The 56,247-nt window shown below is 61.2% G+C and carries 54 protein-coding genes and 6 pseudogenes (1 of these 60 only partly in view); 23 read left to right on the top strand and 37 right to left on the bottom strand.

Going from position 1 to position 56,247, the window contains the following annotated elements; all coding sequences use genetic code 11:
- Positions 1-775, bottom strand: partial view of a hypothetical protein gene (locus tag AC5ZG1_RS36130; RefSeq protein ID WP_130229281.1) — the 5' portion only. It extends 164 nt beyond the left edge of the window; the window shows 775 of its 939 coding nt (coding positions 1-775); its start codon is at positions 773-775; its stop codon lies off the left edge, out of view.
- A gap of 291 nt (positions 776-1,066) precedes the next feature.
- Here AC5ZG1_RS36130 and AC5ZG1_RS36125 point away from each other — a divergent pair, with 291 nt between their 5' ends.
- Complete coding sequence (locus AC5ZG1_RS36125; RefSeq protein ID WP_130229280.1) at positions 1,067-1,471, top strand: YybH family protein; 405 nt, start codon at positions 1,067-1,069, stop codon at positions 1,469-1,471.
- Between the two features lie 65 nt (positions 1,472-1,536).
- Positions 1,537-1,941, top strand: coding sequence for a YybH family protein (locus AC5ZG1_RS36120; RefSeq protein WP_165435509.1), 405 nt, complete (start codon positions 1,537-1,539; stop codon positions 1,939-1,941).
- A 129-nt stretch (positions 1,942-2,070) separates the two neighbouring features.
- Here the strand turns inward: AC5ZG1_RS36120 and AC5ZG1_RS36115 are convergent, their stop codons facing one another.
- On the bottom strand, positions 2,071-2,997 hold the full coding sequence (locus tag AC5ZG1_RS36115) for a LysR family transcriptional regulator (RefSeq protein WP_496135732.1): 927 nt from the start codon (positions 2,995-2,997) through the stop codon (positions 2,071-2,073).
- Positions 2,998-3,211: 214 nt separating this feature from the next.
- Here AC5ZG1_RS36115 and AC5ZG1_RS36110 point away from each other — a divergent pair, with 214 nt between their 5' ends.
- Together AC5ZG1_RS36110 and zapE are read left to right on the top strand one after the other, a co-directional pair.
- Positions 3,212-3,964 carry a sulfite exporter TauE/SafE family protein gene (locus tag AC5ZG1_RS36110; protein ID WP_456645875.1) on the top strand — a complete coding sequence of 251 codons (753 nt, stop codon included), beginning with the start codon at positions 3,212-3,214 and terminating at the stop codon, positions 3,962-3,964.
- Positions 3,965-3,975: 11 nt separating this feature from the next.
- Positions 3,976-5,193, top strand: coding sequence for a cell division protein ZapE (zapE, locus tag AC5ZG1_RS36105; protein WP_496135731.1), 1,218 nt, complete (start codon positions 3,976-3,978; stop codon positions 5,191-5,193).
- A 22-nt stretch (positions 5,194-5,215) separates the two neighbouring features.
- Here the strand turns inward: zapE and AC5ZG1_RS36100 are convergent, their stop codons facing one another.
- The gene (locus AC5ZG1_RS36100) at positions 5,216-5,758 is read right to left on the bottom strand and encodes a carboxymuconolactone decarboxylase family protein (protein ID WP_496135730.1); all 543 of its coding nucleotides are present in this window, start codon (positions 5,756-5,758) and stop codon (positions 5,216-5,218) included.
- A gap of 115 nt (positions 5,759-5,873) precedes the next feature.
- Between AC5ZG1_RS36100 and AC5ZG1_RS36095 the strand changes: the two genes are divergently transcribed.
- The 9 genes and pseudogenes from AC5ZG1_RS36095 (at position 5,874) to AC5ZG1_RS36055 (ending at position 13,674) form a co-directional block, all read left to right on the top strand.
- On the top strand, positions 5,874-6,821 hold the full coding sequence (locus AC5ZG1_RS36095) for a LysR family transcriptional regulator (RefSeq protein ID WP_456645843.1): 948 nt from the start codon (positions 5,874-5,876) through the stop codon (positions 6,819-6,821).
- Positions 6,822-7,041: 220 nt separating this feature from the next.
- Positions 7,042-7,356: pseudogene (locus AC5ZG1_RS36090) on the top strand (zinc-binding dehydrogenase); the annotation flags it as partial.
- 956 nt (positions 7,357-8,312) lie between these two features.
- Positions 8,313-8,591, top strand: a complete 279-nt coding sequence (locus AC5ZG1_RS36085; RefSeq protein WP_496135729.1) for a glycosyltransferase — start codon at positions 8,313-8,315, stop codon at positions 8,589-8,591.
- A 621-nt stretch (positions 8,592-9,212) separates the two neighbouring features.
- Complete coding sequence (locus AC5ZG1_RS36080; protein WP_496135728.1) at positions 9,213-11,000, top strand: PHA/PHB synthase family protein; 1,788 nt, start codon at positions 9,213-9,215, stop codon at positions 10,998-11,000.
- 15 nt (positions 11,001-11,015) lie between these two features.
- Positions 11,016-11,648 (top strand): hypothetical protein, encoded by a 633-nt coding sequence (locus AC5ZG1_RS36075; protein ID WP_496135738.1) that lies wholly within the window; start codon positions 11,016-11,018, stop codon positions 11,646-11,648.
- A gap of 516 nt (positions 11,649-12,164) precedes the next feature.
- Entirely contained in the window at positions 12,165-12,356 is a 192-nt protein-coding gene (locus AC5ZG1_RS36070) for a hypothetical protein (RefSeq protein ID WP_130231321.1), read from the top strand.
- The gene (locus AC5ZG1_RS36065) at positions 12,353-12,556 is read left to right on the top strand and encodes a hypothetical protein (protein WP_496135727.1); all 204 of its coding nucleotides are present in this window, start codon (positions 12,353-12,355) and stop codon (positions 12,554-12,556) included. Before AC5ZG1_RS36070 ends, AC5ZG1_RS36065 begins: the two co-directional genes overlap by 4 nt.
- The gene (locus AC5ZG1_RS36060; protein ID WP_028168715.1) at positions 12,553-12,792 is read left to right on the top strand and encodes a hypothetical protein; all 240 of its coding nucleotides are present in this window, start codon (positions 12,553-12,555) and stop codon (positions 12,790-12,792) included. The genes AC5ZG1_RS36065 and AC5ZG1_RS36060 overlap by 4 nt, the downstream gene beginning before the upstream one ends.
- A 648-nt stretch (positions 12,793-13,440) precedes the next feature.
- Positions 13,441-13,674, top strand: a complete 234-nt coding sequence (locus AC5ZG1_RS36055; protein WP_456645847.1) for a hypothetical protein — start codon at positions 13,441-13,443, stop codon at positions 13,672-13,674.
- Between the two features lie 20 nt (positions 13,675-13,694).
- Here AC5ZG1_RS36055 and AC5ZG1_RS36050 read toward each other — a convergent pair whose 3' ends face one another.
- The 7 genes from AC5ZG1_RS36050 to AC5ZG1_RS36020 form a co-directional block, all read right to left on the bottom strand.
- Entirely contained in the window at positions 13,695-13,991 is a 297-nt protein-coding gene (locus AC5ZG1_RS36050; RefSeq protein WP_456645848.1) for a hypothetical protein, read from the bottom strand.
- A 124-nt stretch (positions 13,992-14,115) separates the two neighbouring features.
- Entirely contained in the window at positions 14,116-14,523 is a 408-nt protein-coding gene (locus AC5ZG1_RS36045) for a hypothetical protein (protein ID WP_496135726.1), read from the bottom strand.
- Between the two features lie 280 nt (positions 14,524-14,803).
- A complete protein-coding gene (locus AC5ZG1_RS36040; RefSeq protein ID WP_496135725.1) occupies positions 14,804-16,465 on the bottom strand; it encodes an FAD-dependent oxidoreductase in 1,662 nt (553 codons plus the stop codon).
- A 24-nt stretch (positions 16,466-16,489) separates the two neighbouring features.
- Complete coding sequence (locus AC5ZG1_RS36035) at positions 16,490-17,476, bottom strand: Bug family tripartite tricarboxylate transporter substrate binding protein (protein WP_496135724.1); 987 nt, start codon at positions 17,474-17,476, stop codon at positions 16,490-16,492.
- 72 nt (positions 17,477-17,548) lie between these two features.
- On the bottom strand, positions 17,549-19,282 hold the full coding sequence (locus tag AC5ZG1_RS36030) for a thiamine pyrophosphate-requiring protein (RefSeq protein WP_496135723.1): 1,734 nt from the start codon (positions 19,280-19,282) through the stop codon (positions 17,549-17,551).
- Positions 19,283-19,356: 74 nt separating this feature from the next.
- A complete protein-coding gene (locus AC5ZG1_RS36025; protein WP_474418543.1) occupies positions 19,357-20,952 on the bottom strand; it encodes an FAD-dependent monooxygenase in 1,596 nt (531 codons plus the stop codon).
- 115 nt (positions 20,953-21,067) lie between these two features.
- Positions 21,068-21,823, bottom strand: coding sequence for an IclR family transcriptional regulator (locus tag AC5ZG1_RS36020; RefSeq protein WP_028168260.1), 756 nt, complete (start codon positions 21,821-21,823; stop codon positions 21,068-21,070).
- Between the two features lie 157 nt (positions 21,824-21,980).
- Between AC5ZG1_RS36020 and AC5ZG1_RS36015 the strand changes: the two genes are divergently transcribed.
- Positions 21,981-23,318: an MFS transporter gene (locus tag AC5ZG1_RS36015; RefSeq protein WP_456645854.1), complete on the top strand. Its 1,338-nt coding sequence runs from the start codon at positions 21,981-21,983 to the stop codon at positions 23,316-23,318.
- Between the two features lie 225 nt (positions 23,319-23,543).
- On the opposite strand, the pseudogene AC5ZG1_RS36010 reads toward AC5ZG1_RS36015, so the two are convergent.
- Positions 23,544-23,702, bottom strand: a pseudogene (locus AC5ZG1_RS36010) (RES domain-containing protein); the annotation flags it as partial.
- Between the two features lie 118 nt (positions 23,703-23,820).
- Entirely contained in the window at positions 23,821-24,492 is a 672-nt protein-coding gene (locus AC5ZG1_RS36005) for a cytochrome b5 domain-containing protein (RefSeq protein WP_456645855.1), read from the bottom strand.
- Between the two features lie 16 nt (positions 24,493-24,508).
- Between AC5ZG1_RS36005 and AC5ZG1_RS36000 the strand changes: the two are divergent.
- Positions 24,509-25,115: pseudogene (locus tag AC5ZG1_RS36000) on the top strand (transposase); the annotation flags it as partial.
- On the opposite strand, the pseudogene AC5ZG1_RS35995 reads toward AC5ZG1_RS36000, so the two are convergent.
- From AC5ZG1_RS35995 to AC5ZG1_RS35970, 6 genes and pseudogenes are all read right to left on the bottom strand, one after another.
- A pseudogene (locus tag AC5ZG1_RS35995) lies at positions 25,115-25,234 on the bottom strand (catechol 2,3-dioxygenase); the annotation flags it as partial. The pseudogenes AC5ZG1_RS36000 and AC5ZG1_RS35995 overlap by 1 nt on opposite strands.
- 174 nt (positions 25,235-25,408) lie before the next feature.
- Entirely contained in the window at positions 25,409-26,752 is a 1,344-nt protein-coding gene (locus AC5ZG1_RS35990; RefSeq protein ID WP_496135722.1) for an MFS transporter, read from the bottom strand.
- 93 nt (positions 26,753-26,845) lie between these two features.
- Positions 26,846-27,877 (bottom strand): 2Fe-2S iron-sulfur cluster-binding protein, encoded by a 1,032-nt coding sequence (locus AC5ZG1_RS35985; protein ID WP_496135721.1) that lies wholly within the window; start codon positions 27,875-27,877, stop codon positions 26,846-26,848.
- Positions 27,874-28,863 (bottom strand): PdxA family dehydrogenase, encoded by a 990-nt coding sequence (locus AC5ZG1_RS35980; RefSeq protein ID WP_456645858.1) that lies wholly within the window; start codon positions 28,861-28,863, stop codon positions 27,874-27,876. Before AC5ZG1_RS35980 ends, AC5ZG1_RS35985 begins: the two co-directional genes overlap by 4 nt.
- Positions 28,860-29,330 carry an aromatic-ring-hydroxylating dioxygenase subunit beta gene (locus AC5ZG1_RS35975; RefSeq protein ID WP_456645859.1) on the bottom strand — a complete coding sequence of 157 codons (471 nt, stop codon included), beginning with the start codon at positions 29,328-29,330 and terminating at the stop codon, positions 28,860-28,862. The genes AC5ZG1_RS35980 and AC5ZG1_RS35975 overlap by 4 nt, the downstream gene beginning before the upstream one ends.
- A 9-nt stretch (positions 29,331-29,339) precedes the next feature.
- The gene (locus AC5ZG1_RS35970) at positions 29,340-30,596 is read right to left on the bottom strand and encodes an aromatic ring-hydroxylating dioxygenase subunit alpha (protein WP_456645860.1); all 1,257 of its coding nucleotides are present in this window, start codon (positions 30,594-30,596) and stop codon (positions 29,340-29,342) included.
- Here AC5ZG1_RS35970 and AC5ZG1_RS35965 point away from each other — a divergent pair.
- Positions 30,504-31,487 (top strand): IclR family transcriptional regulator domain-containing protein, encoded by a 984-nt coding sequence (locus AC5ZG1_RS35965; protein WP_496135720.1) that lies wholly within the window; start codon positions 30,504-30,506, stop codon positions 31,485-31,487. The genes AC5ZG1_RS35970 and AC5ZG1_RS35965 overlap by 93 nt on opposite strands.
- A 394-nt stretch (positions 31,488-31,881) precedes the next feature.
- On the opposite strand, the gene AC5ZG1_RS35960 is transcribed toward AC5ZG1_RS35965, so the two are convergent.
- Genes AC5ZG1_RS35960 through AC5ZG1_RS35940 form a run of 5 tightly spaced genes read right to left on the bottom strand, consistent with a single transcriptional unit; the run spans position 31,882 to position 37,738 of the window.
- On the bottom strand, positions 31,882-33,255 hold the full coding sequence (locus AC5ZG1_RS35960) for an MFS transporter (RefSeq protein ID WP_496135719.1): 1,374 nt from the start codon (positions 33,253-33,255) through the stop codon (positions 31,882-31,884).
- A gap of 14 nt (positions 33,256-33,269) precedes the next feature.
- A complete protein-coding gene (locus AC5ZG1_RS35955; RefSeq protein WP_130226067.1) occupies positions 33,270-35,597 on the bottom strand; it encodes a xanthine dehydrogenase family protein molybdopterin-binding subunit in 2,328 nt (775 codons plus the stop codon).
- Entirely contained in the window at positions 35,594-36,073 is a 480-nt protein-coding gene (locus tag AC5ZG1_RS35950; RefSeq protein ID WP_028168269.1) for a (2Fe-2S)-binding protein, read from the bottom strand. The genes AC5ZG1_RS35955 and AC5ZG1_RS35950 overlap by 4 nt, the downstream gene beginning before the upstream one ends.
- Positions 36,070-36,939, bottom strand: coding sequence for an FAD binding domain-containing protein (locus AC5ZG1_RS35945; protein ID WP_496135718.1), 870 nt, complete (start codon positions 36,937-36,939; stop codon positions 36,070-36,072). Before AC5ZG1_RS35945 ends, AC5ZG1_RS35950 begins: the two co-directional genes overlap by 4 nt.
- A 10-nt stretch (positions 36,940-36,949) precedes the next feature.
- Positions 36,950-37,738: a GntR family transcriptional regulator gene (locus tag AC5ZG1_RS35940; RefSeq protein ID WP_496135717.1), complete on the bottom strand. Its 789-nt coding sequence runs from the start codon at positions 37,736-37,738 to the stop codon at positions 36,950-36,952.
- A 20-nt stretch (positions 37,739-37,758) separates the two neighbouring features.
- Here AC5ZG1_RS35940 and AC5ZG1_RS35935 point away from each other — a divergent pair, with 20 nt between their 5' ends.
- Positions 37,759-38,541, top strand: coding sequence for an alpha/beta fold hydrolase (locus tag AC5ZG1_RS35935; RefSeq protein ID WP_130226063.1), 783 nt, complete (start codon positions 37,759-37,761; stop codon positions 38,539-38,541).
- 21 nt (positions 38,542-38,562) lie between these two features.
- On the opposite strand, the gene AC5ZG1_RS35930 is transcribed toward AC5ZG1_RS35935, so the two are convergent.
- The 10 genes from AC5ZG1_RS35930 to AC5ZG1_RS35885 are packed head-to-tail and all read right to left on the bottom strand — an operon-like array spanning position 38,563 to position 47,385.
- Positions 38,563-39,453 (bottom strand): polysaccharide deacetylase family protein, encoded by an 891-nt coding sequence (locus AC5ZG1_RS35930; RefSeq protein ID WP_130226062.1) that lies wholly within the window; start codon positions 39,451-39,453, stop codon positions 38,563-38,565.
- A gap of 13 nt (positions 39,454-39,466) precedes the next feature.
- Positions 39,467-40,456 carry an amidohydrolase family protein gene (locus AC5ZG1_RS35925; RefSeq protein ID WP_496135716.1) on the bottom strand — a complete coding sequence of 330 codons (990 nt, stop codon included), beginning with the start codon at positions 40,454-40,456 and terminating at the stop codon, positions 39,467-39,469.
- 11 nt (positions 40,457-40,467) lie between these two features.
- Complete coding sequence (locus AC5ZG1_RS35920) at positions 40,468-41,172, bottom strand: ABC transporter ATP-binding protein (RefSeq protein ID WP_496135715.1); 705 nt, start codon at positions 41,170-41,172, stop codon at positions 40,468-40,470.
- Positions 41,165-41,923: an ABC transporter ATP-binding protein gene (locus AC5ZG1_RS35915; protein WP_130226059.1), complete on the bottom strand. Its 759-nt coding sequence runs from the start codon at positions 41,921-41,923 to the stop codon at positions 41,165-41,167. The genes AC5ZG1_RS35920 and AC5ZG1_RS35915 overlap by 8 nt, the downstream gene beginning before the upstream one ends.
- Positions 41,924-41,982: 59 nt before the next feature.
- A complete protein-coding gene (locus AC5ZG1_RS35910) occupies positions 41,983-43,242 on the bottom strand; it encodes an ABC transporter substrate-binding protein (protein ID WP_496135714.1) in 1,260 nt (419 codons plus the stop codon).
- A 3-nt stretch (positions 43,243-43,245) separates the two neighbouring features.
- A complete protein-coding gene (locus AC5ZG1_RS35905; RefSeq protein WP_456645868.1) occupies positions 43,246-44,250 on the bottom strand; it encodes a branched-chain amino acid ABC transporter permease in 1,005 nt (334 codons plus the stop codon).
- Entirely contained in the window at positions 44,247-45,107 is an 861-nt protein-coding gene (locus tag AC5ZG1_RS35900; RefSeq protein ID WP_130226056.1) for a branched-chain amino acid ABC transporter permease, read from the bottom strand. The genes AC5ZG1_RS35905 and AC5ZG1_RS35900 overlap by 4 nt, the downstream gene beginning before the upstream one ends.
- On the bottom strand, positions 45,104-46,000 hold the full coding sequence (locus AC5ZG1_RS35895; protein ID WP_496135737.1) for a polysaccharide deacetylase family protein: 897 nt from the start codon (positions 45,998-46,000) through the stop codon (positions 45,104-45,106). The genes AC5ZG1_RS35900 and AC5ZG1_RS35895 overlap by 4 nt, the downstream gene beginning before the upstream one ends.
- Before the next feature lie 2 nt (positions 46,001-46,002).
- Positions 46,003-46,722 (bottom strand): fumarylacetoacetate hydrolase family protein, encoded by a 720-nt coding sequence (locus AC5ZG1_RS35890; protein ID WP_456645869.1) that lies wholly within the window; start codon positions 46,720-46,722, stop codon positions 46,003-46,005.
- A gap of 9 nt (positions 46,723-46,731) precedes the next feature.
- On the bottom strand, positions 46,732-47,385 hold the full coding sequence (locus AC5ZG1_RS35885; RefSeq protein WP_496135713.1) for a cysteine hydrolase family protein: 654 nt from the start codon (positions 47,383-47,385) through the stop codon (positions 46,732-46,734).
- 264 nt (positions 47,386-47,649) lie between these two features.
- On the opposite strand from AC5ZG1_RS35885, the gene AC5ZG1_RS35880 reads away from it, so the two are divergent.
- Positions 47,650-48,384: a GntR family transcriptional regulator gene (locus AC5ZG1_RS35880; RefSeq protein WP_496135712.1), complete on the top strand. Its 735-nt coding sequence runs from the start codon at positions 47,650-47,652 to the stop codon at positions 48,382-48,384.
- Positions 48,385-48,484: 100 nt separating this feature from the next.
- On the opposite strand, the gene AC5ZG1_RS35875 is transcribed toward AC5ZG1_RS35880, so the two are convergent.
- Positions 48,485-49,117, bottom strand: coding sequence for an FAD-dependent monooxygenase (locus AC5ZG1_RS35875; RefSeq protein ID WP_496135711.1), 633 nt, complete (start codon positions 49,115-49,117; stop codon positions 48,485-48,487).
- Between the two features lie 289 nt (positions 49,118-49,406).
- Positions 49,407-49,608, bottom strand: a pseudogene (locus AC5ZG1_RS35870) (transposase); the annotation flags it as partial.
- A 174-nt stretch (positions 49,609-49,782) separates the two neighbouring features.
- Here AC5ZG1_RS35870 and AC5ZG1_RS35865 point away from each other — a divergent pair.
- Positions 49,783-50,787, top strand: coding sequence for an alpha/beta fold hydrolase (locus AC5ZG1_RS35865; RefSeq protein ID WP_496135710.1), 1,005 nt, complete (start codon positions 49,783-49,785; stop codon positions 50,785-50,787).
- A 221-nt stretch (positions 50,788-51,008) separates the two neighbouring features.
- Here the strand turns inward: AC5ZG1_RS35865 and AC5ZG1_RS35860 are convergent, their stop codons facing one another.
- Positions 51,009-51,338: a hypothetical protein gene (locus AC5ZG1_RS35860; protein ID WP_496135709.1), complete on the bottom strand. Its 330-nt coding sequence runs from the start codon at positions 51,336-51,338 to the stop codon at positions 51,009-51,011.
- A 489-nt stretch (positions 51,339-51,827) separates the two neighbouring features.
- Between AC5ZG1_RS35860 and AC5ZG1_RS35855 the strand changes: the two genes are divergently transcribed.
- The 4 genes and pseudogenes from AC5ZG1_RS35855 (at position 51,828) to AC5ZG1_RS35840 (ending at position 55,730) form a co-directional block, all read left to right on the top strand.
- On the top strand, positions 51,828-52,958 hold the full coding sequence (locus AC5ZG1_RS35855) for an ABC transporter substrate-binding protein (protein ID WP_496135708.1): 1,131 nt from the start codon (positions 51,828-51,830) through the stop codon (positions 52,956-52,958).
- 101 nt (positions 52,959-53,059) lie between these two features.
- Positions 53,060-53,998, top strand: a complete 939-nt coding sequence (locus AC5ZG1_RS35850; RefSeq protein ID WP_496135736.1) for an ABC transporter permease — start codon at positions 53,060-53,062, stop codon at positions 53,996-53,998.
- Positions 53,992-54,780 carry an ABC transporter ATP-binding protein gene (locus AC5ZG1_RS35845; protein ID WP_496135707.1) on the top strand — a complete coding sequence of 263 codons (789 nt, stop codon included), beginning with the start codon at positions 53,992-53,994 and terminating at the stop codon, positions 54,778-54,780. Before AC5ZG1_RS35850 ends, AC5ZG1_RS35845 begins: the two co-directional genes overlap by 7 nt.
- A gap of 151 nt (positions 54,781-54,931) precedes the next feature.
- Positions 54,932-55,730 (top strand): annotated as a pseudogene (locus AC5ZG1_RS35840) (class I SAM-dependent methyltransferase).
- A gap of 255 nt (positions 55,731-55,985) precedes the next feature.
- Here AC5ZG1_RS35840 and AC5ZG1_RS35835 read toward each other — a convergent pair.
- The coding region (locus tag AC5ZG1_RS35835; RefSeq protein WP_496135706.1) for an integrase core domain-containing protein at positions 55,986-56,247 on the bottom strand (262 nt) is incomplete at its 5' end.

Below are 56,247 nucleotides of genomic sequence, written 5' to 3'. Positions count from 1 at the left end.
GTAAAATAGCAATCGAGCAAAGCATGGTAACCGTCACGCCCAAAAATTCTGTGTGAAAGCCCGTGCTCAAGAGTAAGCCGACGGATGCGGTCAGGAAACATACGAGAGGAAACAATACCGGCCGTGACATCCAGCCAGGAAGGTCCGGGTGACCAAATAATTCATAGGCTACGACGATCAGCGGAGGGAATAACAGGAAGCGCAATCCCGTTGTTTGCGCCACCGCTCCCAGCGCGAAGACGAATGCCGTCAGTGCGAAGATCCAGAACCGATCTCTCGGCGGAGTTTCGGCGGTCTCAATAATCCGGCTCTCCTTGCCCCCCTCAGATAGGTAACTATCGGGATCAAGGCGCTTCCAGAACGTCAACGCAATGGCGAGTACGGCGAGTCCCGCGAGAATGGCGGCGGGGTAACCCCAACTCATCACGCCGAGGGCCATTGGAAGCACACCGGCAGAGATCGCAGCTCCGATGTTCGATCGGAGCAGTTTAATAACAAATAGGCTCAGGAGGGCAACAACAGTTACCGCGAGGGCGCTGTATTCCCAGTGGCGAGTAATCATCACCCCCAGGATCGCGGTGATCGTAGGGGTAGCAATCAGTCTGATTGGTTGGCTTGCCCATTTTCCGCGGGGGCGCGTGAATACATCATACGCTAAAGCGGCCATCTCGGGAAACAGGATAAGAGATATACCCGTGGTATCGACCGCAAACCCAATTCCTCCCACGAAGGTAACCGCAAGAAATTCGGCAAATAATCTCGTTGTGTATTTCACTATAATCTAATTTTCCGAATTCCTTTCCAGACGAGACGAAAATAGGAACGCGAAACTCGATGTCTAATGACCATCGGTTATTGAATCGATTGCCATCGACGCGGCGCAATTCTTTTCCTTCGGTCCTGTCGAACCCACCCATCGGAAATGACCAATTGTGGCGTCTAGCCGGCGAGCTTACTTGCGACGTGCGACGGCATATTCGCCGAAGCTGCAATCGGAACCATACATACGGCAATTGGAAAATTTCGTCCCGCATTGTGGTTCAACAACCCGAAGAGGAGATCAATGATGTCTGAGTCCTTTCCACTCCCTACTAAGCCCGAAGACGTTGTCCCGTCGCTGATTGAGCGGTTTAAATCCGATAGGGTCAGCGAGGTAATGGCCTTGTTCGAACCGAAGTCTGTGTTCGTCGAGAATGACGGGCGAACCATCACTGGTCACGCAGAGATCGCCGCCAAACTCGAGCGCGATATCATGCTCGGCCTGCCGGTGAAGACCGTAGTGCGCCATGTGTTCGCCGGCAACGAGATCGCCCAGCTCGTGGTGGACTGGTCAATTGATGGCACAGGGCCCGACGGCAAGCACGTGCACCTCGGAGGCACGGCATGCGATGTCGTGCGCCGCGGTGCGGACGGATTTTGGCGGTTCATAATCGATAATAATCAAGGGACGGCAGTGCGAAAGCCCGCCTGACATATGCGCCAGCCGAGCACCTACTATCAAAAACCGTTTCAACCAGCACGAACAGGAGATCAATGATGTCTGAGTCCTTTCCACTCCCTACTGAACCCGAAGGCGTTGTCCCGTCGCTGATCGAGCGACTCAACTCCGGCAAGGTCAGCGCGTTGATTGAAATGTTCGACCCGAAGTGCGTGTTCGTCGAGGATGACGGGCGAACCGTCACTGGTCACGCAGACATCACCGTCCGACTCGAGCGCTTTGTCGAGCCCGGCGTGCCGCTCGTGACAAAGGTGCGCCATATTTTCGTCGCCGACGATATCGCCCAGCTCGTGTATGACTGGTGGATCGATGGCACGGGTCGCGACGGCAAGGAGGTGCACCTCAAAGGCACGGCGTGCGATATCGTGCGCCGCGGCGCGGATGGGCGCTGGCGGTTCATAATCGATAACAATCAAGGGACGGTATTGCGAAAGCCCGCCTGACACCGCCACGACAGCTCTTGGCGCCGGAGCCACTCTTCTCGGCGCCATCGGGCGAGGCGGGGATCGGCCGCCTCAATCTCGAGGCGGCCATCGCCGCCTTGAACCCGACCGAGCGACGCCCGGAAGCACTTAAGGGATAGCGACCTTCGGCTCCATAAGCTGTTGCGCGAGCAAGCCGGCGTGCGGCGTGAGCGCTGAGAAATCACGCGCACAAAGATGAAGTTGCCTCAGCGCCCAGCGGTCTTGCAGCGGCACGATCGCCAAGCCGAGGTGCCCCAACTCTTTGGCGGAAACCTCGGGCAAAATGGCGATCCCAACGCCAGACTCGACCAACATTGCGATGTACTCAATCCGCCTGAGTTGAATGCGGTAGTAAATCTGGCGGCCCAAGCGGGCAGCCCGTTCTCCCAGATAACCTTCCAGTGCAGTGTCGGCCAGACCGACGAACGGCTCACCCACGACGTCCGCAAAAGCTATCGATTGTTGATCGCTGATGCGGTGTGTTTCGCTCGCCACAACGACGAGCTGGTCTTGCGCAATAACGCGGGTCTGCAACGCTGCCAGATCAGCCATGTAGGTTACAACACCGAGATCAGCCCGACCTTCCAGGATGGCCCGGACAATCTCGGTGCTCGGGCGTTCATAGAGATCAATGGAAAGGTCCGGATAAGCGACCAAAAATCGGCGGAGTCGCGGCGGTAGAAAAGCGGCCAACCCAGCCGTGTTGGACAAGAGCCTGATGCGCCCTTTCAGGCCAGCGCCATAGGTGCGCAGTTCTCCGCGCATCTGCTCCACTTGGTCCAGGATCAAACGGGCATGGCGGATCAGGGCATCACCGGCCGCAGTCGTCGTGACCCCCCGCCTGTTTCGTTCCAGGAGCTGCGCGCCAAGCGCAGATTCCATTCCGGAAATGCGTTCGCTCACGGAAGCGAGAGCCAGATTCATGTTCTCGGCGCCCTTGGTGAGGCTGCCTTGCTCCACCACGGTCAGGAACAACCGCATATCCGTCAAATCGAAGCGCAATGCTTTTCCTTCGGTTTGGCCGAATTCTTCCATCGGAAATGACCAATTGTGGCGCTTGGTCGGCGAGCGTACTTTACTACATGCGACGCCATATTCTCCGATTTTGGACGTTGACACAAGGGATTGGAGAGGTGGCCCTTGATGAGACCTAGGTTTGCTCGCCAATCTGTCACGCCATATGCGCACGGGTGGCATCGGCTTGTGCGAAGTTTTCAAATGCAACACCGCCCAATCCGAGCGAGTCAACATGAATGGTTATCTTTCGCTGCATGTTCTGATTATCGCGTCGACGTTTTTCCTCGCCGGGATCGTCAAGGGCGTGACGGGGATGGGCCTGCCGACCGTCGCAATGGGTATCCTCGGTGCGATCACGTCGCCAGTTAGCGCAGCTTCGCTGCTGGTCATTCCGTCCTTTGTCACCAATTTTTGGCAGCTGTTCACGGGGCCGGATTTCCTGGCCCTGATGAAAAGGCTTTGGCCGATGATGCTCGGCATCGTGGTTGGCACACTCGCCGGCTCATGGCTTCTGACGAGCGCCAATACGGAATACGCAAGTGTTGGATTGGGCTCCGCCTTGGTTCTCTATGCGGTGCACAGCCTGTGGGCGAAGCCATTGTCGGTTCCTGCGCGCCTTGAGCGTTTACTGTCGCCTGTTATTGGGTTGACAACCGGGGCAATCACCGGAGCAACTGGGGTTTTCACACTTCCCGCCGTTCCCTATCTCCAGGCCCTCGGCCTTTCCAAAGATGATCTTATCCAGGCACTGGGACTGTCGTTCACGGTCTCAACAATTGCGCTTGCGGCGGGCTTGGCTCGTGGCGGAGCTTTCCATCTTGGAAATACTACTTTGTCCGCACTCGCGATCATTCCCTCGTTGCTGGGCATGTGGGTCGGAACAACGGTCCGCGAGCGCATAAGCGCTGCAACCTTTCGGCGCTGGTTTCTGATCTTCCTTGCCATTCTTGGCCTTGAACTCGTCGTTCGCCCACTCTTCTTCTGAGGCAGATGACGATGCCCCAGATCGAAAGCCCACCCGTTCCACCGGGCCCCACCACCGTCACCGAGCGTTATGACGCTCTCGTCGCAAGTGGAACAATTGAGCGTGATCCGGCGCAAGAGGGAGTGGTGGCCGTGCTCGATGCGTTGGCACACCGACTCAGGGACATCAAGCAGACCCGCTTCGGTTTGACCCGACTTCTCGATCGGGGAGACAACTCCGGCAAAAAGGGGCGCGGAATTTACATTTTTGGCGGAGTCGGTCGAGGCAAGACTATGCTCATGGACCTTTTCTTCGAGAGTGTCCCGCTGGAAGCCAAGCGCCGGATACATTTTCACGAGTTCATGGCGGATGTGCACGACCGCCTTCGGAAAGCTCGCGAGAAGATGGAAGATCGCGATATGAGCGATGGTGATCCACTCTCACATGTAGTTCGAACACTCGCGACCGAGGCACGACTTCTTTGCTTCGATGAACTTGCCGTTACGGACATCGCAGACGCCATGATGCTCGGACGCGCCTTAACCGAATTGCTTTCTCAAGGCGTGGTGCTGGTTGCGACCTCCAATGTCGATCCGGATCACCTTTATGAAGGCGGTATCTATCGTGAATTGTTCTTGCCTTTCGTGGCACGTTTGAAATTGCATGTTGATGTCGTGAACCTCGATGCCCGCACCGACTTTCGTTTAGAAAAACGGGTGGCAGAAGGGGGCTGGTATACGCCCCCGGATGCGAATGCTAAGGTTAAACTTGATCTTGTCTTCACTCGTCTCACCGATAATGTTCCACCCGAGCCGTTAACATTGCCCGTAGTAGGTCGAACGATCCGCGTACCGCTTCAGGCGCGTGGCGTCGCTCGCTTCAGTTTCCGCGATTTGTGCCTCACCCCCATGGCAGCGGTAGATTACATCACCATAGCACAGAGGTTTCATACCCTCATTATTGAGGGTCTGCCCGCGAGATTCGGTCATCGGAATCACGTTAAGCGCCTCTGCTCACTTATCGATGTTCTCCACGAACAGCATGTGAAGCTCATCGTTTCCGCACATGGCGACCCACACTGCATTTATCTTGGCATGGTTGCGGCTTTCGGTGGGGCAATGGGTCCGCCACCCAATCACTCTGACACTTTCCCCGAATTGCTCGAGTCAAGGCGGGCCGTGTCGCGCCTCATCGAGATGCGCTCATGCGACTATCTCTGCCGGCTGAGAGAAGTGCGATCCCTCCATTGAAGATTGTGCTTGAGAATTTACGCTATGCCTTGGCAGGGCTAACCGCTGGAAAGTCGATCGGGGTTTGCACCGCGTTGTTCATGAAGTTGGTCAACAGGAACTGGGCTGTCAACGCTATCATCTCGACAATGTTGGCGTCGGTCCACGCGGCGTCTTTTACTGCCGCAAACTGCGCGTCAGAAACCTTACCGCGCGTCTCGATGAGGGCCTTTGCGAACGCCACCGCAGCCCGCCGCTTCGGGTCGCTTGAATCGCCTTGCCGATTCAGCGCGATCTCCTCCGGGGGAATCTTCGCCAGATTCGTCGAGACGTAGCTGTGCGCGGCAAGGCAGTAGTTGCAGCCGTTAGCCTCCGAGACCGCGAGCGCGATCCCTTCCCGCGTCTTCAGGTCGAGGGTCCTCGACGCCGGCCCCATCAGGCCCGCCCAACCGCCAAGGGCGTTCGGACTGATGGACATGAGGCGATAGTGATTCGGCACGAAGCCAAGCGTCTTGTTGACGTTGTCCAGAATTGCCTGCGATTCGGCGGGTGACTCACCCAGCTCCGGGATAGCGATGCGGGACATTTTCTTCTCCGCTGAACTCCGGCCGGTAGAGGCCTTAGCGCACTCCGATATCCCTTATCGAATGCCCGCATAATCCGGTAATCCTGAGAAATGACCTCTCGGAATGTGAGAGAAGATGGACCGACTTGAAGCAATGTCGATTTTGGTCGCCTCAGTCGAGGCCGGCAGTTTCTCCGCGGCCGGACGGCGGCTGGGCGTTCCCCTGCCAACCGTCAGTCGGAAGGTCGCGGAGCTGGAGGCTCACCTCAAGACCCAGCTGCTGGTCCGCTCGACGCGGAAACTCGCATTGACCGAGGCGGGCCTCACCTACGTCGCTGCCTGCAAACGCATCCTGGAACAGGTTGATGAGGCGGAATCTCAGGCCACCGGTGAATACACTGTTCCGCGCGGTACGCTCACGATGACCGCGCCGATTGTGTTCGGACGCCTCCACGTCGTACCCGTCGTGAACGATTTCCTCGCTCACTTTGCACAGATCAGCGTCCAGCTAACGCTCTCCGACCACACAATCAACATGGTCGACGAGCACATCGACTTGGCTGTTCGTGTTGGTGAGCTTCCCGACAGCACGCTCATCGCCACGAAGGTGGGAGAGATCAGGCGCGTGGTGTGCGGCAGCCCCGACTATTTCGCCGCCCACGGTGTCCCGAAAACGCCTGAGGACCTGGCCGACCATATGTGTGTGACGTTTTCGGCCCTGGCGTCAGGGATGCCGTGGATCTTCAGCCCGAGCGGCAAGGCGACCAGGAGCGTGCGTCCGTACTGCCGGCTGAAGATCAACACGGCCGAGTCCGCGATCGACGCGGCGATCGCCGGCGTCGGCGTCACGAACGTGTTCTCCTACCAGGTCGCGCGCGCGGTTGCCGACGGCAAGCTCAGGCTCATTCTGCAGGACTACGAGCCTGACCCAATCCCGGTGCATCTGGTGCACGCGGGACAGACGCTCTTGCCCCTCAAGCTCCGGCGGTTTACGGAATTCGCTACGCCTCGGTTGCGGAAGTCGCTGACGGCTGACTTGGCCAAACTCTCCTCGCCAAAGACCAGGGTGAACAAGACGAAATAATCCCCCGCTCGCGAATGACTGCCGCGGTCCACACGTAAGATCAACGCATTTGCAGGATTGGAAAATCAGACGCCCCTGCCCGTGTCTATGGCGCCCAGTCCTTTGGTTTCACATGAGATCGGTGTGGCTAGCCGGCGCGTCCACGCTCCGCGCAACATTTCCACCGAAGAGACAAACGACCAAGGAGACAACTCCCATGAAGGCGATCGTTGTAACGGACCAGGCCGCGGGACAAGTCGATCTGGTGTTCGATGTCATCGGCGGTGACATCCAGAAGCGGTCCGCAGGACTGATACGAGCCGGAGGAACACTGGTGACCGTCGTCGGGCCGGCCGAGGCGCGGCCCTCCGACGGTCTGGCGGTCGACTTCGTCGTCGAGTCCGATCGTGCCCAACCGAGAGAGATCGTCCAGCGGGTGCGGGACGGACGACTGCGGACGAACATCGGCAACGACTCGACCCTCGACGATGCCGTCGCCGCCTTGAATCCGACCAAGCGACGTAAGGGGAATACGATCATCCGCGTTCGTCCCTAGCGACGCCCATTGATGCACGCAGCCGGCCGGCGCTGCCCAGGTCGGCCGGACTTTGAGGAAAATGTCCGAAACGGGTCACGAGCGGCAAAACTCAAATTGAGCACAACAGGTCCGCTAGTCACTCGCTAGCCGACGTGACAGCGGACATGCTGCGACTTCGCCTGCGGGCCAATAAGTGACATTAGAGCTGACAAAAGCCCAAACAATGCTATGGTCGGATAGCAATCAGGAGTTGCTCATGCCGACGTGGCTGATTTTCCAACTCTTCGCGATAGCCTGCATGCCTGCTGCCTATGACATGGCGCGTGACCGTGGCCGATCAACAAAGGCTTGACTTTCGACGACCTTAATCTTTGGGCCGTTTGCGCTTCTGGCGCTGCTCATTCTAGGCCGCGTTCGAACGTCAGCATCCCACTGAAGCGGCCTTACGGAAAAGCTACTGCACTCCCGCTCAAGGTCAAAAGCGCCGTTCCGGCGGTCGGCCTACCGTTTCCGCTTTACCTCCGGAAGCTGACAGTTTGAAAGCCGCGCTGGACTTCGCATTGGGCCCAAGGGACGTAGATCAGTGCGGGGCCGTGGCTGGAACGTTGCTCGGCATTGCTGTCATCAGGCATCTGCCGTTGAAAGCCACCAGCCGTCACCCGCAAACCAAGAGCTGTCATCGGGTGATCCGTCGAGCCGGAGCGAACGCACGCGATCCCAATTTTTCGAAAATGCCTCTGTCAAACGGTGACGTGCCTCCTCGTCTTGAAGACCCACACAGCCGATGAATGCGGCCCGAGTGACAAACGTAGCTGGCCACGCCGAGCCTCGGTCAGGACGCGTGATTAGCAACATGCCTCCTTCCGGCCATTTTTCGATTACGAAGCGCCGGGAGATCTCCCGGACGACCTCCTGCTCATCTGCCGGTCCTGGTCTGAGAACGACGTGATCGGTCTGCAGGTACTGGGTCAATATTGCAGCCGAATGACACACCTCTAAAACTCATGCTTGTGGGGAAGCGCGGCTGGGAGAGCGAACAGATGTTTCGCGAGCTTGTTCTTGCACCGGATCTGCAGGGACACGTGGTCCAAGTACCAAATCTTCCCTCGGCACATCTTCGGACACTGATGCAGAACGCGGTCGCCGTTCTGATGCCCAGTTTTGCCGAGGGTTGCGGCATTCCTGTAGTGGAGGCTCTGTCGCTCAGTACGCCAGTGATTTGCTCCGGTATCCCCGGTGTTTCGGGAGATTAGCCAGGGAAGGGCCCTTTTGAGATCACCGCTTGATGGCAAGGGATGCGTGGAAGCGTCGATGGTAAAAGAGGGTTCTGAACTGCGCGAAAAATGCGTCCGCAATGCGCGCGAGTTTAGAGGCCCACGTGGGACAGTTATTTTACTGATGTCGAGGGCTTCCTCGCCACACTCTGATAATGGCCAACGCACCTTAAGCCAATCGCGTTAGAGTAAGCGAGCGCGCTAGTCCCCTCAGACGTATCAATGCGGATTCTGAGATCTGGAGAGTTGCAGCGGCGAGCAAGCCGACGGGCGACAAATTGCGCGTCGAGCCCCTACCTTGGAGCATTGCAGAGACGGAAGCTCCGCTCCCCCTTACCTACATTGGAGAAAATATTTGGGATGACGTCGCAAGAAGGAACTCCCGCAATGCACAACGCTTAGCTGCATCGCAGCACGTTTGAGCGGCGCTTGCCGGTCATCGTCTCGACAACGGTAGCGTTTGCGTTTGGCCAATTGCCCAAGGTTCGCCTGATGGCGAAACGGTGATTCATCGCTCTCCAACCGCACCCAATCGGGTGTTAGTCTCTTGGAGCCTATCCGAACGGCTCTGGTAAAGCCTGACAATGACAGGAGGGAGCTATGGCCGACAAACAGATGCAGCCCACCTGGGATCCGCTTGCCCTTGCGGCGCAACTGCAGAACATCGCGAAACAAAGCCAGCTCCTGATGCAGCGCTTTGTGTCGCATCAGCCGGACGCGGTCAAGTTCGGCATGGGCGACACGTCAACGCTCGGGTTCGACTTTTTCGAGCTCGTGACAAAGATGATGACCGACCCGGTGGTAGTCGCCCGCGCCCAGATCAACCTATTCTACGACACGCTAGGTATCTGGCAGAAAACCGCGGAACGCATGCTCATGCTGCGTGCACGGGAGGCCGGTCCCCCGAAAGACAAACGCTTCAAGCATCCGGACTGGAGCGAGAACGCTATCTTCGACTTTGTGAAGGACAGCTATCTCGTTGCGGCGAAGTCGCTTCTTTCCGCAATCCGCGAAACTAAAGGCATGGACGAGGCCAGCGCTCGTAAGGTCGATTTCTACACGCGCCAATTCGTTGATGCTTTGTCGCCTTCCAATTTCGTCGCGACCAATCCGGAGGTCCTCACCGCGACGCTGGAGTCTGGCGGACAAAACCTGCTACGTGGTTTGGAGAACCTTCTCGTCGATCTGGAACGCGGCGATGGTCGGCTTGCGATTACAATGACCGACATGAAGGCTTTCCGCCTCGGCGAAAACATCGCAACGGCGCCAGGAAAAATCATCTACCAGAACGAGCTTATGCAATTGATCCAATATGCGACGTCGACCAGAGAAGTCCGGAGGCGGCCACTCCTCATCGTGCCGCCGTGGATCAATAAGTTCTATGTTCTCGATCTTCAGCCGAAGAACTCCTTCATCAAATGGGCCGTCGATCAGGGGCATACGGTGTTCGTCATCTCCTGGGTGAATCCCGATGAGAAGCTCGCTGAAAAGAGCTTTGAAAATTACATGCTCGAGGGACCGTTGGCCGCACTGGACGCGATCGAGTCCGCGACCGGTGAGCGTAGCGTCAACACGATTGGCTATTGCCTCGGCGGAACCCTGCTTGCCTCGACGGCGGCTTTTCTGGCCGCGAAGGGCGACGACCGGATTGCAAGCGCCACCTATTTCGTGACGCTCGTCGACTTTACCGAAGTCGGAGACATGGCCGTCTTCATCGACGAAGAGCAACTGGCATCTCTCGAAAGGCGGATGCGCGAGCGCGGCTATCTGGAAGCGCAAGATATGGCGACGGCGTTCAATATGTTGCGCGCGAACGACCTGATCTGGTCTTTCGTCGTCAACAATTATCTGCTCGGCAAGGAACAGATACCCTTTGATCTTTTGTTTTGGAATTCGGATTCGACGCGCATGCCAGCGGCGATGCATTCATTCTATTTACGCAAGATGTATCAGCAAAATCTCTTGGCAAAACCCGGCGGTATCACGTTGGCGGATATGCCGATCGATCTGTCGAAAATCAGGACTCCGGCCTTCATTCTGGCCACGCGCGAAGACCACATTGCGCCGTGGGAATCGACCTATGCCGCGACATGCTTGTATTCCGGGCCGGTCAAATTCGTTCTATCCGCTGCGGGCCATATGGCTGGCGTGATCAGCGCGCCAGGCAGCAAGTACGGCCACTGGGCGAACGACAATTTGCCGCCCAGTCCGGAGGAATGGTTCGCCGGCGCTACGCCTCATCAAGGCTCGTGGTGGCCGCTTTGGGACGAATGGGTCACGCAATTTGATGCAGGCCGCGTTCCTGCCCGCGAACCGGGCGGCGGCAAGTTACCGGTTATCGAAAACGCGCCGGGCTCGTACGTCCGCGTAAGATCGATGGCCGCGTAAGCGACAAAGCTCTTCCTGATCGGCCACTCGTTTGGCGGGACGTTGGCGGCGGCCTTTAGCGCACGCGAACCGCGAGCTGTCCGCGGTCTATTGCTTCTCGGCGCGCCCGTTTGCTTTCAACCAGCGACGAACCGATTTCGCGATGCGCTCGTCTCGATGATTCCGCCTGATCTGAGTGAAGCGGACATCATCCCGGGCTCGCTGCTGTCGCATGCAAGCGCTTTCGTCGCCCCTCATACGTTCGTATGGTCCCGGTTGATGGATGCGGCAATGAGCGTTGACGACTTGCGGGCGCTGGATGTCCATGCGCGGGTTGCGCGCTGGGCTCTTGACGAGGCCCCCCTCCCGGGGAGGCTGGTCCATCAGATTGCCGAATCGCTGTATCGGGAAAACCAGTTCTGTCGCGGCACTCTCACCGTGCTGGGTCGCACGATTGGCCCGTCATGTCTCGACGTCCCGACCCTCGCGACCGTCAACACGGCAGACAAGGTTGCACCGCTCGCCTCGATTGAACCGTTGCTTGATGCGTTGCCTACCAAGGATGTCTCGCTCATCAAAAACCTCGGCGAGACGGCGTTGCATTGCAGCACCTCGGAATTCTTGCAGGACGGGCCAAGCATCATCGCTTGGCTGGCGGCGCATCGCTGAAAGGCCGATCCGCCGGCAAACCGGCGCGGATATCTGCTTTGGTCACGGCCAACAACCTCTGCCTTCAATGAGGAGCCGAGTTTTCCGCTTCGACAAAGGAACTGCGCATTGTGAAGCGGAATCGGTCGGCAGCCGAGGCCGCCTGTGGGTCTAAAACGGCGTTTAGAAAGTCGGCCGGTCACTTTCGAACTACCCCGACCATCGAGGTCATTGCACACCCGAACCATTCCGACCGGCCACCGCTCAAGGCCTACATCTACGTGGGCGGCGAGCGTTGGGCGGAGAGCGGCTGCCCAGTCTATAGGAACGTCAGCAACGCCGGGCGCGTTGGATGGAGGCGGTAAGAGCAGAGCCCAAAGTTAGCGATGCGTTTCCTGTCCTCGGCTCCATTGTAAGCCTCATGGCCGCCGCGCTGAAGATGTGTTGCTTCGGTTCGGTAGCGACCTGGCCGCAGAGGACTGTGAAGCCAGCATGGCCGCTCCGGCACCGCGGCGCAGACTAGCAACGAGCAAGCCCATGAAAGTCAAAGACCTGATAGCTGAGCTGCAGAAGCTCGATCCGGAGATGCCGGTCGTCGCTTCCGGCCCTGACGGCTTCGACCTCTATGAGCCGACACTTGACCGCGAATGGATCACGATAGACCACTTCGGTAGCCCGCAGCGCGCCATTTCAGGCGAGCCCGGTGCCGTGCAGGCTATCCGGCTATGATCATCGCATTGCGCGCCATAGACAACGAACATCCCCTCGCCCGGGAGGCCTGGCATACGCCGGCCATGATAAAGCTTGATGCGCTCGCCGAGTGTATCATTGCTCGGGTACATCTGGGTTGGAACGCCGGGGCCGGTACAAGGTTGGGTAGACTGCGAACCATCGCGGCGGCGCCGGAGCACATCACAGAGGCGAAATGATCCGAACAATCGTGAACGAAGCCGGCGATGCAATCGGCGAGACCAACCTCGACGGCATGCTTATCAAGGGGCACCACCGCGTCGACGCCGAGCTAAAGCTCGGCCACAAACTGTTCTTCAGGACCAGCGGCGCGCTGACGAGGATAAACTGCATCACCATTGACCATACCGCGCACAAGATCAGGCTGGCGGTGGACGGGTTTAGTCGGGAAAGTTCTCCTCAACATACAGCTTGAGCCGTTCGCCCAAGCGCGTCGGTGTTCGGATACATCTGCTTCAGATTGCGGACCAGCTTGAAGCATCTTGCAGGCCGGCATCATCGAACATTATGCTGAACTGGATCACGGCTTCACCGAGTCGATCCAGCCGCTGCTCCTCTTGAGCGCCTCATTCCGCCACGGCCTTCGCAGCGCCTTTAGAGATCGCGAGCCATCAGAGTTGTGTCGAAGCCCTTCCAGTTAGTGCGATCAAGGTCCGCCCAACCGTGCCTCGCATAGACCCCCTGCATCCGTGGTGTTCAGGTAGAGCCGTGAAAGCCCTCGCTGTCGCGCTTGATCCTCGATCGCTCGAACCATACGGCACCTGCTCCTTTTCGCCGATACTCGGGGACAACAAACAACCCTGCAAGCCATGGCGACACATGATGGTTAGGCTCGATCTCGGACTCGGTGCCGTGGTCAAGAAGCCGTAGGCCCAAATGCGGCCCCGGGGATCAGCCTCGACTTGGTGCCCCGGTCGCCTCTCGCTGCAGTGGCACGCTATCGCGCGGTGGCGAAACCCGCTGATGGGTTCTCGCGCGGCCGTTCTGGCAGCCTCCCGAGCGGAAATAGCGCATTGGGTGCCGCAGCGACGCGGGATAGAATGCGCCTTTTGGCGGTCGCAAAATGCGTGCTCTAGGTGTCGCGCTGATCGTCATTGGCTTCGCGCTTGTCTGCGGCGGACTCATCTTCCGGCGCAGATTGGAGCCCGACGAGGAGCGCTTCCAAGCAGGATCTGGCGAGATTCCGCAAAGCCTTGATCCAATCCAGCGCGGTCTGCTCGAGGATCTCCGCCGCCTGAATGCGATGGAGCCGGAGATGCGCAACGAACGCAGCGAAGATCATAGGCCCGGCGGGTGACGCGCCACCCGCTTTAGCACTCACCGCCCGGGGCTAGTGCTGGGATGTCGTCGGGACAGATCGCGTCCGCGGGGCCGCTTCGGCGCCATGCCGACAGTTTCACCGCTCGGCCACGGTCCCGAGCTCTGGCCGCCATACAGCCGGTAATTCGGGTCGGTGTAGGGGTTCCCGGGCCCTTTGTTCTGACAATTGGCATTTGGATAGAACTGTGCGCAATAGCCGGGCTCGGATATCACTGGCTGGGCCGGAGCCGGCGCGCAGCTTATCGCAGTCAGCACCGCCGCCGCGCCGAGTTGCTTGAGGATAGAGATGGACATTGTACTTCTCCCACCGCGGAAGATGCACCACATCCGCTAAGAATAACGCCTAACCGGCTAGCCCCATCCGCTCGGCGCGAGCACTCAGCGGTGCGCGTTGGAGGGCCGGCGCAGGCCGGCCCGCTTACCAATAGCCCCAGGGCCGCCCGCCGTATCCATAAGGTCTGTAGAAACGGGCGGCTCCAGGTTCCTGGATTGCTTGCCAACCGTAGTCGACGTATGCCGGATAATAGCTGTAGGCTGGATAGTAGCCGCCGTCATACGGGCCGGGGTAGTAGCTGCCGTAGTACGGGCCGCCATAATAGCCATAGGCGCTGCTCGCGATCGCGTCACCGATTAGGGCACCAGCCAGCGCGCCTGCTCCCCAACCCCAACCTCGAGGACCCCAGCCTCCGAAACCTCTGTAGCCCCATCCGCCGCCGCGCCAGCCGCCCCACCGGATCTGGATCGAATTGTCGACAACCATTGATTTCATGCTTGTTACGTTGGTCGGCAAAGGAGCCGCATAGAGCGTCGCGACGTTGCCGGCCATCGAGGCTCCGGCAAATCCGCCTACCACTGCCATTCTGAGGGTGCGCGTGTTCTCCTCCGTTAGCTGTTAGGAGAGACCCGCAGGCTAGGACAGCCTTGAGCAAACGCAAGATGGCGCGGCGACGTGCCTACTTTTTCCGGCTTACGGGCTTCAAGAGAACCAGCCCGACGAGCGAGGTCCGGTCAGGGAGACACCGAAGCCCAAGCGGTCGCGCTTGGAGGAAGCATCCGCGGTGACCGCAGGCGAGCCGGGCGTTGGCCAATGGTCATGTTTGTCTGTGTTAGACGCCTTGGCTGCCGCGAAGAATGTTCATCAGCGCTGCGGGATTGTTCGGCAGCCGATCGCCACGCCAAGCGACATGCTGATCCGGACGAGCCAGTATGAGAGGGTGCTGATAGACGGCGGGCAACTCCGTTGCGGCAATGTCGAGAACTGTCAAAGGCATGCCGACCGCCGAAGCAGCGGTCGTCAAGCCGTACGCATCGACGCCTGGATCGCTGCGAAGCAGTGTGTAGTAAGGTCCCATCGCGTCGTACAAGGAGCGGCCATCGGCGAGCCAAAAGTGCGGGACGCGCGCGCCGGGAGCGGTCGATGGCGTGAAGTCACCCATCGTATAAGGCGGCGGAATCTCTTCATCATAAGCGATGATCGGGGAACCTCGATAATAGTAGCCAAAATTGAGCCCCGCGCAGCAATATTGCTGAACATTGAGGTCATAGGCCGATTGTCCAATCAAGCCTCGAACGGCGTCACCTTCCGGCCCCTCCACTTCGATGTCGGGTGGAATGGACTTCCGCGCTTTCGCCATGGCGTGGGCGTGGTCCATGGCGAAATGTGACACCTGCTCCGTGATCGGAAGCCGCTCGGCCTCGTAGGCGTTCAGAATTCGCTCATCGGCCCAACCCTCCAGATGGGCCGCAAGCAACCACGCCAGGTTTGCCGCGTCCGCAATGCCCGCATTCATGCCATAGCCAGCATAAGGGACCCACAGGTGGCAAGCGTCTCCGCATATGAAGACGCGGCCGTCACGAACCTTGTCCGTGATCAGACGCCGCCCGATCCAGTCTTCCTTGGCAATCAGCTCGTACTGAAAATCCCCGTCCACGCCGAGCACTGTTCGGATTGCACCGTCGCGATCGACGGCATCGAATTCCGTCACGTCGGCATTCAGATAAACATGCACGAGCCAGGTCTCTTTGCCATCGATCGCGTATACGTTGCCGGATTGACGCGGGTTCAGTGCAAAGGAAGCCCACGCCGGCGTCCCGCCGCGTTGTCTCAACATCTCGAGCAGTTTTGGGGCTCGAATGAAGCTCGACTGCACGCGTTGCAGAACAGGATCGCCGCTCAGCCGCCCACCGATCGTGTTGCGGACCATGGAGCGCCCGCCATCGCAGCCGACCAGAAACCGGCAGGATGCTGCGATTTCCTCCGCGGTATCGCGCTCCCGCGCGGATGCGATGACACCCTCCGGACTCTGCCGAAAATCGACGAGCGATGTTCCGCTCAGGATGCGCACGCCGGGCATCGACGACAAATGATCGAACAGGACCGGCTCGAGATAGATCTGGTTGATCCGATGCGGCGGCTCCGGCGTCGGCCACCACGTATCCGGGCCGTCCTTGGACGTATATCGCTCCGCGCGGCAGGGAATCTTGATCCTGGTCAGTTCACGGCCAAGGAACGACGTTCGATAGGCGACATCGTTCGGATAGTCTGGCGGCAGTCCGGCGTTGCGCACCTTTAGAGCGACGCCAAGCCGCCGGAAGATTTCCATCGAGCGCGCCGAGACGTGATTGGATTTGACGCTGGGCGGCTCGTCACGTCTGCGCGTCTCCAGAACGATCACGCGTCTGCCGCGCCAAGCCAGGTCCATGGCAAGCGTGAGCCCAACCGGCCCGGCGCCGACAACCACGACGTCCGCATCAAGCATCCCAGCCATCGCACCACTCTCCGCCTGAGCCGTTCACGGCTCGATCTTGACGTTGCCGATCCGTGCTATCTCGGTCCAGCGCGCGATATCCGATGCGATAATTCGGGAAAATTCGTCCGACGAACTGCCGACCGAGTCGATGTTGAGTAGCTTCAATCGCGAAACCACGTCTGGAAGTTTGGCGATCCGCATGAATTCGTCCTGCAGTTTCCTTACGACATCTGGCGGCGTCCCTTTGGGCGCAAGAATGCCGCTCCACAACACAGCATCGACGTCTGCACCTGCTTCCTTCATGGTTGGAACGTCAGGCAGTTCCTCCATGCGCTTCGGCGCCGCAACGGCGAGCGCGCGCGCCTGGCCGCCCGTGATCTGGCTCCAGACCGAACCGGCATCGGCAATCGTCGTTGTCACCTCGCCCGCGATCACCGCGACCACGGAATCATTGGCGCCCTTGTACGGGATCATCTGTATCGGCGCGCCGGTCTTCTGCTTGAATAGCTCGGTAGCCAGCTGAAACGCCGCAGACGAACTGGAATAGTTGGCCTTGTTCGGATTTTGCTTTGCGTAAGCAACGAGCCCGGATACGGACTTGAGCGGCGACGCGGCGTTGACGATCAGGATCAGCGGAAACGACCCGAGTTCCGAAATTGGAATGAAATCGCGAACAGGATCGTACGGCAATCTCGCGTAAACCGCCGGATTGATGACCATGGCGCCGCTGGCACCGATCAGGAGCGTGTAGCCATCGGGTGCTGATTTCGCAACATAATCGGTGGCGAGAATCGCGCCGGCGCCCGGCTTGTTTTCGATGATGACTGGTTGACCAAGGCTCTCGGACAATTTTTGTCCGAAGAGACGCGCGATAATATCGTTGCCGCCGCCAGGCGTGAAACCGACGACGATGTGGATGGGTCGCGACGGATATTTTGTGGCCTGCTCCGCAATGGTGGTGCGAGGAGAAATCAATGCGACCAATCCAACACAGATGCCGGCCAGGAATCGCCTTTTCAAAACCTTCACGGTGACGTTTCTCCCTCGCAATCGCCGCGTCTGTTTTCCTATTGTGATGACGGCACTGTCCAGCATTGTGAACTAAAGCGGCGTGACGTGAACATGCAGGACTGCGGCCCTGCCGTCGTCCACCGCCGCCCGGCACCGATCGATCGCCCCGGCAAGCTCATCGGGTTCAGTCACGCTCTCGCCATGAGCTCCGAAAGCACGTGCGACGTCGGCGAAACGGCGTTGCTCACCCTGACGGTCCGACCTCAAGCTGGACTGGAACGAGTTCGTTTCCGCGGCAACACCCGTGGGATAAACGCGCTGAACTGCGGATTTCACGGCCTGCCAGCCGCCGTTGTCCAGCACCACGGTCAGGATCGGAAGCTCATACTGCCGCGCAGTTGCATAGACCGAGTCGGGCGAGGAAAAATGAAAAGCGCCGTCGCCGATGATCTGCACGACGCGCCGATGCGGCTGCGCCAGCTTCAATCCCAGCGCCATGCCGCCGCTGAAGCCGAGGCCGCCGCCGGCGAGCCCGACATAGCTTCGGGGCTGCGTGCGATGAATCTGCTCCTGCAGCATCGGCCCGTTGCGGATCGCCTCATTGAGAACGATATCGTCCTGCGCCAACTTGCTGTTCAGGACAGCAAACAGATAGCTGGGATTGAGCGCACCCAGAACCCCTTTGTTGGCGGCAGCCGCGGCCCGGCGTTTCGCTGCGGCCTCGCGCGCCCCACTCCAGCTCGCAATGCGTTCAGCGACCCGCCGGCGATAGCCATCGTCGGCGCGCGCCTCGACGACGTCGAGCACCTGCTGCAGCACGGTCGCGCAGTCGCCCTGAATTCTCATGTCAGTTGGAAAGCCCCACATCGGAAAGTCTGATTTCAGGGGGTCGACGTCGATCTGGATCCACCGGATCGCATCGATGCGCTTGGCGTACTGCGGAACGAATGGGACGTCGGTGTCCAGCAAAAGCCCGAGATCCGCCTGCTCCAGCAGGGGCAGAGGATCGAAGCCCGCAAAGCAGGGCGAGCCCTGCGGCATATTGAGATCGATGGAATTGAATTCGGCGACCCGGATGCCGCAGGTCCGCGCCAATCGATCGAGCACGGCAACCGCCTCTGCCTTACGACCGAGATAGGCGGTCAGCGCAATCGGGTTGTCCGCGGCCATCAGCTGGTCGGCGATGGCCTCGACTCTTGCCCGATCGATGCCGCCGGACCGAACGCCGCCGTACCGTGCTGGGTCGTAGGCCGGCATCCGCGTTTCGTCCCATGTCTCCGCCAGCGTCTCGCGCGGCAGCATCATATAGACCGGTCCGGGAGGATCGCTGTGCATGAAAGCGGCGGCGCGGGCCAGAGCCTCCTTGACCACTATGCCGGACGGCAGCGAGTACTCCCATTTCACATAGGGACGAACGATGCTCGCAATGTCGAACGGATCCTGCACGAAATGGACATAGGTGTCGCGCGAGGCTGGCAGTTCACCATGCAAGGTGTAGGGCGCGCGGCCGGCGAACAGCATCACGGGCAAACGGTACCGAAACAAGTTCTGGATCGCCATGCACGCATTTGCGGTGCCGGCGTCGACATGCACGAAAACGGCCTGCCCCCTCCCCGTCGCCAGTGCGTAACCGCCGGCCATGTGGACGGCGACGATCTCATGTGGACAGAGGATAATCTGCGGACGCTTGCGGCCTTGCTTGTCCCACCGCGCGACTTCCTCAATCAGGGACACGTGGTCGGTCCCGAGATTGGCGAAGATATAGTCCACTCCGAGGTCCACGAGACCTTCGAGGAAATAATGCGCAGCGCTGTAAGAGCTCATGCTCTGGTTCCCTGTCGTTTCCCTGCCGGTTTCGGCTTTTCAGTTTCTTGTTCTGGCTTGGACGCGGTCCGACTTCACGGATCCCCACCCACAACCCGTCGGAGGATATCGGCCGGATCGCCGGTGCCCTCGTTGGACGCCCAGGCAACGAACTGATCGGGACGGACCAGCACGAGCGAAGCGTCATAACGCTCCCGGCCGTCGGCACGGCTGTCCTGGATCACCTTGAGCGGAAGGCGCAGCCTGTGGGCTGCGCGCCGGAATTCCTGCACAAAAGCGTTCGGCGCGCCCAGATCAAGCAGCGTGAAGCCGCTGCCGAGTTCTTCGTAGATGTTCTTGCCCGAGGATAAAGGCTGCGGCGTGAGATGGTGACCGGCGCGGGCCGCATAGCCATGCGAACCGATCGCACTGCTCACGGCACCCGGCGGCCCGAACACGATCGGCGAGCCCTCATAATTCGGCTCGAAGGCGTTGACTTCAGTGCGCGCGCCGGACTGTCGCTCGCGCCAGGCCGCTTCGAAGTCGGCGCGGTCAACCGATGGATTATGCCGGCGCAGGAAATCGCGATCATCGAAGATCGACTTCTCGATGAAGTCGCGCGCGGTCGAAGCGAATACCGGCCGCCGCTCCGCGTCATAGCTGTCGAGCAGGCCGGAGCCGCCCCAGCCCTGCAGGGTGGCCGCGAGCTTCCAGGACAGGTTGACGGCATCCTCCAGCCCGCTGTTGATCCCATAGCCCCCGTAAGGGGGGTGGCTGTGCGCCGCGTCCCCGGCGATGAAGACACGGCCCGCGCGATAGCTGTCGGCCAGCGCAAAGCGTAGGTCCCAAAAGCCGATATGATCGAACTCGATCTCGAACTCCGCACCGGCGGCCTCGTGCAGGAGTCGTCGGAAATCGAAATTATCGCGCGTGGTGTGGGCGGGAACGGGCGCATGGAAGAACCACGTGGTGCCGAGATCCACACGGCCGAAGAATTTCCAATAGCCGTCGAGTTCCGGATGCAGCACGTTGTAGAACGATTTGCCGGGATAGCGCTCAAGCAGCCGGTGCAGGCCGGTCGAACGGAATACGAGCAACACCATCAAGCGGTCGTGGTCGGACCTGGTCTGGCGAATGCCCGCCTGGTCGCGCACGATCGATCGACTCCCATCGCAACCTACGACATAGTCGGCGCGCAAGCTTCGCCTGTTTCCGTCGCGATTGGTGATTTCAACATCCACCCCGCCTTCGTCGGGATGTATCCGCTCACAGGTCCAGCCAAACAAGGTATTGATGTTTGGGATCTGCGCTGCCCTGCGGCGCAACACCGCCTCGGTGGCGTATTGCGGCAGGCGCTCATTGTCGCAGAAATAAAACGGCCGCACGAGTTCGCGCTGTAGCCAGTCGTAGCGGTAACCGCTCAGCAAGGTGCCGTAGCTGGTCATGCCGCCGATGCCGTAATCACTCGGTATGGTTCGGGCGGCGCGCAATTCCCCTTCAGCGCCCCAGAAATGGAAATGCTCGAGGGTACGCTGGGTGAGATTCTGTCCTTTCGGAATCGGCTGCGGCTCGCTGTAGCGTTCGACAACGATGCAGTTGATGCCCCGCAGACCGAGATCGATTGAAAGTCCGGTCCCGACGGGTCCTCCGCCGACGATCACCACCGGAACAGCTTTACCCGGACTCTGCATTCGCACCGACCTCACTTGCGCACTGCTAGTCGATCAATGCCGGCCGCAGGGGGACCGTAATTCAATGCAGAGCATCGCGGCTCAGGTCAAGTTAAAATCTCATATTTTGAGATTTCTATCCATTTTCCTCGAAGATCTCGGCAGAGATCAGGTTGGCCGTTTGGCGCACTTCCCCGCTAATCCGATCAATCAGGCCACCATTCGCATGCTGGCCAGCGATAGTGAGACAGAGACTCGCGACCGGATAGTTTGCATCGAGGATAGGAGCGGCGATGCCGATTGCCCCGGGGGTCACTTCACCAAAGGCGACCGCGACGCCCGCTCTTCGGATGCGCTTCAGCACCACTGCGATTTCCTCGGCCGTCGCACCGAGGCCGACGCTGCGAAGATCATCGGCATAACGCTCAAGCAATGGGACCAGACTGCGTTTCGGCAGGAATGCCATGATCGAGCGGGCAATCGCGCCGCGACCCATCGGCATCGGTCGGCCCCGCGGATAGCTGCTCACCGGATGGGGCGCCGACGATTGCGAAGCAACACAGAGCATCTTGTCGCCATACCAGCGGACAATCAGGGCGGTACAGGGATGCGCCGCGGTGAGACGCTCCAGATGTGGCGCGGCGGCGGCGACCAGCGGGTCTGCGCGCCGGTTCAAATAGTCCATCTCGACGACTTTAGGCCCGAGGGCGAAGCGGCCCCCACGGACGGACATCAACAGCCCGCTTTCCCTGAGGCTCTTGAGATAGCGGTAGAGCGTCGGACGCGTGTAGCCGAGTTCGCGCATCAGTTCGTCCGGCGTCCAGAGCGGGCGCGTTTCGCTGAACAGTTCCAGCACGGCGAGCACCCGGTCTTGGCTGTTTCTCTTCTCCACCTGTCGATCCGTTCCAATGTCGCCCGTCCTGTACCGCGGTCCCGCGCTTCCGGGAATGGGACATCGGAGCAGGATTGTCTTCGATATAATCTCACTATAAGAGATTTCAAAATAGAAGACGGTGGGACATTTGGATCCGCCAGGAGGAAATCGCACCATGGCCACCGGCGTGAACGAGGAGTCCAACCCGATGGTCGTCGATGTCCCCAGCTACATCGACCGACAGCCGGTCGGCACATTTCAAATTCAGGTGCTGCTGATTTGTGCGGCGGTGCTCTTTATCGACGGATTCGACACGCAGGCCATCGGATACGTTGCGCCCGCCCTGGCGCAAGAATGGAAGCTGCCGCGCGATGCGCTTGGACCAGTGTTCAGCGCCGGATTATTCGGCCTGATGATCGGCGCCTTGATCTTCGGCCCGCTCGCCGATCGGATCGGCCGCAAGCGGATCATCGTGGCCAGCACCGCTGCATTCGGCATCGGCAGCCTGCTAACCATGCTGGCCCAGGATGCCACATGGTTGATGGCGCTCCGTTTCCTCACCGGTCTCGGCCTCGGCGGCGCGATGCCAAACGCGGTTGCAGTGACCTCCGAGTTTAGCCCGCACCGCCGTCGAGCAACCATGGTGATGGCGATGTTTGCCGGGTTTTCCGTCGGCGCGGCGCTCGGCGGTTTGCTCGCGGCTGCGTTGATCCCCGCTTTTGGCTGGCGCTCGGTGTTTCTGGTCGGCGGCATCGCGCCGCTCCTGCTCGTGCCAGTTCTTGTGCATTCGCTGCCGGAATCGATCCGCTATCTCGCATTGACGGGCGGGCGCGATCGCGAGGTCGCCGGGTTGTTGCGGCGCATCACGCCGGAGGCGACGTTTGCGGGCGACGTCCGCTTCGCCGTGCAGGAGCCCAAGCTGGCCGGCCTGCCGGTGGTCCATCTCTTCACAGAGCAGCGGAGCGCCGTCACGTTACTGCTCTGGATCGTATTCTTCATGAGCTTGCTCGATCTCTATCTTCTCTCAAACTGGCTGCCGACGGTGCTTCATGATCTCGGTGTCTCGGTGTCGGTTGCCGCGGCGATCGGCGCGATGCTGCAGGTCGGTGGCGTGGTCGGCACCTTCGCGCTCGGCCACTTTATCGACCGCTTCTCGTTCCGCGCGCTCGCGCTCACCTATCTGTGCGCTGCGGTCGCGGTAGCGGCGATCGGCTTGAGCAGTCATTCGACGAGCCTCATCACCGTCGCGATCTTTGCTGCCGGATTCTGCATCGTCGGCGGGCAGATCGCCTCGAATGCGCTGACTGCAACGTTTTACCCGACCGCGATCAAGTCGACCGGTGTGGGCTGGGCGCTAGGCATCGGCCGCATCGGCTCGATCGTCGGTCCTTTGATCGGCGGCCTCATGCTTGCCCGTAACATGGAACCACAGCCGCTGTTTGCCGTAGCCGCCATTCCGGCGCTGATCGCCGCGACGGCAGCGCTTTTCCTAGCCCGTTCCGTGCCCCGCTGAACGCCCAAGGCCGGCATGCACCTACCTGACGTGTTTCCTCGAAACTCCCCAAGCCGCGCCTCCCGCACACCGTCTCGGTCGAACGCATCGACCCCGTATACATAAGGGATTATGCCACTCCCTCCGAATTGATCAGAGGTCGCTTGCGCTGTACGCCCCAACGATAGCCTGCGATCGAACCATCCGCCTTTCACGACCCGATGACGGCGGCGGACAGCCGGCGATCCAAAACACCGGCTCGTGCACTGCCGTGGTGATGTGACGGAATTCCGGGTGGGCCGGATTGATTAGCGTGTTGTGGTCCACCGGCGCGATGACGCTCGGCACCATCAACATGAGACTCCTCTTTTCGAGACAGCAGGCCTCGCCAAAACGCTTGCTAACAAAACTGTCGCCCGCCCCCAAAGCGCTCACCGGGTTCACCTTTGGGCCTCGCAGCCGCAACGTGCCTGAGCGAGTTGCGAGCAGTGCCCCATCACGTCTGGTCACAGCAAGATGCCAGTCACGGCAAGCTTGGAGCCTCGACGAGGTCTCCGATGCAGAAATGAGCCATGTGCGCGACGGCTTCTGCACTGTGGTAGTCACCGAACTCGGCAGTGGCTTCCTTGCCGGCGTACATTCGGGCGATTCCAGCGCCACCAGGGTGATGGGATGCCCACTCGGTGATGTCGTAAACTTTTCCCGAGATGATGATCCAGCAGTCGTCTCGCGTGTTGTGCAGGGCGACCTCTTCGCGCGTGACCGGGCGTGTACCCTTGGCGGGAGCAGCTGGCTTCCAGAGCTTGGAGGTGATCGCGGCGTAGTTGGCCTTGGCGGCTCGGCGGAAGTCCCACGGTCCTAGCCTCTTGGAAGGCAATTCGGTACCGATATTGCGGGCGTCGTACGCGTAGATCCAGGAGTCGTCATCACCGCCGCGCTTGTCGTGGGCAAAGACCGGGCTCCTCCGCTCGTCGAGCGTCTCGAGTAGCGCCTTCCGCGCAGCGGTGTCCTTGGCCCGCAAGTGATCGAAGGCAAATTTGGATCCGAGTTGGAAGCGGGTGGCGCGGTAATGCCGCACGCGTTCGTAATGCAACATCGCTGTAGCCACATCGCGCTTGTGCAGGGCGAAGGCACAGGCGATCGCGGCGGCGTCCTCGAAGGACTGCGCGGCACCCTGGCCAAACGTGGGAAGCATCGGGTGCGCTGCGTCCCCGAGCAGACAGATACGGCGGTTGATCGACAGGTTTGTCGACCTTGAACAGGTCCGGCGGGACTTGGCGCCTTTCTACAGCAGCATCGGTCGGCCTTCGATCGATCCCGAGCTGATGATCCGGATGCTCCTGATCGGTTACTGCTTCGGCATCCGATCGGAGCGGCGCCTGTGCGATGGGGTTCACCTCAATTTGGCCTACCGGTGGTTCTGCCGGCTCGGTCTGGATGGGGCGGTGCCGGATCATTCGACATTCTCCAAGAACAGGCATGGCCGCTTCCGGCAGAGCGATCTCTTCCGTCGCGTGTTCGAGAGCGTGCTACGCCGCTGCATCGAGGAACGACTGGTCGGCGGTGAAGGATTTGCAGTCGATGCGAGCCTAATCAAGGCCGATGCCAATCGGCAGAAGGGGATCGAAGGCGATAAGGGACTTCCGCCGGAGGCTACCGGCCGAGCAATTGATGAGTATCTGGCTGTCCTCGATGATGCCGCTTTCGGAGCCGCGACCGAGGTTACCCCGAAGTTCGTATCGCCCTCCGACCCGGCGGCGCGACGGGGGGCGCACGGCGGCCAAGCGTTTCGCCTATTCGACGAACTACCTGGTCGACTCTGTGTCGTAATAGAGCTCGATGATGTGGGCGTCAGGATCGCGGCAGCGGAACGCCGGCCTCTGCCCCACGTCGCCATCGGTCATCCACTCCCTTCCTTGCTCGGTCCGGGCTCGAAGCCCTTGCAACTTTTCGGGTTGAGGAAGACGCCGGAGCTGTCCCTCGCTCTGCTACAGGCTCTCTCGCCTTTGGGTGCAACGGGCTCAGTTCCAGCAACGGGCGGTTCTGATCCAACCGCCCGTTCGCACATTCCGACAGATTTCTGGGACACAAGGAGGTTGAGGAAGGTCTTCTCAACCTTCTCCCTTGGCTGCGTCCCACCCATACCAATGGCCAAGCAGCAAGATGAGCAATCCGGCGAGCAACATCGGGATCCCGGCAACATAGAGAATATGTTGAGGGCTCAAGTGGTACGCGAGCAACGCGCCGATCAACAGCGGGCCACCAATGCCCCCTAACCTGCCGATGCCAAGCGCCCAACCCACGCCGGTTGACCTGATCGCGGTCGGATAATAAATCGCCGCCAACGCAATCACGCTCTTCTGTCCGCCGCTGACACAAAACCCGGCACAGAACCCAGCCACGATCATGATCCAGCTTGGCTTGTCGATCGAATAGCCGAACGACAGAACGAACAGGACGCCCGCCAGATAAACAGTGCCAAGTGAGCCATAGGGCCCAATGCGGTCCATCGCCGGTCCGATCGCGAATGCGGCGACGATGCCACCAACGGTGGTCATGGTGGTAGCGAGCGCCACTGTGCTGAGGGAATGGCCGACATTCGTCAGCATCGATGGCAGCCAGCTTTGCAGCGCGTAGAACTCCGCAAGGTTCAGCACGAACACGATCCAGATCACCAGCGTTCCTGCTGCGCGCCCGGACGAAAACAGGCTTCCGACTGCGCCGCGCCGCTCGCCCACCTCGGTGACGAACTTTGTCGGTCCCTCCACCGGCAGCGCGCCATCCACCCGGCGCACCACGCGCCAGACTGTCTCCGGCTTCGCTTTGGTGCGAATGAGGAAATCCATCGACTCCGGCAAGAACATCAGCGCCAGGATCGCGACAAGCATGGGCGCCGCGCCGCCGATCCACAGCATCGAGTGCCAGCCGTATGCAGGAATAGCCCACGCAGCGACGGCGCCGGCTGCGACGAAGCCTAGCGAGAAGCCGCAATAGATCGCCAGCACGAAGGTGGCGCGCAAGCGAGCAGGACTGAACTCGGTCGTCAACGCGATGGCGCTTGGCACCACCGAGCCGAGCGCAGTACCGGTAACGAAACGAAGCGCCATTAATTCAGTGACATTGGTTGCAAAGACGGTGGCAAACGTCAGAAGTGCGAACGCAAACGTCGATATGACCACAAGCTTGCGATGGCCGAAGCAGTCCGATAACGGCGATACCAGCAGATAGCCCACCATCAATCCAGTCAGCGCCGACGAGAAGATCGGCCCGAGCAATTCTCGAGAGAGCCCCCACTCTTTTGCGATCGACGGCGCCATGTAGCTAATGGCCTGCGTGTCAAAACCATCGAGAAACATGACGAGTCCGCATAACACCACAATCCCGTATTGCGTGACGCCGGTGCGGCGCGAATTGATGAAGGATGGGACGTCAAAAGCAACCTCCGTACTGCTCATTTCCTCACCTTTGCTGGCCAAATGATTTGGTCCAATTTGTTTCTTGATCTTGAAACGGCGCGGCTATGCCGACACGAAGAGCGCGCAGAATTGTCAGCCGGCAGCTTGCAAGACTTGAACCAATGTTGGGTCGGATGATCCGCTCGGGATGAACGCATCGGCGTAAAAGCGATCACTTGGCAATCCGCAGCGCGTCGTGAATTCATTGCGCGCGGCTTCGATCATCATCGGATTCCCGCAGGCATAGACGTGCCGGTCCGACAGATCGATAAGATCCTCGAGTACCGCGACGTGAACCAGTCCACGACGTCCCGCCCAGTTCGGGTCAGCTTCAGACAGCACCGGAATGAACGTGAACCACGGATAGCGCTTCGCCCATTTTTCGCAGGTCTCCGCGAGATAAAGATCGGCGGCGGTGCGTCCGCCCCAATAGAAACGTACCTCGCGGTTGAGCCGCCGCCGGATCATGTCATCGAGCATGGACTTCAACGGCGCGAAGCCTGTACCGGTCGCGACGAATACGTAGCGCGCCTGATCGTCCTCGCGCAGGTAGAAATCGCCGAACGGCACCTCCACCTCGAGCTTGTCGTCGAGCTCCAAGGAAGCCAGCACTCTCTCGGAGAACGCGCCGCCGGGCACATGCCGGATGTGGAGCTGAACGCAGTCGCTTTCCTGCGGCGCGTTAGCCATGGAGAAGCTGCGCTCGTCGCCATCCGGCATGCGGATGCGCAGATACTGCCCGGCCTTGAACTTGGCACGAATGCTGGCCGGAAAGCGCAGCTGCAGGATGGCGACATCATCGACCGGGCGCGACATGCGAAACACCCGCGCCTGGATTTTCTTCCGCGCCAACGGATCATGACGCTGAATGCGGCGCGCCCGGATGGTGAGATCGCTCTTGGCCGTGGCCGTGCAGAACAGGACTTTGCCGGCCGGACCCGTCATTTCCTTCGAGCGCTGTTTGACATCGCCCTTGCTCAGAAAGCCTTCGCAGGATGCGCAGACACCCTTTCTGCAGGAGTAGGGCATCGTGTAGCCCGCACGCTCCGCTGCGACGAGAATGGTTTCGCCGTCATGGCACGTGAAGTTGATGTCGGCGCCTTCGACTGCGATTGTGTGGGTCATGGGATTGCCTTGAATTGACTGGCACCTGCGACGAGCTGGATGCAGCGCAGGACGGGCGTGGGATCGGCAATGCCCTTCCCCGCAATGTCGAAGGCGCTGCCATGGCCGACACTTGAAAACATCAGGCCCGCACCGATCGAAATCGCCGCCGAATTCCGGCCCGCCAGCAGCTTGATCGGAATGTGTCCCTGATCGTGATACATCGCCACGAACGCATCGAAGCCCTGCTGACCAAGCATCAGATCGGCGCCCACCGGCCCCTCGATATCGATGTCTTCCGCCTTCAGTCGCTCGACCAGCGGCTTGACGATGCGATCGTCATCGTCGCCAAAAAGCCCGCCCTCGCCTGCGTGAGGATTGATGCCAAACACACCAAGCTTGGGGCGTGCAACGCCGAGATTCTTCAAGGCATCGATCGTTGTGCGAATAGCGCGCTCGATCAGCGTTGGCGTAAGCCGTTCAAGCGCATCGGCAAGCCGCTCATGCAATGTCACATGAGCGATCCGCAGCCCCGCACCGACCAGCATGAGGAACACTTCATCCTCCGGCACCTTCTTCAGCCGTGCCAGCAGGCTCGGATAGCCGGAGAACCTGATGCCGGCAGCGTTGACATTGGTTTCGGAATGCGGACAAGCCACGATGCTATGAGCCCGCCCCACTTTCATTAGGTCGAGTCCCGCCTCGACATAGGCGACGGTGGCGCGGCCACCCTCCGCACGCCCATGTCCAGGCGTGAAGGCTCTTGGGTCAAGCGCGGCAACAGGATGATAGAGCAACGGCCGCTTGTCAGTGGATGCCCCGGCCTGCGTCAGGGTCAGGCCGGGTGCGAATTTGTCCGCGTAGAAGCGGATGACATGCTCGTCGCCAACCAGGATTGGAGATGAGCCGGGCTGCGCTTCCGCACACAGCACCGCAGCCTTCACCGCGATTTCAGGGCCGATCCCATTGGGATCGCCAATGGTCAGCGCAACAGCTCTCGAGGTCATAACGGCAGCGCCAGCAGCGTGTCGATCCGGGAGCTGTCGCATACGACGGTCCGCTCTTGCAGTTGCGCCAATCGGTCCGCGATCTCATAGACATCGAAATAGCGACCGGTGGCGTAAATCGATGTGTCGCCATCCTGCAGGATGCGCGCCACCAAGAAGGAGGTCTCGCTACGCACCTTTGCTCCGTCTTCCGACAAGATCGACGGCTGTCCGAGGATGTGACGATAAGTCTGCCGCTCATAGATATTGGCTTCGCGCAGCGCCGAGACGCGATCAATCAGCATGCCGCGGGAGTTGGCAAACACGATGCCGGCCTCGAGCCCCTCGCGATAATTCGATGCGGTCGTGATCCTGTAGAGGCACGGGCCATGAAACAGGCTCGGCCATTCCTCGAGGCGATCGTCATCGATGCAGCGCGAGTACTTCGCCTGCGCTTCGATGATATATTGCAGAACGCTGCTGGTCATCGCGTATCCTCAGAGTCCCATGTTGGCGCGATACGCCTTCCAGAAGCCGCGCACTGACGCCTCGGTCACCCGGCTCTCGCTGCTATTGGCATCGGCTCCGCCCATCTCGAGGACAGCATGATCGTCGCTTGCGCCGGCAACGCCACGCTGCACGAAGCCGCCGACACAGCCATCTTCCATCGAGATGTATCCGGCCGGCCCAACCAGGTTGCCCTGCTTGATACGTGTCAGGCGCTGCTCGGGCGTATCATCAGAGAAGCCGAGATAGGTCCAGTTCAGATCGGTCCTGTCGACCGCACGCGGCACGATCTGGCGAACCGCAATGGCGTTCTGGATCTGCTGCAGCACGAAGGTCGGGAACACCGACAAAATCTGCAGCGTGCAGCCATCGCGATATTCGTCGAAACTTTCCAGCAAGCTGGGATCGGCGAGCTTGTACTCGCTCTCCGAGCGCAACTGCTGCTTGGCGTAATCCACGTCCTTTTCGGCCTCGCGATCGATCGCCGAATAGCTGACGTGGTGCCCGCCGCTTTCATCGACTATGATGCCGCCCTTCATCGACAGCCGGTTCAATTCGAATGTCGTGAAGAAAAGATGCAGAATGCTGGCGTGATAGGAGTCCTTGACGTTCTCCATATAGAGCTTCCAATTGTTTGGAAGCACCTGGGTAAAGCGCCCGAGCACCACGGGCGTGCGACCGCCGAGCACGCGCTCGATGCGGTTCAAGATCTCTTCGCCGAGATATTCTTCGATCGACGGCACGTCCTCAGAGAATGAACCGAAGATCAGGCCGTGAATAATCGCGATGCGCAGCTTGCGCGGACCGTGCTGCTCCATCTTGAACGAGTCGGGCATGCCCCCCTTGCCCTTGATGCCGTCCTTGAAGGCGACTCCCGTCAGATTGCCCTGCGGGTCGTAATTCCAGGCGTGATACACGCAGCTGAAATCCTTGCGATGCTTGCCGCGGCTTTCCAGACAGATCAACGCGCCACGATGGGCGCATCGGTTTTCGAACGCGTAGATTTCATTGTCGGTGTCGCGCGTTACGATCACGGGCGTATCGCCGATGTGCGCCGTGAGGAAATCGCCCGGCTCCGCCAGTTCAACTTCCAGCGCGAGATAATGCCAATTCGGCCCCTGGAAGATCTTGCGCTGCTCCTCCGCGTAAATCGATTGATCCTGGAACACCCAATACGGAACGCGGGTGAGCCCCTCCGGCCAGTTGACCAGATTTGCTCGTTCCGGCGGCAAAACGATCTTGTTCATCAGCGCTTCCTCACGCTTGACTTCACGTTCGGTCTGTTCGAATATCGAACAAGTATCTTTATTTCGAACACCTTGAGCCACTCTAAAACGGCTGTCAAGGTGAGCTCAGCTATGGCGATCGCGGAAACCCAAGAGAGACGTGAAGGGATGGCGGGGCTCGCGAAAGGCCTCGCGATCATCGAGGCATTCTCGGTTCACCCCGTGATGAGCGTCGCCGACGCCGCGCGCGCTTCAGGCGCTACACGCGCAGCCGCGCGCCGATGCCTCCTCACCCTGGTCGAGTTGAATTACCTCGAGCTGTCGGGACGAGACTTCCGTCCTCTTCCTCGTCTTCGCAGGCTCGGCGGCGTGATGTCCGACCGCGATAAGCTCGTGCAGATCGCACAGCCGCTGCTGGAGCGCGCCCGCGATGAAGCCGCGGAATCGATTTCGCTGGCGGTGCTGGACGACAATCAATCGCTCTTCATTGCGCGCGCGCAAGCCGAGCACTACGTCCAGACCGGCGTTCGCGTCGGCGCCTATCTTCCGCTCTATTGCTCGGCGACAGGCCGCATCCTGCTCGGCGGCCATACTGATGACGACATCACGCGACGACTGAGCCGGCAACCGATGAGCGCACGCTCGCCGCGGACGCTGACCACTATCCCGGACATTCTGTCTGCGATCCGGACCGCAGCGAAGAACGGCTATGCGATCAGCGACGAGGAGCTGGCGCCGAGCATCAGATCAATGGCCGTCCCGGTGCTTGCCGCGGACGGCGACATCGTCGCCGCCGTCAGTGTGAGTGCGGCCACGGCCCGCGTCAAAGTCAACGATCTGCGCAAACGTCTGCTACCTGTGCTACTCAACTGCGCGAACCAGATCGCCCGGCCGTTGAAGGAGCTGCGCTGAAGGCTTCCCGCCGTTAGAACACCGGAGGCGGTCATGCGCCCATCTCAGTCCGCTCGGCGCACAAGAGAAGTGTTGGCAGTTTGTCACCAAGAAGATTGCTGATGCCGAGACCAATAGCCGAGTTTTGCTGTGCGTACCCAGCCAACGGCCACGCCGAGATTGGTCAATCTAAGTCAGCAGGGCCGAAAGCGCCGGCGACGCCAGTGAAGCGGCCGCTATGCATAGAAGTGCAATAGCGACGACGCCATCCTATTGGCGCTCGGAGCGCGTTCACGTTTGCTGCGATTTCAGTTGCTTATCCCAACGATGAAAATCCAAAGGTGAAGCAGGCCCCCAAGGCGAGCGCCCAGGGCTTGCGCGGCCGATCAGCGCCCTCGCCGGGACAGCGAAACAATCAGCGCCCGTCGGCGAGCTCCTCCAACCCCCGTTTTGCCGGCTCTATCCCCCAAGCCATCACCGCGACGATCTGAATCAGCAGAAGGCCGATCATCAGGGATGTCACACCACCTATGCCATAGGCCCTGAACAATCCGAGCACGATGAACGGAGACACGATAGTCGCACCGCGCCCGAGCATGTTGCAAATGCCGTTGGCACGGAGCCGGACTTCGGTCGGGAACAATTCGGGGGTGTAGACGCCGTAGAGCAGCGCGACCAGGACATAGATTGACAGTAGCAGGCAGAACCCGATGGCGACGAAGGCCACGGGATCGGAAAGCATGGGATAGATCAGGCCGAACGCGATCGTGGACACCGATCCGCCGACGATCGTTGGCCGTCGACCGGCACGGTCCGCCAGGACACTCCCCAATGCGCAACCGATCGGCGCGGCCAACGACATGACAAGAGTATAAGCGAACGACTTCGCCAGCGTTATGCCCTGTTGAACGAAGAAGGTCGGCAGCCAAGTCACGAAGCCGAAGATCAGGGTATTGATCACGATCAGAACGATCGACCCGAGGATCAAGCGGGGCAGCAGGACCGGCCCGAACAATTCCGCCGCGCTGAAGCTCTTGACCGCGGCGGGGGGCGGCAATGGCGGCAAGGCGGACGCACCACACTCCTTCTCGATTTCGGCGACGATGGCTTCCGCTTCCTCGGTACGACCCTTGGTTTCGAGCCAGCGCGGCGATTCCGGCAAGGCCTTTCTGAGGTACCAGACAAACAGCGCGCCAGCGCCGGCGATGAGGAACATCGCGCGCCAGCCGACCAGTGGAATTAGGGCCGAACCCAACAGGGTCGTGGCGGGCAGGCCGCTCACCACGATCATGGCCATCAGCGCCAGCCACTTGCCACGCGACGCGGGGGGCACGAATTCCGTGAGCGAAGAGTAGCCGACGACGATTTCGGCGCCGAGGCCGAGTCCCATCAGCAGTCGGGCTGCGATCAGCCATTCCATGGACGGCGCGAACGCGGCCCCTAGAGAAGCGATCCCGAACAGGAGCAGATTGAACTGGTAGGTGAAGCGCCGTCCATAGGAGTCACCGAGAAAACCCGCCGCTAGAGCGCCGATCGTCATGCCCATGAAGGTGACCGACACGAATTGCGCATTCTGCGCCAGGGTCGAAAACTTGCTCGCGAGTGTGGCGCCCAGCACGCTGGTGCCGACATACAGATCGTAGCCGTCGAAGAACATCCCGGCCCCGATCAGCCAGAATATTCGTGTGTGGAACGCTGAAATCGGCAAACGGTCGAGCCTGGCTCCCGACTGGACCGACATCGTTGCTGAGGCGGCCGTCAAAGCCGTCGTCTCTGCCACTACACTCATCGTTTCCCCCTGTTTTATTTTCTAGTTTGGTCGATCCATTCCACAATCTGCTCCGGTGAGAGCGGATGCATCGTGACGAAGGGCGCTTCTGGTCCGAGCGCATCCTGGATGGCGGAGATCACGCAGGCCGCCGCGGGTATCGTGCCACCCTCGCCGGCGCCCTTGGCTCCGATCGGATTGCGCGGCGACGGCGTCTCGATGTGATGGATCTCGATATCCGGCATCTCGGCAGCGCCTGGCAGCAGGTAATCCGCATAGGTCGCGGTCAACGGCTGCCCCGCCTCGTCGTGCCGCATATGCTCGAACAAGGCGTTGCCGACGCCATGCACGACCCCTCCCCTGATCTGGCCATCGACGATCAGCGGATTGATCAATCTTCCGCAATCATGCGCGACCACGTAGCGGGTGATCCGGGTATCACCGGTTTCAGGATCGATTTCGACTTCGCAGGCCTGAGACCCGTAGGCGAAGGCGAGCTGGTTCGCTTCGAAATAGCCGGTCGCCGCCAGGTCCGGCTCGACGCCGGCGGGGATGGGCACGCCGGCGGAGCCGGACAGAACCCGCGCGATGGTCGATAACGGCACGTTCATGTCGGGCACGCCCACCACGCGAACCTGCCCGTTTTCGATCTCCAGATCGTGCTCGCCCGCCTCCAGCATGTGAGCGGCAACCTTGATCGCCTTGTCGCGCACCTTGCGCGCCGCGATCTCGACCGAAGACCCCGCGGTGACGGCCACGCGACTCGCGATCGTGGAGATCCCAAGCGGAAAGATGCGACTGTCGGCGGCCTTGATGGTCACCTGGGACAGATCGACCCCAAGCGCATCGGCGGCGATCTGGGCCAACGTCGTCGCATGCCCCTGGCCCTGGCTCGCAGCGCCCGTCGCGACCACAACCTTGCCGGCCGGCGTGACGCGGACCGAGGCGCCCTCGAACGGCCCAAGCCCGGTGTCCTCGACGCAGGACGCAAAGCCGAGTCCAAGCAGACGGCCGCGAGCCGCAGCTTCGGCGCGGCGCCGCGCGAAGCCGGCGGCACCGATCTTGTCGAGCACGAGCGACAGCGCCTTCGCGTAATCCCCGCTGTCATATGCGACCGGTGAGCCGTCGCGCATTTTTCCGCCCGTCACATAGGGCATCTGCTCGGCGCGGACAAAACTGCGGCGGCGCACTTCCTCGCGCGGCAGATTCAAACGTCGGGCAACGGTATCGGCAAGGCGCTCCAGCACGAAGGCGGCGTTGGGTCTGCCCGCGCCCCGCACTGGCGACGTCGGCACCAGATTGGTCAGGACGACGTCGATCGACAGATCGAACGCGGCAAGGGCGTAAGGGCCCGGAAAGGACGCCAGGGCCGTGGCCGGCAGAATGAGTCCATAAGGCGCATAGGCGCCGTTGTCATGAATGCAGTGGCCGCGTACGCCCAACATGCGGCCGGTCGCATCGCAGGCGACCTCCAGCGACCAGAACTGGTCGCGCTGCTGCGTGGTGGCAAGGAAGTGCTCCTGCCGGTCTTCGATCCACTTGACCGGACGGCCGCAGGCGAGCGCGGCAAGCGCGACGGCGAATTCTTCCGGATAGACATTGGCCTTGGGGCCGAACCCGCCGCCGACGTCCGGCGCCGTGACGCGAATATCGGCTTCATCGCGGCCGAGATATGTCGCCAGATGCCGCCGCACCATGTAGGGCGACTGCGACGAGGTCCAGAGCGACAATTCGCCTGATCGGGGCTCCGGCGCCGCGACAACGCCGCGACATTCCATGGCATGGCAACCCCCGCGATGGATTTCGAACGTCTCGCTGAACCGATGCGCCGCTGCGGCGAAGACCGCGTCGACATTGCCATGAGACCCGCGCAGCGTGGCGATCACGTTGCTCTCCCGGCCCGAATGGGCCCGCGGCGCGCCGTCCGCAACGCCTTGGCGTGCGTTTGCGACCACCGGGAGATGCTCGATGTCGAGTTCGACCGCGGCCAGGGCGTCCTCGGCCTCGGCGCGGCTGTCGGCGAGAACCATAGCGATCGCCTCACCGACATAGCGAACCTCGTCAACGGCAAGCGGGCTGCAGGTAACCGGGCTCTTCAGCAGGGGATGAGGCGCCATCGCCGGCATCGGCCCTGAACCGAAGCCGGCAAAATCCGCCATCGCATAGACCGCGCGCACGCCCGGCATCGACAGCGCAGCCGACGGATCGAGGTTCCTGACCCGGCCGTGCGCGACCGACGAACGGAGGAAGACGGCGTGCAGCATGCCGGGAAGGACGACGTCGTCGACATAGGTCCCCCTGCCCGTGAGAAGACGGGGATCTTCGAGGCGCGGAACGGCGGCGCCGAAATAGCGCGTGCTCATCGCGTCCCCCTGCGCGCTTTGGCTGCATCCAGCGCCGCATCGACAATGGCCTGATAGCCGGTGCAGCGACAGAGATTGCCCGACAGCACGTCCCTGATCTGCTCGCGCGTCGGCGAAGCTTCGACGCGCAGAAGAGCCTCGATCGTCATCAACATGCCCGGCGTGCAGAAGCCACATTGCAGCGCGTGACGATCGCGGAAGGCCTGCTGGAGCTCCGAGAGCGACTCTGGCGTTCCCAAGCTCTCGACAGTCTCCACCTTCGCGCCATCGGCTTGAACGGCGAGCATCAGGCAGGCGCGCGCGGGCCGCCCGTCCACGATGATCGTGCAAGCGCCGCACACCCCATGTTCGCAGCCGACATGCGTACCGGTCAGCCCGATGGCCTGACGCAGGAAATCGGCAAGGTTGACGCGGGCCTGGACCTCGGCCTCGACGGCTTCGCCGTTGACGGTCAGATGGATCTTCCGGGCGCTCATACCGCTTCCCTCGCGGGGCGGGCGGCCTCGGCGAGCGCGCGCCGGGTCACGACGCCGGCAAGGCGCCGCCGATAAGCGGCGGAGACATGCACATCCGCCATCGCATCGAGCGCGCTCGCTTGGACGGCCACCTCGGCCAGCAGCGCCTCGCTGAATGTCTGCCCCACCAGCGTCCGCTCAGCTTCAACCAGCCTGATCGGCGCAGGCTCAACACCGAACACGACGATCGCAGCGCGCCCGATGCGAGCATCTTCCGCAAATTCGAGCAGCGCACCCGCGCCGGCGATGGCGAAATCGCCGCGCCTGCGCGCATATTCGCTGAAACCGTAGCCGTGGCCGGCCGGCCAGCGGCGCAACCTTATCGACTGCAGATATTCCCGTTCTTCGAGCGCAGATTCGAGATAGCCCTTGAACCAGTCGCCGCCCTTCACGATGCGCGCGCCGTTTGGCCCCGCGACGTCGAACTCGGCGTCGAGCAGCGCGCACAGGGCCGGCAATTCCGCCGCTGGATCCAGATGGCAGCAGCTTCCTCCGATCGTGCCGCGTGAACGTGTCTGGAAGTGACCAACATGAGCCAGCGCCTGGCGAATGATCGGCGCCGTTGCGGCGAGCTCCGCGGATGCGTGCAGATCGCACTGCCGCGTCATGGCCCCAAGCACAACGTCGTCCGCGGAAAGGCGGATGCCGGCGAGATCCGGAATGCGGTTGATGTCGATCAGGTGGTCGGGCGCGACCACACGGAAATTCAACATCGGCACCAGCGACTGGCCACCCGCCAAAAGCTTGGCGTTCTCAAGCTCTGCGAGCAACCCGATCAGATCATCGCGGCTGCGCGGATCGTGATAGGCGAACGGAGGCGCTTTCATCGCCTTCTCCCTAGGGCACGATCGGCGAGCGCGAGAGCGCCGACAACACACGCTTGCGCGCGCGGCCGGCGTGGCGCGCCAGAATGCGCCCCGCCCGCTTGCCATCGCGCGCCTGCAGCGCCGTGATGATCTCGCAGTGCTCGGCGATCAGCGCCTCCTGCTGGCCGCCGGCCTCGCTGCTGCTGATGCTCACAATGACGAGACGATCGAACTGTTCGATCAGATCGATGGCCGCGTCCCGCATGCGCTGGTTCGTGCACAGACCCGCGATTGCCAGATGAAATTCGCGGTTGTATTGCACAAAGGTCGGCTCGGCCTCCGCTACCCCAGCAGCGAAACCGTCGATGGAGCGGAAGTGATCGAGGCCACGCAGGGCCTCATCGGTCGCCTCGGATGCCACGCTCGCCGCGCAGGCAGGTTCGAGGATAGCGCGGAATTCGAACAGATCGCGCGCGTCCGCAATCGAGATCGGCGCGGCTCGATAGCCCTTGCGCGGGCTGATCACCACCAGCCCCTCAGCCTCCAGCCGCAGCAGCGCGTCGCGGACCGGCGAGCGGGACACCGCGAAACGCTCGGCGATCTCGGCGTCCCTGATCTCGGCGCCGGGGCGGATGGCGCAGCTCAACAGCTCCCGGCGGAGAACACCATAGATATCAGAGCGCATCAGCTGGTAGGGAATTTCGTTCATCTGATATATTATAGACTTCTTGCCGTGACTGACAAGCCACTGAAAATACTTTCCGTCTGCGCTCGGATAAGCTAGATCGGGATAGGTATAGGCTAGATTTTTTCTTGCCATAATATTCCAAGGAGTCGCACGTGGAGCTCAAACCAGTCACCCTTGCCGCAGATCGCCTGACGGCGGTTCAGGCGGGTTCGGGCCCCGATCTTCTGGTCATTCATTCGCTTCTGGCGGACCGGACGGCCTTCAATCCCGTCCTGCCCTGGCTCACGCAGCGTTTTCGCGTCACCCTCGTGAACCTGCCCGGCTTCCACGGCTCGGCCTGCATCCCGCCGGGCATCGAGGGCTACGCAGATCATCTCGCCCAACTCTTCACACCTCAGGGCCTGTCTGAACAGACCGTGGTGATCGGCAACGGGTTCGGCGGCACGGTTGCAGTCGCGATGGCGCTGCGGCACGGCGCGAAGTTCGGCAAGCTCGTCCTTTCCGACGTAGCTGCCGGTTTTCCGCCGGAAGGCCGCAAAGCCTTTGAACTGATGGCCGCCAAGGTGGCGAACGAGGGTATCGGTTCGGTCGCGACGATTTCGGCCAGCCGCGTCTTCCACGAGTCTTATCTCGCCGCGCATCCCGGTGCCGTCGACGAGCGGCGACGCGTATTGCTCGGCATCGATCCCCACGGCTTCATCGCGGCCTGTCGCAGCTTGATGACGGCGGACCTGACGCCGCAGCTCGGCGCGATCCGCAAACCCACGCGCGTCGTGTGCGGTGAGCTCGATGCCGCCACCCCGCCTCCCCTCTGCCGGTTGCTGGCCGACAAGATCCCTGGCGCGTCCTATCGTGAACTGCCGGGATGCGGGCACTGTCCGCCCCTCGAGCAGCCGGAGGCCTTCATTCGGTCGATCGAAGATTTCCTGTCATGACAGGCCCGCACCGGCGCCGTCCTATCCCGGCACCTGTGAGCGGTACCAATCGAGGATCTCGGCCCCGGTCCACATCACGACGCCGTCGTGGCCGAGAATGTAGTCGTAAAGCATCTCGAGATATTTGATCCGGTGCGGCACACCCGTCAGATAAGGGTGGATGGAAATGGCCATGACGCGCGGCGCCTTGGCGCCATCGAAATAGAGCCGATCGAATTGATCACGGCCGCGGCGCAGGATTTCGTCTGAGGGCTGCTGCTGTACCGCGCTGATGACGACGTCATTGATTTCGACCGTGTAGGGAACGGAGATGATGTCGCCGTGGCGCGTCTTCAGGGGAATCGGCTGCTCGTCGAGCACCCAATCGGCGACATATTCGATGCCGGCTTCAGCGAGCAGGTCCAGCGTCTCGTCGGTCTCGGTGAGGCCCGGGCTTTCCCAGCCGCGGGGCGGCCTGCCGGTGAATTTCGTGATCGCAGCGATCGTGTCGGCGATCGCCGACTTCTGGTCCTCGACCTTGTGCATCGGCTTCTGCACGAAGCCGTGCCCCATGAAATCCCATCCCGCGTCCCGCGCCGCCTCGCATGCTTCGGAATAAACCTCGCAGACGGAGCCGTTGAGCGCGAACGTCGCCTTCAGATTCCGGCTGCCCAGCGCTTCCATGAATCGCCAGAAACCGACACGCATGCCGTATTCGTGCCAGGCCCAGTTGGGAACGTCAGGCAGCAGCGGCTGCCCCATCGGCGGCGGCAGCACGGCGCGCGGCATCGCACCGTTAGGACTCCAGTTCTCCACATTGACGATGGTCCACACCGCCACCCGCGCATCGTTAGGGAGCTTGAGCGCCGGTCTACGGTGGATCGGGCTGTAGGACAGCCGGTTGCGAAGACTATTGCCGACGGGCTCGGACATCTCTTCCTCTCTTTCAACCTTCGCACAGCAGCTTCAGCGCCGTGCCGCAGCAGATGCATTGACGTTCCTGCGGTGCGATCGCGGGAACCGCGTCTATCGTCGCACCGGGATCAGCATCGGCCATATCGAAGGGCGCATCGGTTCCGATGCAGATGTGATCGGCGCCGACAAGGTCGATGAGGTAACGCAGCGCCTGCGGCTCGAAAACGAGGCTGTCGAAATAGATCCGCTTGAGCAGCTCCTTCGGGGAGGACTTGCTGATGCCGTTGGCTTCGCTGCGCACCGCGTGTCCGTGGACGAGCCGTCCGATCTGGTAGGGCGCAAAGCCGCCACCATGCGCCAGGACGAGCTTCAGGTCGGGCAGTTCATCGAGCCGGCCGGAGAACATGAGATTGGCCAGCATTACCGTCGTGTCCAGCGGATTGCCGATGAGATTGGTGAGATAGTAGTTTTCGAGCCCGCTCTTGGCCCCGACATAATAAGGATGCGCGAAGACGAAGACGTTGAGCTCGCTGGCGCGGCGCAGCAACGGACGAAAGCGCTCCTCGGCGAGCTGCGCGCCTTCGATCGAGGTGCCGATCTCCACGGCCCTGAACCCGTAGGCGCGAACGACGCGCTCGAGTTCGGCGACGGCGGCATCCGGATGCTGCATCGGCACAGTCGCCATGCCGCGCAATCGGGCCGGCTGGACGCCGACCATGTCTGCCACGCCATCATTGACGAGGCCGGCGACTTCAAGCGCCAGATCGGCATCGGCCCAGTAATAGAACATTGGCGGCGCCGGCGAGATCACGGAGATGTCGATGCCCTTGCGGTCCATGGCGGCGAGCTTGGCCTCTGTCTGACGAAATTCCTCGAACAAGGGATAGACGTAGCCCTGGTCATGAATAATCTTGCGCGCAGCACCTTCGCCTTCGACACGCGCACGGAAGCGCTTGGGATCGGCGGCGATGGCGCTGACGATGCGATCGGGAATGACGTGGCTATGGATGTCGATCTTCATGCAGTCGGGCCTCAATGCACGCCGAGGAAGCGTATCAGCGATTGGGGATTATCGACCAAAGCCGACGCATCCGCCTCGTGGACGATCTTTCCGGTCTCGATGACGTAGACGCGGTCTGCGACCGCAAGCGCGCTGTAGAGGTTCTGCTCGACCAGCAGAATCGCCAGACCCGCCTCCTTCAGCCGCGCGATGATCCCTTCCAGATGCTGGACCATGACCGGCGCCAGTCCTTCCGAGGGCTCATCCATCAGGATGAGTTCAGGGTCGATCATCAGCGCGCGCGCCACGGCGAGCATCTGTCGCTCGCCGCCCGAGAGTTGGTTGCCGCGGTGCTGGCGCCGCTCCGCCAGCCGCGGGAACAGCTCCATGACGCGATCGACGGTCCAGCCTTCGCGAGCGCGGACGGACTTGATCATGGTGAGATGTTCGGTAACGGTGAGCGAGGGGAACAGCCGCCGCCCTTGCGGCACCAGCGCGATCTTGCGCCCGGCGATCTCGTGCGACGTCATACCGGTCAGGACTTCGCCCTTCCACGCCACGCTGCCCCGGCGCACCTGGGGCGCCGACAAGCCCATCACCGAGCGGATCAGGCTGGTCTTGCCCATGCCGTTACGGCCGAGCAGCGCGACCACCTCGCGGTCACGCACCGTGAGCGAGGCCCCCTGCACCACATGGGCCTCGCCATAGAAACTATGAAGATCGCGGATCTCAAGCATGACGGTGTGCCTTGCCGAGATAGACGTCCTGGATGTCAACGTTACCGCGAATCTCTGCCGGTGCCCCCTCGGCCAGAAACCGGCCGTTGTTGAGGCAGGTCACCCAGTCCACCAGGGAGAGCACCAGGTCCATATCGTGCTCGATCAGGACGATGGTGATCTCCGCCGGCAGACTGCGGATGACGTCGGCGACGATGACACGCTCGGCCGGCGAGAGGCCGGCGGCGGGCTCATCGAGCAGCAGCAGCCGGGGATTCGGCGCCAGCGCCATCGCCATCTCGAGCTGGCGCTGCTCGCCATACGACAATTCGCTCACCAGCGATCTTGCACGTGGACCGAGCCGCGATAAACCGAGGGCGCGGTCAGCCTGGCCGCGTTCGGTATCGGTCAGCCCGCCCGAACCGAGCAGCGAAAACTTGCGCGGCGTCAGGCCGCAAAGCGCGAGCTGCATGTTCTGCTCGACCGTCAGGCTCGGAAACAGATTGGTGATCTGGAAGGTGCGGCTGATGCCGCAAGCGGCTCGGCGGTGAGGCGGCATCCTCGTGATGTCGCATCCATCGAATTCGACGCGGCCGGACGTCGGAGGTACCACGCCCGTGATGGCGTTGAACAGCGTGGTCTTGCCGGCCCCATTGGGGCCGATGATGGCTCGTCGCTCGCCACGTTTGACCCGCAGGGTCACGTCGTCAACCGCCTTCAACGCATCGAAGGAGACGCCGACGTGGTCGAGCTTGAGGATAGTGTCCGGCACGCGCTTTCTCGTCAACAGGCGGAACGTAGCGGCCGGCGAGCCGGCCGTCTTTGATGGTCTCAGGTCTTCTTGATGCCCTGGAAATCCCGCGAATAGGGCGGCTGCCTCATGTAAGTCGCGGGGTCGTACTTCCAGAACTGCGACACCTGCGGATAACCCCCGATCGGGACATTCCAGAATTTGCCGTCCTTGTTCTTCATGGTCTTGCGGATGACGACGTCGTAAACGGGATTGCCGTAGTCGTCGAAGCGAACCGCCTTGCCGAGCGGGCTGTCCGGAAGGTCGGTCTTGAGCACGGTGTCGAGGAAGACATCGCGGTCTTCGACCTTGCCGTTGATCGCGTTGATCGCCTTGGCCACCCACATCGCGCCGACATAATGCGAAAAGGCGTAAAGCGAGGGGATCTTGCTGAACTTGTCGGAATAAGTCTTGACGAACGCGTGGGTCGCCGGCAGATCGGCGCCCTCGGCAAAATGGGCGGAGGTGACGATCCCCTCGCACTCGGCGCCCATCGTCCGGATGACCGACTGGTCGGTCGCATTCTGCGATCCCAGCAGCGGTATCTGATCCTTCAGACCGAAGCTTGCATATTGCTGGATCAAGCGCGTGGCGTCTGCGCCGGTCTGCATCGCGAACACCACGTCGGCCTTCACACCCGCCACCTGACCAAGATAGGGGCTGAAATCGGACGTGTTCAGCGGATGCCAGAACTGGCCGACCACCGTGCCGCCGCCTTCCGTGAAAGTCTGTGCGAAGCCGCCGCACTGCTCGTGGCCAAACGTGTAGTCCTGGGAGATCATCGCGACCCTGCGGTAGCCCTGCTTCAGCGCCCAGTCCGCAAGAGGCCGCGAGAACTGGCTGGCGCTGTAACCGCCGGCGCGGATCACGTTCTTGATCCTGGCGCGCTGAGTGAGATCGTCGGCCGCGATCACCGGAATGAAGTACGGCGTCCCGTTGCCCTTGACGTAGTTGGCAACGGCAAGGCCGGTGTTGGCCAGAAGATTGCCGAAGAGCATGTCCACCTTCGCCTGCTCGACGAGGCGTCGCGCCTTCTGCAGCGCCGTGTCCGGATTGGAAGCGTCGTCTTCGACGATGATCTCAACCTTGCGGCCGCCGGCCTGGTTGCCTGCGCTCTCCCAGAACAGCGAAAAGCCATCGATGATCTCGCGGCCGCCGGCTGCCACGACACCGGTCTGCGGCGCCATCAGTCCGATACGGATCGGCGCTGCTTGGGCCCGCGCCAGGAAGGGGGCGGATAGAACGCCGGTGCCGGCTGCGAGCGTAAGGCCGGTCGTTTTCAGGAAGCGTCTGCGGTCCATCGTCTAACCTCCGGAATGATTTGGTTTCGAGGAACGGGAACGCCGGCGTGCGAGCAGAAGGCGCGCGCGGCCGACCACGCCTTCCGGCGCGAAGATCATGATGAGCACGAAGGCGATTCCGAGCACGGTCGGCCACCGCGCGGTGTAGGCGCTGACGGCGTTTTCCAGGACGATGATGCCGGCGGCTCCGACGAAGGAACCGAGCAGCGTGCCGACGCCGCCGGTGATGGCCATCAGCAGAGCGGAGACCGACTGCGACAGCTGCACGGTCGAGGGACTGACGAAATTGTTGAACAAGACGTAGAGGCCGCCGGCGACGCCTGCGAAGAATCCGGACAACACGAATGCCACGAACAGGTGGAGCGGAACGTTGTAGCCGAGGCTTCGCATACGACTTTCGGAATCGCGGATTCCGCGCAAGGTGAGCCCGAACGGCGAGTGGACGAGCCGCCACATCAGCCAGGTCAGTGGCGCGACAATGATCAGCACGGCGTAATAGAAGCTGGCATGGTCTGCGATAAAGGCGGGACGACCGACACCGCGCAGCCCGTTTTCGCCGCCCGTGACCGTCGTCCAGCGCAAGCAGACGCCCCATACGATCATGCCGAGCGCCAGCGTCAGCAACAGGAAATAGACGCCAGACGTGCGGATGGCCAGCGCCGCGAACACGCCGGCAAGCGCCGTCGCCGCCAGAATGCCGAGGGCGATGCCGATCCAGATGTCGCCGCCAAGCGTCGAGGTCCAGTAGATCGCGACATAGCTGGAGACGCCGAAAATTGCACCATGACCGAGCGAGGTGCGCCCCGCGAAGCCCGCGAGAATGTCGATCGACATCGCCAGCACGCTGAAGATCAAGACCTGCGTGACGACAGACACCTGGTAACTCGGCAAGACAGCAGGGAGGACGGTCAGGGCCAGGAGTACCAACGCGATCCAGCCAACGGCGCGCGGCTGGCGGAGCGAGCGGGCCGCCGACGATGCAACAGTGGTGAGCGGAGCCGATCTCACGCTACCCTCCCGAACAGGCCGAGTGGCCGGAATGCCAGCAGCAGCGCCATCGGTCCGAAGATCACGAAATAGGCGAGTTCTGGAAACATCACCTGCCCGATCGCGTTCAAAAGGCCCACCAGCAACGCGCCGAGCGCGGCGCCCACGAGGCTGCCGCGTCCGCCGATGATGACGACTGCGAGCGAGAACACCAGGATCTCTGCGTCGGCACTCGGGTAAAGAGTCAGGAAGGCACCACCCACCACCCCGCCGAGGCCTGCCAGAGCCGCCCCGAGCATGAATGTACCCAGGAAAACCCGACGGATGTTGATGCCCATGGCTTCGACCATCTCGGGATCGTCGACACCTGCGCGGATCAGCGCGCCGAGCCGCGTCTTGTTGAGGAGCAGCCACAGCACGGCAAACACCAGCAGGCCGAGAACCAGAACGAAGACGCGATACTTCGGATACATCACGCCGCCAATCCACATGGCGCCTCTCAGGGCCTCCGGGACCGGCACCGAGAACGTGTCTCCGCCCCAGATCACGAGCGAGATGTCGTTGAGAATGAACGCGACGCCGAGTGTGAGCAGCACTTGGCGCAATTCGACGCCGCGCACGAAGCTCAGCAGGCCACGGTCGAGCACCGCCCCTAGCGCTGCGACCAGCGCCATCGCAGCCAACGCTCCCACCACGAAACTTCCGCTGGCCTTTGCCGCCGAATAGCCGGCGAGACCTCCGACCAGATAGAGTGCTCCGTGAGCGAGATTGACGATGCGCAGCAAGCCGAAAATCAAGGTAAAGCCGGACGCGACGATGAAGATCAGGGCCGCGAAGGTCAGGCCGTTCAGGATCTGAAAGAGATTGATCCCCATCATGCCGGAGCTTGGCCCTTCAGCGCGTTCGGACGTTGCGACAGGTACCAGTCGTAAATCTGCTCTCCGGTCCAGAACGTCGCATCGGGATGACGCTTGATATGCTCGATTGCAGCCGCGAAATATTTGAGCCGATGCGGCGCTCCCATGATGTAAGGGTGAACCACCAGTGCCATAATACGCGATGAGGTTTTGGCATCGGCATAGATCTGGTCGAACTGGTCGATGGCACGATCCCGGTATTCCGACGCCTTGTGATGCTGGATCAGCATCATCGCCACGTCGTTACATTCCTGGGTGTACGGCACATTCACGATCGGCTTCGTGCGGGTCTTCAGGACCACCGGCTCATCGTCGAGCACCCAATCGCAGACGTAGTCGAACCCTTCCTCCACCAGGATATCCGGCGTCTCCCAGGTCTCGGTCAGCCCGGGACCCAGCCAACCGCGCGGATTCTTGTTCGTGTAGGCGCGGATCGCATCCCGCGTCTTGCGGATGTCCTCGCGCTCATCCGCGACCTTCTGCATGTTCTTCTGGCCGAAGCCGTGACCGATGAATTCCCAGCTCCGATCAAGCGCCGCCTTTGCGATCGGCTCATACGTGCTGATCGCCTTGCCATTGATGGCGAGAGCCGCCTTGATATTGAAGCGGTCCAGCACCTCGAGCATGCGCCAGAATCCGACGCGATTGCCGTATTCGTGCCAGGCCCAGTTCGGGATATCGGGCATCGGCGCGCCACCGGCCGGCGGTGTCAACACCGTTCGCGGCATCGTCTCTTTCGGGTCCCATTCCTCCACATTGACGATCACCCAGACGGCGACGCGCGCTGCATCCGGAAGCACCAGCCGCGGGCGGTCCGCGATTGACGAATAGGCCAGACGGTCGGTGGGCAGCATGTTCACGTTTCGCGCGCTCCAATGGTGATGGCAATTCTGCCGACGCCCTCGATCGCTCCGGTGACCTGATCGCCGGGCAATAGAGGCCCGACGCCCGCGGGGGTGCCCGTCATCACGAGGTCACCAGGCGCGAGGCGATAGGACGACGACAGGTTGGCGATGATCTCAGGCACTTTCCAGATCATCTGCGAAAGATCGCCGCGCTGCCGTTCACGCCCGTTGACGTCGATCGTAATGGCCCCGCGTGCGGGATGCCCCACCTCTGCAACGCCGTGAATGGCGCCGCAGGGAGCCGATGCGTCGAACGATTTCCCCCGTTCCCATGGCAGCATCTTCGCTCGCATCTCGCGCTGTCGGTCGCGGCGCGTGAGGTCGATGCCCACCGCGTAACCATAAACGCTCGCCAGCGCGCTGTTGCGCGACAGGTTGCAGCCGCCGGCGCCGAGCGCGACCACGAGTTCGATCTCGAACTGAAAATCCTCCGTATCGGCCGGATAGGGCACGACAGCTCCGTCTTCAACGAGTGCGTCCGCCGGCTTCTGGAAGAAGAAAGGCGGATCGCGTTCGTCGCCTTCCTTCATTTCGCGGATATGCTCGACATAATTCCGTCCGACGCAATAGATCCGGCGTACCGGAAAACGCTGCGACGACCCTGCAATTGGCAGCGAAGCCGCTGCGACGACGGGAACTGGAAGATCCGGAGCATACGCAGACGACGTCATCGCGGATTCCTAAGCGGCGCTTTTGGCGACCGGGCTGAAGAGGCTGAGTTGTTGGATTTCACTAGTGTCTAGCACGAAACCAAACGCGGTGCGGACGCAGAGCAGGCCCGCCTCATGCAGCGCCGGACCGTCCATGGTCTCGACGCAATCTTTCACGACGATCACGGCATAGTCGCGCACATTGGCTGCAGTCGTCGTCGCGAGCACACAGGAGTTGGTGTTGACGCCCGTGACCAGCAGCGTGTTGACGCCGTGCGCGCGCAGCGTGAAATCGAGATCGGTGCCGAGGAAGCAATCGTAGCGCTTCTTCGTGTCGACAACGAGGTCCCGTTCGCTGTCATAGAGGTCGGGGATGATGGCAACACCCGGCATCCCGGCGATATTATGCCGCAGCACATTCTTGCGCGTCGCCTTGGGATCCTCGGCGCGCGTTCGCCAGAACGGATTGGAGGCGATTTCAGCGACATCGCGATACTGCGTAAGCAGATGGATGACCGGGATCTTGGCGCTACGCGCCCAATCGAACAGGCGCTTGTTGGCCGCGATCACCCGCTGCGCAACCTCCGGCGATGTCGGCATGGTCGCGACGTTCATATCCAGATGACCGCGGTGCAAATCGATCGCGATGATCGCAGCCTTGGGTTGGTCGACGCCGAGATTCATGTGCCGCTTCCTTGGCATCCGGATTGTTGGGCAGGAGACAAACTCGCCTGCCCTCACTCTGCAATACATTCTCGCGGCGAGTCAAAGATAATGTATACATTTTGTGCTTGGATTCTGTGCGGAGCACGGTCAATCCATATTCAATCCGGCTTGGAAATGCGCAAGCTCTGCACAAGATCACGTTCATACGTGACGCCAGACGGCGCTTGAACGGCACTGACGTTTCGCTAGATTGTGTACAAACAAGTTTCGGACCCTTTTCGCATGGCCGCCCTGCCAGCCCCAGAAACGTCATTCTCCACGCGGTTCGAATCCGTGCTCGAGGCGGTTCGCGCCGCCATCCTGGCCGGCGAATTCGAACCGGGCGAACGCCTGCATGAAATCAAGCTAACGACTCTGCTGGGCGTGTCGCGCACACCCGTCCGCGCAGCGCTCCAGAAGCTCGCATCCGAGGGCCTGCTCGATTACACCCCTAATCGCGGCTACACCTTGCGGGAATTCTCAATCGACGAGGTGATCAGCGCCTATGACGTTCGCGCCGTGCTCGAAGGGCTTGCGGCACGGCTCAGCGCCGAGCGCGGGCTGAACGTCGGCGAGATCGGGACCCTACAACAGGCGCTCCGGGACGGCGATGATTTGCTTCGCAATGGGCATATCACCGACGAGCACCGATCCGAGTACAGCCGGATCAATGCATGTTTCCACGTCACGATCCATTCGTCTGCCGGTTCGAGGCTCCTCAATGACATGGTCTATCTGTGTCAACAAGTGCCGGTCTCGTCGCCACGCAATGTCGTGGCGTTTGAAGAAGTCGACGTTCGCCGCCGGCACGAAGATCACCATCGCATCTTCGAGGCCATCGTCGGGCGCGAGCCCTGGCGCGCCGAGATGCTGATGCGAGACCATGTGGCCAGCGTCAAGTCGTCTCTGATAAGGTCCCTCGCCTCTCCGGCTGCAGTTCAAGCAGCCACGAAGACGGCGCGGCGACTCCGCCGCTAGCATCAGTATCGCGCCATCTCTTCGATTTTCGATAGCCGAGCGACACCACACTCCAAGAAATCCTCCGGCAGGAAGCCGTCTCCTTTCGGCTAGCGAAGTGCTACGCGCATTTCAGAGTCAACAGGTTCCGTTGTATGGGACGAAGCGGAGCACGCGACAGCTCTCGAGCTATTGCTTTTCGCTGAACCAAAGGGCACTCGCTATCTGCCAACGGCCGAAACGCGTCCTTGCCGGGCATTGTTGTAACGACTTTCATAGGATCCCACTCGCCCTTGGATTCGGAAGGATCTTTGGTCGCAAGAAGGTACATGTTCCTGATCACGCGCCCATCATCACGAATGGTTCCGTCCTTCGTCATGAAATCGTTGACCGGCAGCTCCTTCATCTTCCCAGCCCTGCAGGGTGGCCGCGAGCTTCCAGGACAGGTTGGCGGCATCCTCCAGGCCGCTGTTGATCCGATAGCCGCCGTAAGGGGGTGGCTGTGCGCCGCGTCCCCTGCGATGAAGACACGGCCCGCGCGATAACTGTCGGCCAGCGCAAAGCGTAGGTCCCAAAAGCCGATATGATTGAACTCGATCTCGAACTTCGCACCGGCGGTCTCGTGCAGGAGGCGGCGGAAGTCGAAATTGTCGCGCGTGATGTCGGCGGGAACGGGCGCATGGAAGAACCACGTGGTGCCGAGATCCACGCGGCCGAAGAATTTCCAGTAGCCGTCAAGTTCCGGATGCAGCACGTTGCAGAACGACTTGCCGGGATAACGCTCGAGCAGCCGGTGCAGGCCGGTCGAGCGGAATGTACGCGCGGTGCGCGGCGTCGACGCGGTCGATCACGGCATGGCTGTGAAATATTCCGTGAGCTGATCCAGCCGGGTGCGGGTCGCCTGCTCCAGCACCCCATTTTTCGCCGGCGGCCGAGCGGTGCGCTTTGATGTAGGAAACTGTCGATGGCGACCGATCCGACGATGCCGGTCTTGCCAATTAAAGTCTCGACTGACTCGAACCAGAGACCCTGTCGGCTCCCGCCGTTGAAGCGATTGTAAATCGTCGTGTAGGGACCGTATTCCGGCGGACAATCCCGCCAGCGCGCTCCCGGCCGTAGCATATGCACGATCCCGCTGATCACCCGTCGGTCGTACACCCGGTGCGCACCACGCCGTCCTCGCGGCAACAGGGGCTCAAGGCGCTTCCACTCCGCGTCGCTCAACCAGTAAAGTTGCTTGCGCATCAAGGCCTGTTCGAATCGGAAGACCTGGAATCACGATTGAGGCCGCCTGAGAATCCTCAGCTCCGGCGCGCCCAAAGCGTAATTAATTTATCCTGAAGATGTCGTTCCGGCTTTCGCTTGTTCGACTGGCTGTCGGCAGAAGCCTCTGCAGTCACAATCGAGCAAGAGGGAAAGATGAGCGAGCCGAAGCAACGAATTATCGAAAGTAATGGTATCCACCTCAATATCGCTGAGCAGGGCGACGGACCGGTCGCATTGCTGGCCCATGGCTGGCCCGAATCCTGGTACTCGTGGCGACATCAATTGGGCGCCCTTGCCGCAGCCGGCTTCCACGCCGTAGCCCCGGATATGCGCGGCTATGGCAAGAGCGACGCGCCCGAGGCGATCGACAAATACACGCTGTTTCATCTCGTCGGCGATATGGTCGGCGTTCTCGACGCTCTCGGGGCAGAGAAGGCGGTAATTGTCGGTCACGACTGGGGGGCGATCGTCGCTTGGCAGGCGGCGCTGCTGCGGCCTGACCGCTTCAGGGCTGTGGCGGCCATGAGCGTCCCGTTCTATCCACGGGGCATGTCGCTTCGAACCGCGCTCATGCCGCGCACGGAAAACGCGCGGTTCTACATGCTTTACTTCCAGGAGCCAGGACTCGCCGAAGCGGAGTTCGGGCGCGATCCGCGGACCACTTTACGCAACCTGCTGTTTGCTGGGTCGGGCCATGGTGTGGCGCTCGCACGAGCCGCTCAGGCAAGCGGCGGGTCGTCAGAAAATTTCGCTATGGTCCCGAACGGCGGTGAATCCTTGCGAGGTTCCAGCGCACCGGCAGTATTGCCGTCTTGGATCACCGAAAAGGATATCGACTTTTATGGAGAGGAATTCAGGCGAACCGGCTTCCGCGGAGGCCTGAACTATTATCGCAACATCGATCGAAATTGGGAGCTGCTCGGCGCGATGGCGGGCCTGCGGGTGTCGGTGCCAGCGTTATTTATGGCCGGCGATCATGACCTGGTGATTTCCTTCCCCGGCACGGAACAGGTGCTCGCCAATCTCCAAAACCTCGTTCCCGGTTTGCGCGGCATCAAGATGCTGGCAAGCTGCGGCCATTGGACCCAACAGGAGCGGCCTGAAGAGGTCAACGCCGCGCTCTTGGAATTTCTTAAATCGCTGCCGGATCACGGATGACGGAGCATGATCGGACCGAGTTAGTGCAACGTGTGTGGCGGTTTTCCGAAGAGCATGCCCTCGGGCTCCGCCCGAGGGATCATGCTCCAACAAAAACATAGAGCGGGATGACGGTACGAAGAAATCGCGCTCTAATGCGGACTAGCTCGGTCCTGAGCTGATTGGTTCAATCCTTATTGAGCACGGACCCTAGGCCGCATATGAGCGAGATCTTCTCAGGGTCATTTGGAGGGAACGGTCTCCTTGAACAGTTCAATCTTGCCGTGAGTGTTGTCGGTCACCGCAAAGACCTCGTAGAAATCGATCTCCGGCTTCATGCCGTAGCGCTGGATGATGCCCTCGAGCCACGGTCCGGTGTAGAACGCCTTGGCGTCCTCGATGCGCTCCCACTGGTACACGCCGCCCGCCCAGCCGCTTTCGGTCCAGATAAAGTGCTTGCTGATCAGCCCCGTCACGTCGCGGAAGCCGGGTGCGATCTTGTGGAAGTGCTCGCGGCACGCGACGCAGTCGATCTGCGGCGGCAGTTTGTATCGTACAACAGCGGTAATCATGCGACCTCCACGTAGGTATGCCCCGGCCCAACATTGATGGCACTTCCGGGATCAAGCAAGTGAAGCGGGAAGCCAACATGGGTCAAAGGCGCAAAGCCCAACCAGTAGCTTCCGTTCTGCTGCAACAAGCCAACTATTCCATAGCATGCTGGACTTCGCGCTAGAGGTTCAGCCTTATCCTGCATGATCTCGATGTAGGCGTCGCTCAATTCGCGCAACGCAAGCTCCATGCTGGAGCGTGCGCTCGAGCGAAATATTGATCATCTACTCGCGCCGATCGCGACCAAATCGCGAGTGAGTAGGTCAACACGATTGACAAGAGCCTTAATAGCTGCGCCGCTATCTCCTTCCAATTTTTTGCGTTAATGTGACCGTCTTCACACCTGTGTAGCAGACGGGCTCCGATGATGCCCGCGGAGAGGTGAGCTAAGGCCACCGCAAAGCGCCGCCCGGTTCTATTCCATTCACACGCGAGTTTGGGAGTGACACATGGAAAAGCGCGAAATTGGCAACGGCTTAACGAAAGGTCTGACTGAAGCGAAGCGGGGCGCCTTCTCCCGCCGCTCGGCGCTGACGTTGGTTTGCACCCTCGGCGCCGCGGCGCCGTTTGGAATGTTCGGAGCGGCTCGCGCGCTGACGGCATCCGGGACAGGATCGCTGTCTTATATTCCTGGCGAGCCCCTTATTTGCCGCACCGCAGCGAACAGTGAAGAGCTGCAAGGCCCACCCCGTCAACTAAAACTCGCCTGGAACGCGAACGCGGCATGCACGGTCGCTGCGCCAGTCGCAAAGGAACGGGGTATCTTCGCCAAGCACAACCTCGATGTCGATTTCGTCAATTTCGGCGGTTCGACCGACCAGTTGTTGGAGGCGATTGCAACTGGCAAGGCGGATGCCGGTTTGGGGTTGGCCCTGCGCTGGCTCAAACCGCTGGAGCAAGGTTTTGACGTTCGGATCACCGCGGGTGTGCACGGCGGCTGCATCCGGCTCCTCGGCTCCAAGGCTGCGAATATTGACAGCCTGGAATCCCTGCGCGGCAAGGCTATCGCGATTAGCGATCAAGCGAGCCCCGCGAAGAACTTCTTTTCGATCTACCTCGCCAAGAAGGGCATCGATCCGGCCCAAGGAGTAGAGTGGCGCCAGTACCCGGCCAATCTGCTCTCGCTTGCCGTCGATAAGGGCGAAGTGCAGGCGCTGGCCGAGATAGATCCGCTGCCCTACCTCTGGCTCAAGGAAGGCAAACTTAACGAGATCGCGACGAACTTGATGGGTGAATTCGCCGACCGCACCTGCTGCGTTCTCGCGATACGTGGCAGCCTCACCCGAAGCGAAATGCCGGTGGCGGCCGCTCTGACACGATCGATACTGGAAGCGGCAGATCGAGTTGCCAGCGATCCCGCCGATGCCGCAGCAATCTATTCGGGCTACGGCGGGAGAGGGTCCGTAGAGGATCTCGCCACTATGTATCGTAGCCATACACACCACAGGCATCCCGTCGGGGCGGAGCTCAAGAAACAACTTCTACTCTACACTGATGAACTCAGGGCAGTGAACGTCATCAAGCGAAGCACTGACCCGGCCAAGTTCGCCGACCGGATTTATCTTGACGTTCTAAGCTGAGCCGATTGGGAAGATCCGCAGTGAGCTCGGTCATCGATGAAGTGCCGAGGCCATCAGAGAAATCGGGTTTCGGCTTTTTTGAAAGTTCGACCACTCGGTCGTTGATCGGCGGACTGTCTGTTGCCGTCGCATGGTTGACGGTCGCCGCGCTCACTGCGTTCTGGCCAGATAAGCCCGAGAGCGATTGGGCGTATACGGGGGGCTTCGCCCTTGCCTGCGGCGCATTGGCCCTTGCCCTTGCCTTGGCGGCCTTTGCCGGCGTTCGTTTCGTTGCGTTTCAGCGTCTCCAGCGGCTTTCTCCGTGGCTGCTCGCCCTCGCGCTGTTTTTGGCTGCATGGGAGGCCGTCACAGCAAAGCTTGGATTGCTGCCGTTGCCGTTTTTTCCGCCGCCGCAGGCCATTGTCGAAGTCGCAATCGATGATTGGGGGCGGCTGGCTGAAGGTATCCTCGCCTCAGCGCGTCTGCTCGCGACCGGTTATTTTCTCGGTGCGGCGGTGGGGTTCGTAACCGGCGTCGCGATCGGCTGGTCGCGGCTCGCCGGTTATTGGATCCACCCAGTTTTGCGGTTCATCGGGCCGCTGCCCGCGACAGCTTGGCTGCCGCTCGCATTTTTCATTTTCCCGTCGAGCTTCAGCGCCAGCATTTTCCTGATCGCGCTCGCCACCGGGTTTCCGGTCACCGTGCTGACCTGGTCGGGCGTCGCCTGCGTGAAGAGCGCCTATTACGACATTGCGCGGACATTGGGAGCAACCCAGCGCTTCCTCGTGCTCAAGGTTGCCATTCCGGCGGCAATGCCGCATGTCTTTGTTGGCCTGTTCATGGGCCTCGGCAACTCGTTTGCGGTTCTTGTCGTAGCCGAGATGCTGGGCGTGAAGGCCGGGCTCGGCTGGTATCTGCAATGGGCGCAGGGTTGGGCGGCCTACGCCAATATGTACGCCGCGCTGCTGCTCATGGCGTTCTTGTGCTCCGGGCTGATCACGCTGCTGTTCCGCTTGCGGGACCGCCTGCTATCCTGGCAGAAAGGTGTCGTGCGATGGTAGCGGCAATCGCAAGCGATTGCGCGGTCCGTGGATCGACCCTAACGCTCTGCGAAGTTAGCCATAGCTTCGATCTCGGAGGGCAGCCCTTGCCGGTATTGGACCGCATCAGCATGCAGGTCCGCCGCGGCGAATTCGTCGCTCTCCTGGGACCGAGTGGGTGTGGAAAATCGACCCTGCTGCGGCTGGTCGCGGGGCTCGACACTCCAACAGCCGGCTCCCTGTTAACGGAGGGAAGCGAGATCGAAGCACCCGATCCGTCGCGCGTCGTCGTTTTTCAAGACCCCACGCTTTATCCATGGCGGACGGTGTGGAGCAACGTTGCGCTCGGTCTGGAAGCCCGCGGGCTGCTGCGCACCCATCGCGGACGTATCGAGGACGCGTTGCGCCTGGTGGGTCTCACGGGCTTCGCCAATGCCTACCCGCACCAGCTTTCCGGCGGCATGGCGCAACGCGCGGCTCTGGCGCGTGCGCTTGTCAACGACCCGAAGCTGCTCATTCTCGACGAACCTTTGGGCCAGCTCGACTCGCTGACTCGCATCGCGATGCAGGCGGAACTCGTATCACTTTGGCAGCGCTCGAACTTCACGGCGCTGCTGGTCACGCACGATGTCGAGGAGGCGCTCTTGCTCGCCGGCCGTATCATCGTGCTGAGCGAGCGACCGGCACGGATCAAGGCCGAAGTCGTCAACAGCCAACCCTATCCTCGCCACCGGGGCGACCCGCACTTTGTTGAGCTTCGTCGCGAGGTGTTCGAGCATCTCGGCCTCGAAGAGGCATGGTAGCCGTCGAAAGGAGCTCGCCGTGGCAGATCTTCTCATACATATCATAGAGCAGCCACACGGCGTATTCACCGCGATTGCAATGCGATTGCTTTAGCGGCTTGGTAGCCATGCAGGCGAGGTCTAAAAATCTGGGAAGTGCACGGAGACTTCGATGACCTCGGAATTCAGCGTTCACAACGCCGCGGGCTATGAGCAGCTCATGGGCCGCTGGAGCCGGAGACCGGCGCGGCCATTCATCGACTTCACAGGAGTTGCCGACGGCGAAAGGGTTCTCGACGTCGGCTGCGGCACCGGGAGCTTGACATTCGCGCTAGCCAAAGCAGCCGATCTCGCAGAGATTGCCGCGGTCGACTATTCACCAGTCTTTGTCGAGGAGGTGATCCGGCGCAACACAAACCCGCGAATAAAAGTCCGACAGGCGGATGCCTGCGCCCTGCCCTTCGAGGGCGGCACGTTCGACCGCGCTTTGGCGCTTTTCGTGCTCCACTTCGTTCCCGAAGCCGGCAAGGCAGTAGCCGAGATGCGCCGCGCCGTTCGGTCGGGCGGCGTGGTCGCGGCAGCGGTGTGGGATCATCTCGGCGGCATGCCCGGCTGCGCATGATGGTCGATACGGTGGCGGCACTCGGTGAAAGCGGGCGCCAGCTGCGCAGTCGCTATTGCTTTCAACCGATGATGCAGCCCGGCGAACTGAGACGGACGTTTGCCGAACAGGGTCTCGTGGACATTGCGGAAATGGAGCTGATGATCCGCATGGACTACAAAAGCTTTGCCGACTATTGGGCGCCGATGCCGCTGGCGAAGGGCCGCACGGGAAGTATGTGGCAGCGCTCGACGCTGCGGAGCGAGCGCGCACCGACGCCGCCGTGCGCGATGCCTACGAGGCCGGCCAGCCCGATGGCCCGAGGTCGTTTGCAAACATCGCGTGGGCCTGCCGGGGCATCGTTCCCTAACCCGAGGGGCAGAGCCGTCTCTTCCGTGAACCCGAAATCGTTCACCCAAACGCGCCGCGGCTTTCGGATGTGTGACGAGGTCAGCTCAGGGTCCAAACACGGAAGTCGCGAATCACGCGCTCGGTATCGACGTTCCCTTCAAGAGCGGACGTCGCAACGCTAAACCGCCCGATGACTCTAGCGTGGCTGCTTATAGAACTCTAAATGGCGCAACTCCCCCTCCGCCCCCCGTCGAGTTGCAGAACCTGCCTGTGCCTACCGCAAATCAAACGCGCGCATATCGGTGATGCAGTCCACCCAGGATCGGACGGCACAGAATGCGTCCTGCGCCTCGGCGGAACGTGATATCGGCGCGTCCTTGTTCAAGGATAGGTGAGTACGCGTGCCGTTATAGTAATGGGCGTAAGATTTCAGAATGCGGCGCAGATGCACCTCGCCCTGGACAATGATGTGGTCCAGAGATTCCCGCCGAATCGATCCGATCAGCCGTTCGGCGAAGCCATTCTGCCAAGGTGAA

Source organism: Bradyrhizobium sp. Leo78 (assembly GCF_059512425.1).
Note: the sequence above shows the minus strand (reverse complement) of the source record. Positions and strands in the feature narration are given on the sequence as shown.

Bases quoted from the DNA above. Each gene is read 5' to 3' on its own strand.
- AC5ZG1_RS36125 (WP_130229280.1), top strand. From the start codon at position 1,067: ATGTCTGAGTCCTTTCCACTCCCTACTAAGCCCGAAGACGTTGTCCCG.
- AC5ZG1_RS36120 (WP_165435509.1), top strand. From the start codon at position 1,537: ATGTCTGAGTCCTTTCCACTCCCTACTGAACCCGAAGGCGTTGTCCCG.
- AC5ZG1_RS36115 (WP_496135732.1), bottom strand. From the start codon at position 2,997: ATGGAAGAATTCGGCCAAACCGAAGGAAAAGCATTGCGCTTCGATTTG.
- AC5ZG1_RS36110 (WP_456645875.1), top strand. From the start codon at position 3,212: ATGAATGGTTATCTTTCGCTGCATGTTCTGATTATCGCGTCGACGTTT.
- zapE (WP_496135731.1), top strand. From the start codon at position 3,976: ATGCCCCAGATCGAAAGCCCACCCGTTCCACCGGGCCCCACCACCGTC.
- AC5ZG1_RS36100 (WP_496135730.1), bottom strand. From the start codon at position 5,758: ATGTCCCGCATCGCTATCCCGGAGCTGGGTGAGTCACCCGCCGAATCG.
- AC5ZG1_RS36095 (WP_456645843.1), top strand. From the start codon at position 5,874: ATGGACCGACTTGAAGCAATGTCGATTTTGGTCGCCTCAGTCGAGGCC.
- AC5ZG1_RS36080 (WP_496135728.1), top strand. From the start codon at position 9,213: ATGGCCGACAAACAGATGCAGCCCACCTGGGATCCGCTTGCCCTTGCG.
- AC5ZG1_RS36070 (WP_130231321.1), top strand. From the start codon at position 12,165: ATGAAAGTCAAAGACCTGATAGCTGAGCTGCAGAAGCTCGATCCGGAG.
- AC5ZG1_RS36065 (WP_496135727.1), top strand. From the start codon at position 12,353: ATGATCATCGCATTGCGCGCCATAGACAACGAACATCCCCTCGCCCGG.
- AC5ZG1_RS36060 (WP_028168715.1), top strand. From the start codon at position 12,553: ATGATCCGAACAATCGTGAACGAAGCCGGCGATGCAATCGGCGAGACC.
- AC5ZG1_RS36055 (WP_456645847.1), top strand. From the start codon at position 13,441: ATGCGTGCTCTAGGTGTCGCGCTGATCGTCATTGGCTTCGCGCTTGTC.
- AC5ZG1_RS36050 (WP_456645848.1), bottom strand. From the start codon at position 13,991: ATGTCCATCTCTATCCTCAAGCAACTCGGCGCGGCGGCGGTGCTGACT.
- AC5ZG1_RS36045 (WP_496135726.1), bottom strand. From the start codon at position 14,523: ATGGCCGGCAACGTCGCGACGCTCTATGCGGCTCCTTTGCCGACCAAC.
- AC5ZG1_RS36040 (WP_496135725.1), bottom strand. From the start codon at position 16,465: ATGGCTGGGATGCTTGATGCGGACGTCGTGGTTGTCGGCGCCGGGCCG.
- AC5ZG1_RS36030 (WP_496135723.1), bottom strand. From the start codon at position 19,282: ATGAGCTCTTACAGCGCTGCGCATTATTTCCTCGAAGGTCTCGTGGAC.
- AC5ZG1_RS36025 (WP_474418543.1), bottom strand. From the start codon at position 20,952: ATGCAGAGTCCGGGTAAAGCTGTTCCGGTGGTGATCGTCGGCGGAGGA.
- AC5ZG1_RS36015 (WP_456645854.1), top strand. From the start codon at position 21,981: ATGGCCACCGGCGTGAACGAGGAGTCCAACCCGATGGTCGTCGATGTC.
- AC5ZG1_RS36005 (WP_456645855.1), bottom strand. From the start codon at position 24,492: ATGCTTCCCACGTTTGGCCAGGGTGCCGCGCAGTCCTTCGAGGACGCC.
- AC5ZG1_RS35990 (WP_496135722.1), bottom strand. From the start codon at position 26,752: ATGAGCAGTACGGAGGTTGCTTTTGACGTCCCATCCTTCATCAATTCG.
- AC5ZG1_RS35985 (WP_496135721.1), bottom strand. From the start codon at position 27,877: ATGACCCACACAATCGCAGTCGAAGGCGCCGACATCAACTTCACGTGC.
- AC5ZG1_RS35980 (WP_456645858.1), bottom strand. From the start codon at position 28,863: ATGACCTCGAGAGCTGTTGCGCTGACCATTGGCGATCCCAATGGGATC.
- AC5ZG1_RS35975 (WP_456645859.1), bottom strand. From the start codon at position 29,330: ATGACCAGCAGCGTTCTGCAATATATCATCGAAGCGCAGGCGAAGTAC.
- AC5ZG1_RS35970 (WP_456645860.1), bottom strand. From the start codon at position 30,596: ATGAACAAGATCGTTTTGCCGCCGGAACGAGCAAATCTGGTCAACTGG.
- AC5ZG1_RS35960 (WP_496135719.1), bottom strand. From the start codon at position 33,255: ATGAGTGTAGTGGCAGAGACGACGGCTTTGACGGCCGCCTCAGCAACG.
- AC5ZG1_RS35955 (WP_130226067.1), bottom strand. From the start codon at position 35,597: ATGAGCACGCGCTATTTCGGCGCCGCCGTTCCGCGCCTCGAAGATCCC.
- AC5ZG1_RS35950 (WP_028168269.1), bottom strand. From the start codon at position 36,073: ATGAGCGCCCGGAAGATCCATCTGACCGTCAACGGCGAAGCCGTCGAG.
- AC5ZG1_RS35945 (WP_496135718.1), bottom strand. From the start codon at position 36,939: ATGAAAGCGCCTCCGTTCGCCTATCACGATCCGCGCAGCCGCGATGAT.
- AC5ZG1_RS35940 (WP_496135717.1), bottom strand. From the start codon at position 37,738: ATGGCAAGAAAAAATCTAGCCTATACCTATCCCGATCTAGCTTATCCG.
- AC5ZG1_RS35930 (WP_130226062.1), bottom strand. From the start codon at position 39,453: ATGTCCGAGCCCGTCGGCAATAGTCTTCGCAACCGGCTGTCCTACAGC.
- AC5ZG1_RS35925 (WP_496135716.1), bottom strand. From the start codon at position 40,456: ATGAAGATCGACATCCATAGCCACGTCATTCCCGATCGCATCGTCAGC.
- AC5ZG1_RS35920 (WP_496135715.1), bottom strand. From the start codon at position 41,172: ATGCTTGAGATCCGCGATCTTCATAGTTTCTATGGCGAGGCCCATGTG.
- AC5ZG1_RS35910 (WP_496135714.1), bottom strand. From the start codon at position 43,242: ATGGACCGCAGACGCTTCCTGAAAACGACCGGCCTTACGCTCGCAGCC.
- AC5ZG1_RS35900 (WP_130226056.1), bottom strand. From the start codon at position 45,107: ATGATGGGGATCAATCTCTTTCAGATCCTGAACGGCCTGACCTTCGCG.
- AC5ZG1_RS35895 (WP_496135737.1), bottom strand. From the start codon at position 46,000: ATGCTGCCCACCGACCGTCTGGCCTATTCGTCAATCGCGGACCGCCCG.
- AC5ZG1_RS35890 (WP_456645869.1), bottom strand. From the start codon at position 46,722: ATGACGTCGTCTGCGTATGCTCCGGATCTTCCAGTTCCCGTCGTCGCA.
- AC5ZG1_RS35885 (WP_496135713.1), bottom strand. From the start codon at position 47,385: ATGAATCTCGGCGTCGACCAACCCAAGGCTGCGATCATCGCGATCGAT.
- AC5ZG1_RS35880 (WP_496135712.1), top strand. From the start codon at position 47,650: ATGGCCGCCCTGCCAGCCCCAGAAACGTCATTCTCCACGCGGTTCGAA.
- AC5ZG1_RS35865 (WP_496135710.1), top strand. From the start codon at position 49,783: ATGAGCGAGCCGAAGCAACGAATTATCGAAAGTAATGGTATCCACCTC.
- AC5ZG1_RS35860 (WP_496135709.1), bottom strand. From the start codon at position 51,338: ATGATTACCGCTGTTGTACGATACAAACTGCCGCCGCAGATCGACTGC.
- AC5ZG1_RS35855 (WP_496135708.1), top strand. From the start codon at position 51,828: ATGGAAAAGCGCGAAATTGGCAACGGCTTAACGAAAGGTCTGACTGAA.
- AC5ZG1_RS35845 (WP_496135707.1), top strand. From the start codon at position 53,992: ATGGTAGCGGCAATCGCAAGCGATTGCGCGGTCCGTGGATCGACCCTA.